Genomic DNA, 56,044 nt, shown 5'->3' with positions numbered 1-56,044 from the left:
GCCTACCGGCAACGGCCGGCGCGAGAGCTATGCGCACATCCCGATGCCCCGCATGACCAATACCTACATGCTGGGGGGCGACAAAGACCCGCAGGAAATCATCGCCAGCATCAAGAAGGGCTTGTACGCCAGCAACTTCGGCGGTGGCCAGGTGGACATCACCTCGGGCAAGTTTGTGTTCTCGGCCAGCGAAGCCTACTGGGTGGAAAACGGCAAGATCCAGTACCCGGTGAAGGGCGCAACCATTGTCGGCAGCGGCCCCGAATGCCTGAAGAAAGTCAGCATGATTGGCAACGACATGAAGCTCGATCCCGGCGTCGGCACCTGCGGCAAAGAGGGCCAGAGCGTGCCGGTGGGCGTAGGCCAGCCGACCCTGCGCATCGACGGCTTGACGGTGGGCGGCACGGCCTGAGGGCTTACCCGGTTTAGCCTACACCCATCTCTGTGTTACATTGAAACGCTATGCAGCAGCACGTATTTGCCTACTTTTACTTTTGGTTCTCGGTCCCCGGCGGATGAGAGGCGTGTCTGTAAGCAAGTAAAGCCCTTCATAAAAACCGCCGGAGTCTCACCACTCCGGCGGTTTTTTTTTGCCCCACCATTTTTTCAACTTATTTTTATACCCACAGGAGCGCAGCCCATGAATGCCAAAGCCCACCCCACCAGCGACAGCTGGTATGCGAGCGTCGAAAAAACCAGCCAAACCGACGACGAACGCATCAAGGACATTACCGTGCTACCTCCTCCAGAACATCTGATCCGCTTCTTCCCCATCCGCGGCACACCCGTGGAATCGCTGATCACCACCACCCGCAAGAACATCCACAACATCATGGCCGGCACCGACGACCGCCTGCTGGTGGTGATTGGCCCGTGCTCCATCCACGACCCGATGGCGGCACTGGAGTACGCGCGCCGCCTGAAGGCCCAGCGTGAGAAATACGCCGACACGCTGGAGATCGTGATGCGCGTCTACTTCGAAAAGCCCCGCACCACCGTGGGCTGGAAGGGCCTGATCAACGACCCCTACCTGGACGAAACTTACCGCATCGACGAAGGTCTGCGCATCGCCCGCCAACTGCTGATCGACATCAACCGCCTGGGCTTGCCCGCCGGCAGCGAGTTCCTGGACGTGATTTCGCCCCAGTACATCGGCGACCTGATCGCCTGGGGCGCGATTGGCGCGCGCACCACCGAGAGCCAGGTGCACCGCGAGCTGGCTTCCGGCCTGTCCGCGCCTATCGGCTTCAAGAACGGCACCGATGGCAATATCCGCATCGCCACCGACGCCATCCAGGCAGCAGCCCGCGGCCACCACTTCCTGTCGGTGCACAAGAACGGCCAGGTCGCCATCGTGCAAACCAATGGCAACAAGGACTGCCACGTGATCCTGCGCGGCGGCAAAGCGCCCAATTACGATGCCGCCAGCGTGGCTGCCGCCTGTGCCGAGCTGTCCGCCGCCAAGATGCCGGCCACCCTGATGGTCGATTGCAGCCATGCCAACAGCAGCAAGCAGCACGAAAAGCAGATCGAAGTGGCGCGCGACATCGCCGGGCAAGTCGCCGGTGGTTCGCGCCAGGTTTTCGGCCTGATGGTGGAAAGCCACCTGGTCGAAGGTGCACAAAAGTTCACTCCTGGCAAAACAGACCAGCAATCCTTGGAATATGGCCGTAGCATTACAGATGCCTGCCTGGGTTGGGACCAATCCCTGCAGACGCTGGATATCCTGTCCGAGGCGGTCAAAGCACGCCGGGCAGGATGAACCTCAACATTGGAGGAACGCTATGGCATTGGATCGACCTATATTTTGGCTAGGGGTAGCGGGCCTCTCGCCACCGCAAAGGGCGGCATTGCTGGGCTTCCTTCCCTATGAGCCGGGCAGTCTGCCGGCCTGGCGTGTGGCCCGCTTCGAAGAGGCCGATGCCTGGTGCGTGAGTGGCCAGGCTGCCCAGTTGCAGGACGATGGCGTGCTGGCGATTCCCGACAGTCGGCGGGCCGCACCGCCGCTGCAGCTGCAGCTGGAGGCGGTAGATCGCCCGATGGCCTTCACCACGCCGCTGGCCTCGCAAGAGATCGAGCCTTTGACCACCTTCGACCCCGAGTCCGAGCGTGCGGTGCAGATGGTGTTGAAGAAGTTCGAGGTCTGGCTGCAGCCCTTGCGGGCCCAGTATTTCCTGGGGGCGCTGCTGTACCAGACCCTGGGCGGATTGCGGAATGCGGTCTATGAGGTGGTGCACCAATCGGTGCTGCTGGCGGTGGTGGATCTGCCTCGGCGCCGCGTCGACTACCGTGTGGATGCCAGCCCGGTGCAGCTAGAGCAGGCCAGTTGGACGCAGCGCGCAGCTTCGACCGACGGCTTGCCGCCGCGCTTCAAGCGTGCGGGCTTGGTCGAGGTGATGTGGCAGTTTGCCCAGCACTCGGCCGTCGACTTGCTGCCTGCGGTCTACCACACCGAATTGATCCGCCTGGTGCGACCGCCCCAGGTGCCCCCATCCTGGTTGAAAGAGTCTTTGCGTACGGTACTGCAGGCCCTGGCGGCTGGCCCGACCAGCATGGCGCAGCTGCAAAAAAGTGGCTTGAACCCCGGCCAGTTGGCGCGCGACCTGGCCGGTTTGTATTTTGACGGCGCCATCACCACCGCGGCTGGCGACATGGCCTGGTTGCCATCGGCCAACGTGCTGTTGTCCGACCGTGGCCTGCTCTTCTGAAATTTAAGTAAAAAGTGCTGCTGGCGCTTATTTCATAAGCGCCAGCAGCTACTATTTTTGTAGTGCCTGCAGCAGCTTGGCGTGGATGCCGCCAAAGCCGCCGTTGCTCATGCAGAGAATATGGTCGCCCGGCTTTGCGGCTGCCAGCACCTGGTCCACCAGCGCGTCGATGCTGTCGGCAACCTGGGCTCTGGCGCCCATGGGCTCCAGAGCGCTGCGCGCATCCCAGCCCAGCCCGCCCGTATGGCAGAACGCCAGGTCTGCATCCTCCAGGCTCCAGGGCAGCTGGGCCTTCATGGCGCCCAGTTTCATGGTGTTGCTGCGCGGCTCGAAGACCGCCAGGATGCGCTGTGTGGGGCCGACGCGGCGGCGCAGGCCGTCCACCGTGGTGCGGATGGCCGTCGGGTGGTGGGCAAAGTCGTCGTACACCGTGATGCCGCGCACTGTGTCGAGCACTTCCATGCGCCGCTTTACGTTCTGGAATTCGCCGAGAGCGCGGGCTGCGATGGCCGGCGTCACACCCAGATGGTCGGCTGCGGCGATGGCGGCCAGCGCGTTGAGCTGGTTGTGGACGCCACCCAATGCCCATTCCACCGTGGCCGCGCGCTCGCCGCGCTGCAGCACTTCGAAGTGGTGGGGCTCACCCCGGGCGGTGAAGTCGCTGACGGCGGCGCCAAAGCTGCGTACCTCGCTCCAGCAGCCCTGGTGCAGCACGCGTGTCAGGCTTTCCTCCAGGCCGTTCACCACCACCCGCCCAGTGGCGGGCACGGTACGCAGCAGATGGTGGAACTGCCGTTCGATGGCCGCCAGGTCGTCAAAAATATCGGCGTGGTCGAATTCCAGGTTGTTCAGCACCGCGGTGCGCGGGCGGTAGTGGACGAACTTGCTGCGCTTGTCGAAGAACGCGGTGTCGTATTCGTCCGCCTCGATCACAAAGCTGCTGCCCGCGCCCAGACGGGCCGACACGCCAAAGTTCAAAGGCACTCCGCCGACCAAGAATCCTGGCTGCTGGCCCGCATATTCCAGAATCCAGGCCAGCATCGCGGTGGTGGTGGTTTTGCCGTGGGTACCGGCCACAGCCATCACATGCCGACCCTGCAGCACATGCTCGGCCAGCCACTGCGGCCCGCTGGTGTAGGGCAGGCCGGCGTCCAGAATCGCTTCCATCAGCGGGAACTTGGGGCTGCCGTCGGCCAGACGGGCCCGGGACACCACGTTGCCGACCACGAACATATCGGGCTTGAGTGCCAATTGGTCGGACGAGAAGCCTTCGATCAGGCCAATGTCCAGTGCCCGCAGCTGGTCGCTCATGGGCGGATACACCCCCGCATCGCAACCTGTGACACGGTGGCCGGCCTCCCGTGCCAAAGCCGCCAAACCGCCCATGAAGGTGCCGCAAATACCCAGAATATGAATGTGCATGCGCAGATTTTAGAGGGCGGGGCCGGGGCAGGGGCGGGCCGGCAAAAGGTGCAAAATCCGGGACATGGATGCAATGACCTCTGAAATTGCCGCAACCGCCGCCCGTTTGGTTGTGGAGGAAGGGCTGGAATACGGCCCCGCCAAGCGCCGCGCCGTGGCCCAGCTGGGCATGGGCCGCGCGCCTTTGCCCGGCAATGACGTGCTGGAAGACGCGGTGCGCGAATATATAGAGCTGTTCTGCGGCGACACCCAGCCCGAAGAGCTGCGGGCATTGCGGGTGCTGGCGCTGACCTGGATGGAGCGCATGGCCCATTTCCGGCCGCATTTATGCGGTGCGGTATGGTTTGGCACGGCGACCCGCTTGTCCGACATCAGCATCCAGATGTTTTGCGATGACCCCAAGTCGGCCGAGATCGCGTTGATTGACCACCGTGTGCCCTATGAACCGACAACTATTACCGGATTTCGTGGCGACGCGGTCGAGGCTCTGAGCTTTGCCAGCCGCAGTCCCGAACTGGACGTGGTGGTGGGTGTGCATCTCATGGTGTATGACCTGGATGACCTTCGGGGGGCTTTAAAGCCTGACAGCAAAGGCCGTACGCCGCGCGGGGACATCGCCGCGGTGCGCCGATTGCTGCAGGATACGGCGCCATGAACACAGTTACTTCTTCTCCGACCGCCCTCCAGCGCCGCCGCCTCCTGGCTGCCGTGGCCGCCACTGCCGGACTGGCCGGTGCGGGCTTGGCTTGGTGGCATTACCGGCCTGGCCCGGTGCTGGCCGATGCCGAAGAGGCGCTTTGGCGCCTGCGCCTGGACAGTCCGACCGGTGTCCCGCTGGAAATGCAGGCTTTTCGCGGGCGACCGGTGCTGCTGAACTTCTGGGCTACCTGGTGCCCGCCTTGCGTCGAAGAGCTGCCTTTGATTGACCGCTTCTTCAAGGAACATGCGGCCAACGGCTGGCAAGTGGTGGGCTTGGCGGTCGACCAATTGCCTGCAGTACAGGGCTTTCTGCAGAAGACACCGGTGAGTTTTCCGGTCGGGATGGCCGGTCTGGGCGGTACCGAGCTCGGGCGCTCCCTGGGTAATCTGACCGGCGGCCTGCCTTTTACCGTCGTGCTGGGTGCTAGCGGCGCAGTGCTTCATCGTAAAATGGGCAAGCTAAGCGCGGCCGACTTGCAGGTCTGGACCGCCTTGAAATAGGCAGTTTGATCCTTTCCACGCCCTTTTGACAGCGGCTTTGGAAGGTGATTTACAAATGAAATACAAGAAATAAGCGACCGTTCGACGGAATTGAGGTAGATTCCACCTCTTTTTGGTTGGTCGTGGCTGGAGGTTTTATGGATTTGCGCAAACTCAAAACGTTGATCGACTTGGTGTCTGATTCCAACGTGTCGGAACTCGAAATTACCGAAGCTGAAGGCAAGGTACGCATCGTCAAAGGCGGTGGTGCCATGGTGTACCAGGCCGCACCGCCGGCCATGATGGCCGCGCCCGTGGTCGATGTGGCCGCCCAGGCTGCAGCTGCGCCAGTGGCTGCACCGGCTGTAGAGGCTCCTACGGGCCATGTGGTCAAGTCCCCGATGGTGGGCACGTTCTACCGTTCGTCCAGTCCCGGCGCCAAGGCTTTTGTCGAAGTGGGCAGCCAGGTCAAGGAAGGCGAGACCATCTGCATCATCGAAGCGATGAAGATCTTGAATGAAATCGAAGCCGACAAGGCCGGTACCGTGGTGCAGATGCTGTGTGAAAACGGCCAGGCTGTGGAATACGGCCAGCCCTTGTTCGTGATTGAGTGAACCCACAGAGTTTGGTGGCGCATGTTTAAAAAAATACTGGTAGCAAATCGAGGCGAGATTGCCCTGCGTATCCAGCGGGCTTGCCGCGAGATGGGTATCAAGGCGGTCATGGTGTATTCCGAGGCTGACCGCGAAGCCAAGTACGTCAAATTGGCGGACGAAGCCGTGTGTATCGGCCCCGCCCCATCGGGTTTGAGTTACCTGAATATGCCTGCGCTGATTTCCGCGGCAGAGGTGACGGATGCGGAAGCCATCCACCCTGGCTACGGTTTCCTGAGCGAAAACGCGGATTTTGCCGAGCGCGTGGAAAAGAGCGGCTTCCAGTTCATCGGCCCTACGCCCGAGAACATCCGCATGATGGGCGACAAGGTGTCGGCCAAGCAGGCCATGATCAAGGCTGGTGTGCCCTGTGTGCCGGGCTCGGACGGCGAATTGCCGGACGATGCGGCAACCATCCGGCGCACGGCCAAGGCTGTCGGCTATCCGGTGATTATCAAAGCCGCCGGCGGCGGCGGCGGCCGTGGCATGCGCGTGGTGCATACCGAAGCGGCGCTGATCAATGCCGTGCAAATGACCAAGGCCGAGGCCAAGGCGGCATTCGGTAACGGTGCGGTCTATATGGAGAAGTACCTCCAGAATCCGCGCCACATCGAAATCCAGATTCTGGCCGACAAATTTAAGAACGTGGTGTACCTGGGTGAGCGCGACTGCTCGATGCAGCGCCGCCACCAGAAGGTGCTGGAAGAAGCGCCTGCGCCAGGCATTCCACGCAAGCTGATCGAACGTATCGGCGAACGCTGCGCTGCAGCCTGCAAGAAAATCGGCTACCGCGGCGCGGGCACGTTTGAGTTCCTGTATGAAAACGGCGAGTTCTACTTCATTGAAATGAACACCCGTGTGCAGGTCGAGCATCCGGTGACGGAATTGATCACCGGCGTGGATATCGTGCGGACCCAGATCATGGTGGCTGCAGGCGAGAAGCTGCCGTTTGCGCAACGTCAGATCACCATCAATGGCCATGCGATCGAGTGCCGTGTGAATGCGGAAGATCCGTATAAATTTACGCCGTCGCCGGGCCGCATCACGATGTGGCACCCACCGGGTGGCCCTGGAGTGCGGGTCGACTCGCATGTCTATACCAATTACTACGTGCCGCCGAATTACGACTCCATGGTCGGCAAGATCATCGTCCACGGCGATACGCGTGAGCAAGCCATGGCGCGCATGCGCACCGCGTTGCTGGAGACGGTGATCGAGGGTATCAACACCAATATCCCGCTGCACCGTGAGTTGATGGTCGATGCCAAGTTCATGGCGGGGGGCACCAACATCCATTATCTGGAAGAGTGGCTCTCGCAGCACAAACGTTAAGAGCGCGTCGCACATGTTTGAAATCAGCCTGATGTGCCCGCAAGACAGGGTCGAGACACTCAGCGATGCGCTGGATGCCTTGGATGCCCTGAGTGTCAGCGTGGAAGACGCAGATGCGCAGACCGATGCCGAGCAAGCCTTGTTTGGCGAGCCTGGTATGCCGCCGCCGCAAGACGGTTGGCAGCGTTCGCGTATCCAGGCGCTATTTGCATCCGAAGACTTGGCCCAGGACGCGCTGGCGGTGCTCAAGCTGCAGGATTTTTTTGCCGGCTGTGATGTGCTGGGGCTTTCCGTGGTGCCCGAGCAAGACTGGGTGCGGTTGACCCAATCGCAGTTTGCGCCGGTGGAGATTACCGCCGATTTCTGGATTGTTCCCACCTGGCATGAACCTCCTGCCCAGGCGACCAGGGTCATCCGGTTGGACCCGGGTCTGGCTTTTGGCACGGGCACACACCCCACGACCCGCATGTGCTTGCGCTGGATTGCCCGGCAGGGTGCCAACAGCCTCGCGCGGGTGCTCGACTACGGTTGCGGTTCGGGTATTTTGGCGATTGGGGCTGCCAAATACGGCGCTACGGATATCGATGCAGTGGATATCGACGAAGCGGCCGTGCAGTCCACCTTGCTTAACGCCGAGGCCAACCAGGTGCAGCTCAAGTCGGGTTTGCCAGACAAGGCTGTGGGCGGCTATCAGACGGTGCTGGCCAATATTTTGGCCACGCCGTTGAAAGTGCTGGCGCCATTGCTGTGCGCGCATGTTGCGCCTGGCGGTAGCTTGGTCTTGGCCGGTATTCTGGAGCGCCAGGTGGACGAACTGAAATCCGCCTATGCGCCCTGGGCTACGCTGGACGTAGCCGATCGCGAAGATGGCTGGGTACTGATGACGGCCCAGTTATAGGGCGCTTGTCATGTCCGGCTTGAACCACCACGATAGCCCATGGCATTGATCACCCGTTGCCCGGTGTGTGGGACGCTGTTCAAGGTCGTCCCCGATCAGTTGCGCATTTCGGAGGGTTGGGTTCGCTGCGGACACTGTGCCGAGATTTTCGATGCATCGGGTGATTTGCAGCAAAGCGACGCGGAACACCACAACGTCTATGCTGCAGATACTGTGCCGGAGCCTGCAGAGCCAGATGCTCCCGCATATATACCTGAGCCCGCGCCTGAGCCCATGGCGGATTCGCCGGAGTTAGCGCCAGAACTTACGGTTTTCACAGAAATACCTGTGCCGCCAGAGCCTGAGTTGGCCGTGTGGAACGCTGCACCGTCTCCGCCGCCAGAAGCCATTTCAGAGCTGGACATCCCGGTCGATTCGGAGTCGGAGTTGCTTTTAGCGGAGGACATAGCTGGCGTAGATGTGGCCGTCAGTGCAGAGGAAGATATTCCAAGCCCTGACGAGGATGTGGAGTCAGAGCCTCCTCAGGTCGCTGCTGATGCCGGTGCCTACTCCTTTGTCCGTGATGAGGTGCCGAGCACGATAGCGTCCAAGCCTGTGGTGTATTGGCTGGGAGTCTGTTCCGTCTGTGTGCTGATGGTGCTGCTTGGTTTGCAGATAGTCGTCCATCAGCGTAATCGTTTGGCGGCGAACTGGCCCGAGAGCCGGTCTGGATTGCTGGGCTTATGCCAGCCCCTGGGTTGCACCATCGACCCGCTGCAGGAAATTGAATCCATTGTGATTGATAGTTCTACCTTGAGCAGCTTGCAAAATGGTGAGGCGTATCGCTTGAGCTTGGTACTGAAGAACCAGGCTCGGGTGGATCTCGCCATGCCGGCCATCGAATTTGTGCTGACCGATATCGACGAGCAAGCGGTATCCAAGCGGGTGCTGTCGCCCGTTGAGTTGGGGGCTGCATCCAGGGTCTTGTTTGCTGGCCGAGAGTGGACGACGTCGGTGGATTTGCGCGTTACGGATAAGGCTGGGAAGGCCCGTGTTGTGGGCTATCGCTTGCTGGCGTTTTACCCTTAGCGATTAAAAAAGGCCTGGCATCTTGCGATGCCAGGCCTGATACGGAGCGCAGTCGTCCGGTCAGGGCTTGCTGGCCGTCGGAAATGGCCATGCTGCTTGAGGGTTCAGCGTGGTTTGTGCCGATGCTGCGGCTGGAGCCGATGCAGGCTTTGCGGCTGGGGCTTTGGCTGCCTTTTTTGCAGCGGCCTTGGGAGCAGCAGCTTTTTTGGCAGGAGCGGCCTTCACTGCAACTGCAGCCTTCTTGGCAGGAGCTGCCTTTTTGGCTGGTGCTGCAGCTTTGGTCGCGGCCTTTTTCGCGGGGGCGGCAGCCTTCTTGGCGGGAGCTGCCTTTACGGGTGCGGCTTTGGCGGCAGCTTTTTTCGCGGGAGCGGCGGCCTTCTTAGCGGGAGCAGCTTTTTTCGCTGGTGCCGCTTTGACTGCTGCTTTCTTGGCTGGAGCGGCTTTCACTGCGACGGCTTTCTTGGCCGGAGCAGCTTTTTTCGCGGGAGCAGCCTTTACAGCGGCGGCTTTAACAGGCGCTGCCTTCTTGGCGGGAGCTGCTTTGACGGGGGCAGCCTTCTTTGCGACGGGTTTAGCCGGAGCTACTTTCTTTGCTGCGGCAGCCTTTACGGGAGCCGCTTTCTTTGCTGGAACGGCCTTTTTTGCGGCCGGTTTTTTTGCAGTTGCCATTATTTTCTCCTTGATCTGTTTACAAAGAGCACTTTATACCGATTGTTAGGCATAGAGCGATACATGGTGTTGGGCGAATGCCCAGCACCATGGACTCGGAAGCGCAAACGCGGCCATACATGGAATGGCTGGCTGGGGTTTGCGCGGTAGTGGATGGCATGGATCTGACGGGTTTAATCCCAAGAAAGCGCGCCGCCTGATTGGTACTCAATCACGCGGGTTTCGAAGAAATTGCGCTCTTTCTTCAGGTCGATCATTTCGCTCATCCACGGGAACGGATTTTCTTCGTGGGGGAAGCAGGCTTCTAGGCCGATTTGGGTGGCCCGGCGGTTGGCGATGTAGCGCAGATAGCCCTTGAACATGGACGCGTTCATGCCCAGCACGCCACGCGGCATGGTGTCTTCGGCGTACTGGTACTCCAGTTCCACCGCGCGCATGAACAGGTCTTTGATTTCGGTCTTGAACTCGGCCGTCCACAGGTGTGGGTTTTCCAGCTTGAGTTGGTTGATCAGATCAATGCCGAAGTTGCAGTGCATGGACTCGTCGCGCAGGATGTACTGGTATTGCTCGGCAGCACCTGTCATCTTGTTTTGGCGGCCCAGCGCCAGAATCTGCGTGAAGCCGACGTAGAAGAACAGGCCTTCCATCAGGCAGGCAAAAACGATCAGCGACTTCAGCAGCTTTTGGTCGTTCTCGGGCGTGCCGGTGTGGAAGTTGGGGTCCATGATCGCTTCGATGAAGGGGATCAGGAACTGGTCTTTATTGCGGATCGATGCGACCTCGTTGTAAGCGTTGAAGATCTCGCTTTCATCCAGGCCCAGCGACTCCACGATGTACTGGTAGGCATGGGTATGGATGGCTTCTTCAAACGCTTGGCGCAGCAGGAACTGGCGGCACTCGGGGGCCGTGATGTGGCGGTAGGTGCCCAGCACGATGTTGTTGGCAGCCAGCGAGTCGGCGGTGACAAAGAAGCCGAGATTGCGCTTGACGATGCGGCGCTCGTCTTCGGTCAGACCGTTCGGATCTTTCCACAGCGCGATGTCGCGCGTCATGTTGACCTCTTGCGGCATCCAGTGGTTGGCGCAGGATGCCAGGTATTTTTCCCAGGCCCATTTGTACTTGAACGGCACCAGTTGGTTCACGTCGGTCTGGCCGTTGATGATGCGCTTATCGGCGGCGTTGACGCGGCGTGCGGCCGTGGCTTGCACTGCAACATGGGCCGCGGCTACAGCGATGGCTGGCTGGGCTGCAACAGGTGTCGTGGTCGATGGGGCTGCTGCAGAAAAAGCAGTGTGTTGCTCCTCCCGGTTGATGGGTAAACCGAGGGTAGCTGCAGATGGCGGTGAGGGCTTGACTTCTTCGTCCCAGGTCAACATAGATTTTCCAATGCTAGGATTATGAGAGCGGCGCAGCGAAATGAAAAGTGCTCATTTTCAACACCGCAAATTTGTAGGGTTTGTGTTGCTCATGTGCATCGCAAAAAACCGGTTTTTGCGATGCACATCGGTCGGTCTGCGCTTTATTGGCAGGCTTCGCAACCAGGATCGTCGATTGCGCAGAATTTGATGTCGGTCGCAGGGCTTGCGCTCAGTGCGTCGGCATTCATTTGCTGGCGTGCCGCCATCGCAGCGGTGTCGATGGCGCTCATTTGCTGGCTCGGTGCCTGTCCCGATGAAACGGCATTCATACGTCCTGCTGCCACGGTGGATTTCTCTACGTGGGTGGCACTGCGGGTACGCAGGTAGTAGGTGGTTTTCAGGCCGCGCGTCCAGGCCAGCTTGTAGGTGTCGTCGAGCTTCTTGCCGGAGGCGCCGGCCATGTAGATATTCAGCGACTGGGCTTGGTCGATCCACTTCTGGCGGCGCGATGCGGCTTCGACCAGCCAGGTGGTCTCGACCTCGAACGCGGTGCGGTACAGGGCCTTGATCTCATTCGGCACGCGGTCGATGGATTGCAGCGAACCGTCGAAGTGCTTCAGGTCCATCAGCATCACGTTGTCCCACAGGCCCAGGCGCTTCAGGTCATGCACCAGGTAGCTGTTGATGACCGTGAACTCGCCCGACAGATTGGACTTGACCGACAGGTTGCCGAAGCAGGGTTCGATAGAGGCATCCACGCCGATGATGTTGGAGATGGTGGCCGTGGGCGCGATGGCGACGCAGTTGGAGTTGCGCATGCCATCGGCTTGGATCTTCTGGCGCAGCGAGCTCCAGTCCAGGGTCGCCGAGCGGTCCACATCGACATAGCCACCGCGGGCTTTGGCCAGCATGTCCAGGGTGTCCAGTGGCAGGATGCCCTGGTCCCACAGCGAACCCTTGTAGCTGGAATACTGGCCGCGTTCTTTGGCCAGCTCGCTGGACGCCCAGTAGGCGTAGTAGCAGATGGCTTCCATCGAGGTGTCGGCAAATGCGACGGCAGCTTCGCTGGCGTAGGGAATGCGCAGCGCGTACAGGCTGTCCTGGAAGCCCATCAGGCCCAGGCCGACCGGGCGGTGCAGCAGATTGGAGTCACGCGCCTTGTTGACCGCGTAGTAGTTGATGTCGATCACGTTGTCCAGCATGCGCATGGCCGTGGTAACTGTCTTCTTCAGCTTGTCATGGTTCAGTGTCTTGCTGCCATCGGCGGCGGTGACCAGGTGTTGCAGCAGGTTGACCGAGCCCAGGTTGCAGACCGCGGTTTCGGTGTCGCTGGTGTTTAGGGTGATTTCGGTGCAGAGATTGCTGGAGTGCACCACGCCAGCGTGCTGCTGTGGGCTGCGCACATTGCAGGCATCCTTGAACGTGATCCAAGGATGGCCGGTTTCGAACAGCATGGTCAGCATCTTGCGCCACAGATCGCTGGCGGGCAGGGTGCGCGAAGGCGTGATTTCACCGCGCTGGGCTTTGGCTTCGTAGGCTACATAAGCGGTTTCGAAGTCGGCGCCAAATTTGTCGTGCAAGTCCGGGGTATTGTTGGGCGAGAACAGGGTCCAGCTGCCGCCTTCCATGACGCGGCGCATGAACAGATCCGGCACCCAGTTGGCGGTGTTCATGTCGTGGGTGCGGCGGCGGTCATCGCCAGTGTTCTTGCGCAGTTCCAGAAACTCTTCGATGTCCAGATGCCAGGTTTCCAGGTAGGTGCAGACCGCGCCCTTGCGCTTGCCGCCCTGATTCACCGCCACGGCGGTGTCGTTGACCACCTTCAGGAAGGGCACCACGCCTTGGGATTCGCCGTTGGTGCCCTTGATGTGGCTGCCCAGGGCGCGCACACGGGTCCAGTCATTGCCCAGGCCGCCGGCAAACTTGGACAGCAAGGCGTTTTCCTTGATGGATTCGTAGATGCCGTCCAGATCGTCGGGCACCGTGGTCAGGTAGCAGGAGGACAGCTGGGGCCGCAGCGTGCCGCTGTTGAACAGCGTGGGCGTGCTGGACATGAAGTCGAACGACGACATGACTTCATAGAACTCGATGGCGCGGGCTTCGCGGTCGGTTTCGTTCAGTGCCAGGCCCATGGCGACGCGCATGAAGAAAGCCTGGGGCAGCTCGATACGGGTCTTGCGGATGTGCAGGAAGTAGCGGTCGTACAGGGTTTGCAGGCCCAGGTAGTCGAATTGCAGGTCGCGCTGCGGCTTGAGGGCGGCGCCCAGTTTTTGCAGGTCGTAGCCCAAGAGCTTGGCGTCCAGCAGCTCGGCGTCCACACCCTTCTGGATGTACTGGGGGAAGTAATCGGCATAGCGTTGGGCCAACTCGGCTTGCGTCAGGTCGGCACCCAGCACTTCCTTGGCGATGGTGTGCAGCAGCAGACGGGCGGTGGCGTAGGTGTAGTCGGGGTCGGTCTCGATCAGGGTCCGGGCAGCCAGGATGGCGGCTTTGTAGACCTCTTCCATGGGCACGCCGTCGTACAGGTTGCGCATGGTTTCTGCCACGATGGGGGCGGCGGTGACTTCGCTGCCCAGACCGGCGCAGGCCTGTTCAATCAATTGCTGCAGGCGGGCCGTGTCGAGGGCTACGCGCTGGCCGCCGTCCAGTACATGCAGCACGGGGGCTGCAGGCGCTTGTTCGATGGTTTGCTTGGCACGCTCCTGGGTGTGGCGTTCGCGGTACAGCACATAGGCGCGGGCGATTTCATGGTGGCCGCCGCGCATCAGGCCGAGTTCCACGTGGTCTTGCACGTCTTCGATGTGGAAGGTGCCGCCACCGGGACGTGAACGCACCAGTGCCCGAATAACACCTTGCGTCAGCGTGTCCACCACTTCGCGCACGCTGGCCGAAGCCGCACCCTGCGTGCCATGCACGGCCAGAAAGGCTTTCATCATGGCGATGGCAATCTTGCCCGGCTCAAATGGCACCACCGCGCCGTTGCGGCGGATGATCTGGTAGTGCGCCAGCATCTCGGGGGCGCTGGAGTCGCTGCGGTCGGTGCTGCGTGGAGCAGGTTGCAACGGCAGGGCGGCGGACGGGGTGTTCAATGCTGTTTGCATGGTTTCCTTGGTTCTATCGGTGTAAGGACGGTATGAGGAGGCTGAAACTGGCGGTGGATAGGCGCTAAAAATACGTTGCAAGTACCTTGGCTGCCACGCCGATGCAGTGGAATTGATCTGGCTTGCAGCACAAGTCGGACACTATATATAGGGTCTGGAATCAATTCAAGCCACTACCGGTAGTGTATCTCGACTGAAGTTGCGGCTCTTTGGGGCAGGCTTTAGGAGCGGTTCATGGCCAACCGGCCGGCAGGCTTTGTTCCATCAGGGCTGGAAAATTCAAACGCAGCAAACATGCGGCTTTGCAGGGGTTTTGCCTGGCATCGCGGCGTACTACCTGGCTTGGTGCAGATACCAGGGGCTCTGGGGAAAGTTGCCAGCCGTCTGCACTGTTACATTTTTTCTGCGTGAAGGCTACTTCGTACAGATGGGGGAAAACACCGGGTTTTCCAGCCCGTGCCACGCTGCACCGCCTGCCAGTCCAATCCCGCGCCTGGATCGTGCTTGCGATCCGGGGCGATGTGCTCATGGCCGGCAACGTGGCGGATCGGATAGGCCTGGGCGATGGCGGGCAAGAGGCTGGTCAGGGTTTCGTACTGTGCGGGCTCGAAGCTATCGCCTTCCAGTCCTTCCAACTCGATGCCTATGGAGTCGTCATTGCAGTTGCTACGGCCCCGGTAGTGCGAAGCGCCGGCATGCCAGGCGCGGTCGTCGCCACTGACAAACTGCCACAGCTCGCCATTGCGGCGGATATAAAAGTGCGCCGATACCTGCAGACCGCGAATGCTCTCAAAGTAAGGGTGGGCATTCCAGTCCAGCGTATTGCCGAACAGCGCCATGACTTCGTCGCCACCATACTGGCCGGGCGGCAGGCTAATGGAGTGCAGTACTACCAGGTCGGTGTGGGCTCCATCCGGGCGTGGGCCGAAATTCGGCGACCGCTGCTGGTGGGCAAACCGGTACCAGCCGCCAGACCACAAAGCGGCAGGGGCTGGCGGATTAGGCGTCATGGGGTTCATTGTCCTGTGGGGTGGCGATGTTCAACCGTTCGATGCGGTAGCGGATTTGGCGCAGGCTCAGGCCCAGCCGGTTCGCAGTGGCTGTGCGGTTGAAGCCGGTTTCATGCAGCACCTTGACCAGGATTTCGCGCTCCTGTTGGTCCAGGTAGGCTTGCAGGTCGGAGGGAATGGCGCCGGCGGGGGGCGGTGTTTGTTCGGAGCGGGCTTCGTCCTGCGGCAAGGAAGGCACGAGTGGCACTAGAGGGGCGGGCCCCCCCGTGGGCTCGAAATCCACGTGCAAGGCATCACCATCTCCCATGGCCACGGCCCGGTGCAGCAGGTTCTCCAGCTCCCGCACATTGCCGCTCAGCGGGTGGCAGGCCAGTTGCTCCAGTAGCTCGGGCGACAGCCGGGGCAGCGGCATGCCGGACTCGTGGGCAATCCGCGCCAGCAGGGCCTTGCACAGGGCCGGCAAGTCACCGCGGCGTTCCCGCAGTGGCGGGATGGCAATCTCGATCACATTCAGGCGGTAGTACAAATCCTGGCGGAAGCGTCCGGCCTTGACGTCGGCCGCCAGGTCCTTGTGGGTGGCGCTGACGATGCGCACGTCGACCGCATCCTCCTGGGTCGAGCCCAGCGGGCGTACGCTGCGCTCCTGGATGGCGCGTAGCAGCTTGGATTGCATGGCCAGCGGCAGATCGCCGATTTCATCCAGGAACAAGGTGCCGTCACGGGCCGCCTGGAAGTAGCCGGGCCGGTCTTGTGTGGCACCGGTGTACGAGCCTTTTTTGGCGCCAAAGAACTCGGCTTCCAACAGGTTCTCGGGGATCGCGCTGCAGTTCACCGCCACCAGCGGGCCGGCGGCGCGGTGGCTGTTGGCGTGCAGGGCCTGGGCTACCAGTTCCTTGCCGGTACCGGACTCGCCGCGCACCAGCACCGGGGCCATGCTGCGCGCCACCTTCACAATGCGCTGCTTCACCAGCTGCATGGCTTCGGAGTCACCTACCAATTTTTGTAGCGCCTCCTGCCCACCAGATATGCGCTGCGAAGGTTTTTCGGCATTAATTGTGGTGCGTGTGTTCTTGCCGTTGTCCTGGATGGCAGACGCCACGACTGCGCGAAACTGCTTCAGGTCCACGGGTTTGGTCAGGTAGTCAAAGGCGCCGGCCTTGAGTGCTTCCACCGCATTTTCGGCCGAGCCGTAGGCTGTCATGACGATGACCCGTTCGGGTCGCTGCTGGGCTTTCAGTTCCTGCAGCAACTCCAGCCCCAGTCCATCGGGCAAGCGCATATCGGTAATCACCACGTCGAAGCGGGTGTTGTGCAGCAATTGCCGGGCTTCCTGCAGATCGCCGGCGGTCTCGATGCGGTAGCCCTCGCGCAGCAGCGTCAGCTCGTACAGCGTGCGCAGGTCGGGCTCGTCGTCAACGACCAGGACGGTCGCGGCAGGGTTGGAAAGAGGCTGGGCCATGGGTTAAACCAGTTGGATGTCTTCAGGATGCGCAGGGCGTGCCGGTGGTTTGGGAGGCCTGAACTGCACAAAAAACTCATTGCCTTGCACCGCCAAGCCGTCGCGCATGCGGGCTGCACGCTGGTAGCCGATAGTGGCGCGGTGGCGCTCACACAGTTCCCTGCAAATATACAGACCCAGGCCGCTGGAACGACTCTCCGAGCTGAAAAAAGGCTCAAACAAATGCTGTTCCACCGCCTGCTCCATGGGCGGGCCGTCGCTCCAGACCTGCAGGCCGGACTGGCGGTTGGCGGCCAGGTGGGTGCTGACCTGGATCGCATCGGCCTGGTTGCTGGCATAGCGCAAGGCGTTGTCCAGCAGGTTCACCAATACGCGCCGCAGGTGTTCGGGATCGAAGTCCACCGGCAGGCCCAATGTGCCGGGCGTCACCTGGACCTGCCGGCGGGCTCTGTCGTGCAGCGACCAATCGCGGCAAATGCTTTCCGTAGCTTCGTCGAGCTGGGTTTGCATCGGCGTGCTGCGCTGGATGGCGTGCTGCGGCACCCGGGCGATTTCCAGCACCTCGTCGACAATTTTGGACAGCCGCAAGGCGTTTTGCCGCACCATGGCGGTCAACCGCTGCTGGGCCGGGTCGCTCAGGTCCTCTTCCAGCAAGGCATTGGCCTGGCTGATGGCGGCCAGGGGGTTGCGGATTTCATGTGCCACTGCTGCCGACATGCGGCCCATGGCGGCCATCTTCTCGGTGCGGAGCCGGGCCTCCATTTCGCGCAAATCGTGCAGGAACATCACGCACAGGCTTTCCGCCTGCACCTCGTGGGCTACCGTCAATCGGGTCCGCACCCGCACCCGGCGCGGGCTTTTGCCCGGGTACTGGACGCGGATATCGGCCTGCTGCGCCGTTTCGTCGCCAAAGGTTTTTTGGGCCAAGGCCAGCAGCGCCCGCCAGCCTGGTTCGCTGCCCAGCTGCAGCGGCGTGCGGTCGGTGCCGCCATCGGTGCCCAACAGCAGCCGGGCGGCCGGGTTGGCGGCCCGGGTGGCGCCGCTGGCATCCACCACCAGCACGCCATCGGTCAAGGCCTCGATCACCAATTCGTTGACATGGGTTTGCAGCCGCACATCCATCTGGCTGCGCCGGGCCAGCTGTTCTTCCCGGACCAGCCGGGCCGCCAGCTGGTTGACCAAAAATGCCAGGATGAAGTAGCCCATGCCGGTGAGCCCGCTTTGCACCAGCAAGGTGGTTTCGTCGCCCACCTGGTGGGTCGCGATGCGCCAGGTGTCGAGCAGCAATAACAGCAAAGTCATGCCTGCAGCGGTGCCCAGCGCCATGATGCGTGAGCCCAACACCGCCGCCAGCAAGACCGGCAGGCCTAACAAGGGGCTGTAATTGATGCCACCTAGCTGCATCAGCTGCAGGGCAGAGAACACCACGGCATCGATGCCTACCGTGCCGATCCAGAATTTGGCCGAGGGGCTTTCGGTCTGGCTGGGGCGGGTGCTGAGCCGCAACAACAAGGCACTGGCGAAGTAAGCCAGGCAAAACAATAGCAACCAAGGGGGAATTGGTTGGCCTAGTGCCAGCAAGGAGCTGTGCAGCAGCAGGATTGCCAGGGCAATCGTGACCCGCGCTGTCATGAAGCCATACCAGACCCGGGCCAGCGCCATAGGGTCGGCCTCGGGATCGGCTAACAGCAGGGGCTGCTCCGCGGAGCGAGCCAGACCCGGTATCACTGCTGGGCCTGCTGCTGGTGTTGTGGGCTGCAGTACACGCCGCGTTCAGTCACCAGGGCTTCGGTCTGGGGCAGGTGCAGGCCGCAGACCTCGCAGGTCACCATGCTGGGCAGTACTTTGGGAGGGCGCGGTGGCGCCGGCTTGTCGGCAATCCGCCGCGAGCGCCAGAGCCACACGCCAAACAGCAGCACGACCAAGACCAGTAGCAGCTTCATGCGATGCGCTCCAGTACCACTTCCAGCACAAAGCGCGAGCCCACATAGCCGAGCAGCAGCAGGCCGGCACCGGCGTACAGTACCCGCACGGCGGTACGGCCGCGCCAGCCAAACCGGCTGCGCCCGATCAGCAGTACCGCGAACGTCAGCCACGATAGCACCGAGAACACCGTCTTGTGGTTCCACTTCCAGCCGCTCACGCCATACAGTTGCTCACCAAACAGCCAGCCCGCCAGCAAGGTGGCCGACAGCAGGACAAAGCCGGCGCTGACCAGCCGAAACGTCAGCCGCTCCAGGGTCAGCAGCGGAATGCCGCTGGGCGAGTCGGCAGCCAGGCGCATCTGCTGTTCGGCCCGGGTCATCAGCCAAGCATGTACCACCGCCGCGGCAAACAGGCCATATGAGGCAATCCCCAGTGCCCAGTGCAGCGGCAACCAGGGCGAGGCCATGGCATGCAACGGGCTCCCCGGAAACAGCAGTGCCAGCAACACCGCGATCGCACCCAGGCCGGCCAGGGTCCAGCGCGCCTTGAGCTGGGGAAACAAATGGCTTTCCACCGCGTAGACCGTCAACACCAGCCAGGCTGTGACCGACAGGGCCGGCGCAAAGCCAAAGCGTGCGGGCTTGTCAAACAGGCCGATGCTGAGCACCAGGGCATGCAGCAGCCAGGCCAGCCACAGGGCCGACCGGCTGGCGCGCATGCTCAAGTGCGCGGCACCCAGCGCAGGCACCGCATAGGCCAGCGCAGTCGCCACAAACAGCAGCACGGTGGCAAGAGGCGCAGTCGTTAAAATCATGGCCGCAGTTTAACTATTAGTGGCTCTCCCCCAGGCTCCAGTGCTGCGCACTTTTCGCCAACCCCCTTGCCGGGGGCAACACCAGCAGCCTGGCGTAGCCAGTTCTGCGGTGTTTCTGGCGGGTTTATGTTCTGGCCTCTGTGGGTCTGCGTTCGAGCGTCGCCTGGCAACACAACCTTCCCCGGAAACTTCTTATGGCCTCCGCCCTTACCGACAAACTCTCCCGCCTAGTCAAAGAAATCCGTGGCCAGGCCCGTATAACCGAGTCGAACGTGGCCGACATGCTGCGGGAAGTGCGCATGGCCTTGCTGGAGGCCGACGTGGCCTTGCCGGTGGTGCGCGACTTCATCGCCCGGGTGAAGGAAAAAGCCCTGGGCCAGGAGGTGATGGGCTCGCTGTCACCCGGCCAGGCGCTGGTCGGCATCGTGAACCGCGAACTCAGCCGCACCATGGGCGAAGGGGTGAGCGACATCAATCTGGCGGCCCAGCCGCCCGCGGTGATCCTGATGGCCGGTCTGCAGGGCGCGGGCAAGACCACCACCACCGCCAAGCTGGCCAAGCACCTGATTGAAAAGCGCAAGAAGAAGGTCTTGACCGTGTCGGGTGACGTGTACCGCCCGGCCGCCATCGAACAGCTGAAGACGGTAACCAAGCAGGCCGGCGCCGAGTGGTTCCCCAGCACGCCAGACCAAAAGCCGGCCGACATCGCTGCCGCCGCACTGGACTACGCGCGCAAGCACTACTTCGATGTGCTGCTGGTCGACACCGCCGGCCGCCTGGCCATCGACGAAGTGCTGATGAACGAAATCAAGGGCCTGCACGCGCTATTGAAGCCGGTGGAGACCTTGTTCGTGGTCGATGCCATGCAAGGCCAGGACGCGATCAACACCGCCAAGGCCTTTTCCGATGCCCTGCCGTTGACCGGCATCATCCTGACCAAGACCGACGGCGACTCGCGCGGCGGCGCGGCGCTGTCGGTACGCCATGTGACCGGCGTGCCAATCAAGTTTGCCGGTACCAGCGAAAAAATCGACGGCCTGGAAGTCTTTGACGCCGAGCGCCATGCAGGCCGTGTGCTGGGCATGGGCGACATCCTGGCGCTGGTCGAGCAAGTCACCTCCGGTGTCGACATGGCGGCCGCGCAAAAGCTGGCGGCCAAGGTCAAAAGCGGTGAAAGCTTTGACTTGAACGACTTCCTGGGCCAGATCCAGCAGATGAAGCAGATGGGCGGCCTGTCCAGCCTGATGGACAAATTGCCCGCGCAAATGGCGGCCAAGGCCGGAACCATGGACATGGACAAGGCCGAACGCGACATTCGCCGCAAGGAAGGCATCATCTACAGCATGACCCCGCTGGAGCGCCGCAAGCCCGAGCTCATCAAAGCCACCCGCAAGCGCCGCATTGCTGCGGGTGCCGGCGTGCAGGTGCAAGAGGTCAACCGCATGCTCAACGAGTTCGGACAGATGCAGGACATGATGAAAAAGATGAAGGGCGGCGGCATGATGAAGATGCTCAAGCGCATGGGTGGCATGAAGGGCATGCCGAAGATGCCCTTCTAAGGCATTCGGGGCTTGCGCCACCGCGATACCAAAATGGCAATCGCGGGCGGTTAAAAAACCTATCCGGCTTTACCCTGGGGCCGCCGCTTCTGGCGTGGTTTGCGGCGGAAACGCCCCAGCGGTTCGGTTACCCTGCACATTTGCTTACAAGTAGCTGCAGGTAATCGCGCATGAAAAACTTCAAGATATCCACCCGTCTGCTGGTGCTGGTGGGCGTGCTGTCGGCCTTGCTGGTGGCGATTGGTGCGCTGGGCCTGTTTGGCATCGCCAAGTCGAATGCCGCCATGGCCTCCATGTACCAGGACCGCATGCAGGCCCAGGCCGCGGTGGCCGATTTCCAGTTTCTAACCACCCGCAACCGGCAGCTCATCTCCAACGCGCTGCTGTCTCCGGCGCCGGAAAAAGTCGCCAAGGCAATTGCCGAGGCCGAGGCCAATATCCTGAAGAGCAACAAAGTCTGGGAATCCCTGGTGGCCGTCGAGATGAGCCCGGACGGCGAAAAGCTGGTGCAAGTGATTGCCGGCAAACACCAGCGCATCATGAAAGACGGACTGAGTCCCGCGCTGGCCGCATTGAAGGACTCTGACGTAGCCACTGCCCGGGTACTGGTAGTGCGTAAATTTGACGACCTGTTCGACCCCATTGCCGAAGACATCAGCGCCTTGCTGGTCTTGACCAAGCAGGAGGCTGCCCTGGCTTACGAGGATTCCGCGGCCCGCTACCAGACCATTCGCAATATCTTCGTCGCCTCGATTGCCTGCGGCGTGTTGTTTGCCGTGCTGTTCGGCCTGGCGCTGATGCGCGGTATCACCCAGCCGCTGCTGCAGGCCGGTGAGGTCGCCAACGCGGTGGCCCGCGGCGACCTGAGCCAGAGCATCGATACCACGGGTACGGACGAAGTCGCCACGGTGATGCAGGCCCTGGCCGCGATGCAAATCAGCCTGTCGCAGGTGGTGGCGACCGTGCGCCAGGGCTCGGAAAATGTGGCCACCGCCAGCGCCGAAATCGCCCAGGGTAACCACGACCTCAGCGCCCGTACCGAACACCAGGCCAGCGCGCTGGAGGAAACGGCGGCATCCACCGAGGAACTGAACAGCACCGTGCGGCAAAACGCCGAGAGCGCCACACAGGCCAACCAGTTGGCCCTCAGTGCCAGCAAGGTCGCCGCCGAGGGCGGTGCCGTGGTGGCCGACGTGGTGGAGACCATGAAGGGCATCAACGACAGCTCGCAGAAGATCGCCGACATCATCGGTGTGATCGACGGCATTGCTTTCCAGACCAACATCCTGGCGCTCAACGCTGCCGTCGAAGCAGCCCGCGCCGGCGAGCAGGGCCGCGGTTTCGCCGTGGTGGCCAGTGAGGTGCGTAGCCTGGCTGGCCGGTCGGCCGACGCAGCCAAGGAAATCAAGCAGTTGATATCCACCAGCGTCGAGCGGGTCGCGCGCGGCACCGCCCAGGTGGACAAAGCCGGCGCCACCATGACCGAGGTGGTCAACGCCATCCGCCGCGTCACCGGCATCGTGGGCGAGATCACCGCCGCCAGCTCCGAGCAAAGCTCGGGCGTGGCCCAGATCGGCGAGGCCGTGACCCAGATCGACCAGGCGACCCAGCAGAACGCCGCCCTGGTCGAGCAAATGGCCGCCGCCGCCAGCAGCATGCGCGCCCAGGCGCAGGACCTGGTGGACGCGGTGGCGGTCTTCAAGCTTGCTTAGCGCTGCGCAAAAATTTCAAGCCTTTTAGGCTTGTGGCGCAGGTAACGCCTGCGTGGGCTGCTATCTTTATTGCTATTGCTATTGCTATTGCTATTGCTATTGCTATTGCTATTGCTATTGCGGGTGCTGCTGCGCGCAGCTTGCGCGTTTGTCATCAAAACATGTAGCTTGATCGGCTACCTTCCCGGCCAACCGCTGTTGGTTGTGAAGAGCAATGCATGAAAAATTTCAAAATATCCACCCGTCTGCTGGTACTCGTGGGTGTGTTATCGGCCCTGCTGGTGGCCGTGGGTTCCATCGGCCTGTTGGGTATCGCCCAGGCCAATGCCGTCGTCGAGTCCATGTACAAGCAAAGGATGCAGTCCATCGCCTCCGTGGGGGCTTACCAGTTCCTCAGCATGCGTGCGCGCCAGGTCATCTCCGACACCTTGATCGACCCCTCGCCCTTGGTGGTGGCCAAGAACATCAAGGACATCGATGCCATCACCGCGGCATCGCAGAAGGCCTGGGACAGTTTGCTGGCTGTTCCCCTGTCGGCCGAGGGCGCAAGCCGCGTCCAGGCACTCGAAGCCAAGCGGCAGAAATTCCAGCAAGAGGGCTTGAAGCCCGTCATGGCCGCTCTGCGCGATGACGACTTCCTGCCCGCCCAGGTGCTGGTGCTGGGCAGGTTCAGCGCCCTGTTCAACCCGATCAGCGACGACATCCGGGCCTTGATCCAGCTGATGGAAGGCGAAGCGCGCAGCGACTTCGACGCGGCTGTGCTGCGCTACCAGGCGATCCGCAATGTCTGCTTGGCGGCCATCGTTTTTGGTGTGCTGTTTGCGCTGTTGTTTGGCCTTGCGCTGGTGCGTGGCATCACCCGTCCGCTGCTGCACGCAGGCGCGGTCGCCAATGCCGTGGCGCGCGGCGATCTGAGCCAGCAGATCGACACCCGTGGCCAGGACGAAATCGCTGTGATGATGCAAGCCCTGGCTGCCATGCAGGCCAGCCTGTCCCGGGTGGTGGTCAGCGTGCGCCAGGGCTCGGAGAACGTCTCCAGCGCCAGCTCTGAAATGTCGCAGGGCAACGACGACCTCAGCGAGCGCACCGAACGCCAGGCCAGCACCTTGCAGCAAACCGCGGCCTCCATGGAACAGTTGGGCGCCACGGTACGGCAAAACGCCGACCATGCGGCCCAGGCCAACCAGCTGGCGATACAGGCCAGCAGCGTGGCCGCGCAAGGCGGCGCCGTGGTGGCCGAAGCCGTGGCCACCATGCAAGGCATCAACCACAGCACCAAGCAGATCTCCGACATCATCGGCGTGATTGACAGCATCGCCTTCCAGACCAATATCCTGGCCCTGAATGCCGCCGTCGAAGCCGCCCGTGCCGGTGAGCAGGGGCGCGGCTTTGCGGTGGTGGCCAGCGAAGTCCGCAGCCTGGCTGGGCGTAGCGCCGAGGCGGCCAAACAGATCAAACAGCTGATCCAGGCCAGCGTGGCGCGCATGGAACAAGGCACTGTGCTGGTCGGAAAGGCCGGTACCACCATGACCGAGGTGGTCCGCTCCATCCGCAGCGTGACCGATATCGTGGGCGAGATCAGCGCCGCCAGCAGCGAGCAAAGCACCGGCGTGTCCCAGGTCGGCCAGGCCGTCACCCAGATCGACCAGGCCACCCAGCAAAACGCCGCCCTGGTCGAGCAAATGGCCGCCGCTGCCAGCAGCATGAAAACCCAGGCGCAGGACCTGGTGGCCGCGGTGGCGGTGTTCTCCTTGCCGACGCGGGTGGCGTTGGCCTGAGGCAGGGAGCGCGAGATCGGCGCGCTAGTTCACGCCGGTTGTGCGACCCAACGGGCGAACATGTCAGCATACGCCGATTCCACTGCGCGCGCAAAACCCGGTTCGTCCATCAAGACGCTGGTTTGCATCTGCTGGCGCAATGTTGCGCGCAACTGCGCCAATGCCGGCAGGTCGGATGCCAGGGCGACGACTTTCTCCACGTAGTCGGCCTCTGTTTGGGCAATCCATTCGGGGTGGCCTAGGCCGTGCAGTATGGCGCTGCCCATCCGGCCCACGCTGGGGCGGCCTTCCAGCGTCACATAGGGCAGCCCCATGTAGAGGGTTTCAAACAGGGTCGTGCCCGAGTTGTGTGGAAAGCAGTCCAGCCCGATATCCATGCCGCGCAGCACGTCCCACGGAGGGCTATGGAAGCCGATCTGTAAACGTTCTGCAGCGATGCCCTGGGCCGTGAATGTGGCCAGGGTTTCTGCTTGCATCTTCGGGTCCTCAAAGGATCGGCTGTCGACGACCAGGCGCGCCGTGGGCAGGCGGTGCAGTATCTGCGTCCATACGCGAACCGTTCGGTGGTTGATGCGAATCGCCCGCGTGAGTGTGCCCAAGGTGATGTAGCCACGCTCCAGCGCGGGCAGGGCATTCACCTCGCCCATGGCGGCACTGGCACGGTAGGCTACATAACCACCGGGTAACCGCCAGGGCGCTTCGGAGAAAAGCGTCTCGGAGCCGGCGGGAGCGCTGATGGCATCGGTGAGGTAGTAGTCCACGGCCTGCAACCCCGTGGTGTATCCATAGCCCATCCAGCTCACAGACACGGGGGCAGGTTTGCGGGCAAACACGGCCAAACGGTTGCCTACCGTGTGTCCGGCGGCATCGACGAGGATGTCGATGCCATCGGCGCGGATGCGTTCGGCCAACGCAGCATCTGTCATCCCTTGTGTTGGCACCCAATGTTCGACGTACTGCTTGTAGCGTTGCGTGACCGCATCCTCTTTGGCCAGTTCGGCATAGGCATACACCTCTACCACTTGGCGGTTGTGTTGTGACAGCAGGGGCTCAAGGAAGAAGCTTGCCGCGTGGTTTTTGAAGTCCGGGGAGACATAGCCGACTTTCAGCCTCCGATCCACGCGGCGGTCATTGGTGTGCGGTGCCCAAGTGGGCCGCAGCGGTGTGCCCACGCTTTGCTCGTATGCGCGGTAGCTTTCGAAGATTTCTTCCGCGCCCAGGTCCGGGTGGTAGTTCAGCGCGAAGAGCAGATTCGAGTAAGCGCTCTGTAATGACGAAAGCGGGCTTTGGGGGGCTGTGGTTGCGTGGCGAAGGTGATGGATGGCATCTTCCAGCCGTCCTTGCAGCAACAAGATGCCGCCCAGGTTGCTGTGGAATACCGCGGATGTGGCGTCGATGGCAACAGCCGCGCGCAACGCATCCGCCGCATCGTGCAATTCGCCCTGCGCGGCGAGCGCATTGCCCAGGTTGTTCAGCGCATCGGCATTGCGGGGCGCCAGCTCCAGGGCCTTGCGACTGTGCTGGGCCGCGAGGCTGTAGTTTTCCGTCTGCAGATGGATGTAGCCGAGTATGCGGTGGGCTTCTACCGAGTTTGGCAGGATGGCTAACGCCTCCTGGCAGCTGCTGAGGGCCTGGGCATGCTGGCCGAGTTGCAGCAGGACGGTTGCCCGACCGGTAAGCTGCGCGGCATCGCGAGGGTTGCGCCGCAAGGCATGCTCATATTGCTCCAAGGCTTGCTGCCAATTTTGCTGGGCTTGGAAAACTGCGGCCAAGTTGCCGTGGGCTTCAGTTAACTGCGGATTCAGGCGCAGAGCCGCTGCGTACTGCGCCGCCGCCTCGCTCCATTCCTGGGCCTGGGCATGCAGGTTCCCCCGAAGGAAGTGGAATGCAGCGTTGTCCGGGAAGCGTTGCATGCCACTGGCAAGCGTGCTGAGTGCCTTGTCCCACGCTCCGGTCTTGGACAGGGCTTGGCATAGCTCCGCGTACACGGGCTCAAATGTGGGCTGCAGGGTGAGTGCCGCTTCCCAGTGGAGGATGGCTTGTTCTGGTTGGTCCAGGCTCGCGCAGACCTGGCCCAGCAGGTATGCGGCGTCAAAGCTTTCGGCTTGCAACTGCCGCGCCTGTGCCAGAGCCGCTTGTGCCGCAACCAGATCTCCGGTTTGCTGCAGTGCATACCCCAGGCTGGTGTGGGCGTCGACCGAATGGGGGTCTAGCGCCACGGCTTGCCGGTAGCAGGCCAGGGCCGCAGCCAGGTTGCCCTGGTCCAAAAATCGGTTGCCTCGGCGCCGGTGGTCGGCACTGGTCTCAGGGGGGGCTACAGCTGGGGTGGGGAGTGGGGTTGCCGGTACCGGGCTGGAACCCGCCGAGAACAGTTTCTTGAGCCAGGAATGCATGGAGGCCAACGGTTGGATCTTGGAAATCTTAGAGACGCTTGACCAGCCATTCGGTCAGCTCTTCCACATACGTGCTTTCATAGCCCGCATCTTTCAGCGTCCATTTGAAGTTGTTGGCCAGCTTGGCGCGGGTATAGAGATTCAGCGTGTGGCTGACCTGGAACTGGCGCGTGCGCAACGCTATCTGGTCCAGCGCACGCTGGGTCTTGATGGCAAATTTCTTGTCGGTACGCGGCGTGCCCAGGGGGATTTTTTCTATGAAGATCTGCGCCAGCTCGGCCCCAAACCGGTTGGCTTCTTTCGCGTTGAACCAAGAAAATAGCATGTGAATCCCAGCATGGTCGACAGTGCACGGGATTGTAGGTGTCCACCAGCTGGGGTCTGCTGCCCAGTCCAGGATTTCAAGCTTTTAAGGCCTGTAGCGCAATCTCTATCAGCGTGAGCAGCTATTTTTTGTATAGCGTTCAGTGGCCTAGGCCTCCTTGCGCAGAGGCTGGGTGTTGTCGGCCACCAGCCGGGGGCGGGCCGGTTCGGAGGTCGGTCGGCGGCTGGTGGTCGCACTGCTGGAGCCGCTGGCCGTGAGGCGGAACACCCGCACGCTTTCCGACACCGCTTCGGATTGGCCGTGCAGCGCATTGGCGGCGGCGGCAATTTGCTCGACCATGGCGGCGTTTTGCTGGGTGATGCTGTCCATCTGCGTGATGGCGTGGTTGACTTGGGCAATACCGTCCAGCTGCTCGCGCGAGGCGGCGCTGATTTCGGTCACCAGCGCCGTGACCTGGCTGACCGCGTGCAGTGCATCGGTCATGGTGACCTGGGCGGCATCGGCCAGGCGGCTACCGGTTTCTACGGTGGTGGTGGACTCGGCGATCAGGCTCTTGACTTCGCGGGCGGCGGCGGCGGTGCGCTGCGACAGCGCACGGACTTCGCTGGCCACCACCGCAAAGCCGCGACCCTGGTCGCCCGCGCGGGCGGCTTCCACCGCGGCATTCAGGGCCAGGATATTGGTCTGGAAGGCAATGCTGTCGATCACCTGGATGATTTCGCCAATCCGGTTCGAGGACTCGGTGATCTGGCGCATGGTGCGGGTCACGTCCAGCACCGCATCGCCGCCACGCCGGGTCACGGTATCGGCATGGGCGGCGAGCTGGGCTGCCTGGGCGGCGGAGTCGGCGCTTTGCCGCACGGTGCCGGTAATCTGCTCCATCGAGGCTGCCGTCTGCTGCAGGCTGCTGGCCTGGCTTTCGGTGCGGTTCGACAGGTCGTCGTTGCCGGCGGCGATCTCCTGGGTGGCTACGCTCATGTTGTCGACGCCGGTGCGCGCGTCGCGCACGATGGACTGCAGGTTCACGTTGAGCTGGTTCAAGGCCCCGGACAGTTCGCCCATCGCATCGTTGCCGCTGCCCTTCAGGGTCTGGGTCAGGTCACCGGCGGCCATGCGGTTGGAGAAGCTGACCAGGTTGTGCAGCGGGGTGATGGACAGGCCGCTCAATACCCAGCCACCGGCCAGCGCGCAGACCACCGTGGTGGCCAGCGCGGCCAGCCAGATGCCGGCACCCAGGCTGGACACCACCAGGGCGCCCACCCCGAAGCCGACCAAGCCCAGTATGCCGGCCGTCATGGCCAGCTTGCCCGCCAGCCCCAGCGACAAGGCGGTTTTCAGCCGGCCTGCCGGGGTGTCGACGCGCAACTGGCCGCGGTACAGGCGCAGCACGCGCTGGCCCTGGGCCTTTTCGGCCCGCATCCTGGCGTACAGCGCGGTGGCGGCGTCGATGTCGGCCCGCAGCGGCTCGGTGCGCACCGACATGAAGCCGATGGGCTGGGTGCCCTCCATCAGCGGGGTGACATTGGCCCGCACCCAGTAGTAGCTGCCGTCCTTGCGCCGGTTCTTGACCATGGCCGACCAGGGGCGGCCGCCCTTGATGGTCTCCCACATGTCGCGGAACGCTTCTTCGGGCATGTCGGGATGGCCTATCAGCTCTTCGCGGGTGAAGCCGCTGACTTCAATGAAGACGGGGTTGCAGTAATTGATATTGCCGTGCAGGTCGGTGGTGGAGACCAGCGTTTGGCCGGGTGGAAAGCTGTATTCCTGGTTCAGGATAGGCAGGTTGTTGCGCATGCGTGCTCGCTCCAGTGCTGTGCTTGTGGGACAAATACATTTCCAGACTTCGGCCGCCTTTGCTCCGCCTGTAAATCAATGTATCTGTAAACAAACAAACGCTGTTGCAATTCCCGGTGGCTCCAGGGGGGCGCATCATCCATTTTGAGTACGCTTCTCCCCGCGCTGCGTCAACCCGCCAGCTTGAACACGCTGACCTGCTGCGACAGGCGCTCGGCCTGGCTGCGCATCGACTCGGCGGCCGAGGCCGCTTCTTCCACCAGGGCGGCGTTCTGCTGCGTCACCCCGTCCATGGCGGTGATCGCGCCGTTGATCTGGTCTATGCCCTGCGACTGGTCCTGGCTGGCCGCGGCAATCTCGCCAATGATGTCGGTTACCCGCTTCACGCTTTGCACCACCTCGGTCATGGTGGTGCCGGCGTCGTTGACCAGGCGGGTGCTGTGCTCCACGTTTTCCACCGACTCGTGGATCAGGGTCTTGATCTCCTTGGCGGCGGCGGCCGAGCGCTGGGCCAGGCTGCGCACCTCGCTGGCCACCACGGCAAAGCCGCGGCCCTGCTCACCAGCGCGCGCGGCTTCGACGGCGGCGTTGAGGGCCAGGATATTGGTCTGGAAGGCGATGCCGTCGATCACCCCGATGATGTCGACGATCTTGTTCGACGAGGCATTCACCGTGGCCATGGTGCCGACCACCTGGGCCACCACCGCACCGCCCTTTATGGCCACGGTGGACGCGGTGGCCGCCAACTGGCTGGCGTGGCGCGCGTTCTCGGCGTTTTGCTTGACGGTGCTGGTCAGGTGCTCCATCGAGGCTGCGGTTTTCTCCAGCGAACTGGCCTGCTGCTCGGTGCGTACCGACAAGTCGTTATTCCCCGCGGCGATTTCGCCCGAAGCGGCGGCGATCGAGTCGGTGCCGACCCGCACCTCGCCGACGATGTGGGCAATGCTGTCACGCATGCCCTGGATGGCGTGCAACAGGCTGCTGTTGTCGCCGGCTTTCAGCGCAATCGGCACCGACAGGTCGCCGCGCGCCATGTGCTCGGTGATGCTGGCCGCATAGCCGGGCTCACCGCCCAGCTGGCCGATCAGGCCACGCGCGATCAGTGTGCCCAGGCCCAGCTGCAAGACCAGCAACACCAGGGTCGCCAGGCCAAAGGTGATGACACGGCCGCGGATCGCCGAGTCCACCGTGTCCACATACACGCCCGAGCCAATCACCCAGCCCCAGGGCGCGAAGCCTTTGACGTAGGAGACCTTCTGCACCGGGTTCTCGCTGCCGGGCTTGGGCCACAGGTAGTTCACATAGCCGCTGCCCTCGGCCTTGACGGTGTTGACGAACTCCACGAACAGGCGCTTGCCCGTGGGGTCTTTGTTTTCGCTGAGGTTCTTGCCGTCCAGCTCGGGCTTGATGGGGTGCATCACCATCGCCGGCTGCATGTCGTTGATCCAGAAGTATTCGCTGCCGCTGTAGCGCATCACCTTCAGCGCAGCCATGGCCAGCTTTTGCGCCTCGGCGTCGGTCGATTTGCCCTGGGCCACCAGGCCGTGGTAGTTGACCACCAGGCTGTGCGCCACCTCGACGGCCTGGCGCACGCTGTTCTGGCGCTCCTCCATGATCAGGCGGCGTTCGGACACCAGGAAGACTGCTGTCAGCAGCACCAGGCCGAGGAGTGCGCTGAAGTTCAGCACAGCCAGCCGTTTGGCAATACTCAGAGCGCGGAAACCGGTAGGGGCCATGGGGCAGCTTTCAGAGTAAGCAGAGTAAAAAACGCGTTACAAAGCGTAGCAGTTTTGCGCGGCGCTGGGAGCGGTGAAAACGCGCGGTAGCGCCGCAGAACCGGTAACAGTCGGTTTTTTGTGTGATATTGAATGCATAGCTGCTTGTGCAATATCTGTATGCGCTAGCACTGATTTTTATATAAAAATACCTGGCCTAGAATGGCCGCATGTCCGATGCCGCCACCGTCCCCCGCCTGCGCTGCGCCCGCTGCCTGCGGGCGCAGCGCAGCTGCATTTGCCAGTGGATCAGGCCCATCGCCCACCAGGTCGGGGTGCTGATCCTGCAGCACCCGCTGGAGGTCTACAACGCCAAGGGCAGCGCCCGGCTGCTGCACCTGAGCCTGCCGAACAGTCGCCTGCTGGTCGGCGAGACCTTTACCGAAGCGGATGTGCGCGTAAGTGCGGGCCGCCTGGTGCTGCTCTACCCCGACACCCCGCAGGACGTGGCCCTGGGCCTGCCCGCGGCTCCGGCGCTGCCGCAGGACTGGCTGCAAGACCCGGCCCGGCTGTGCCTGGTAGTGCTGGACGGCACCTGGCGCAAAAGCCGCAAGCTGCTGTTCCAGAACCCGCTGCTGCAGCAGCTGCCGCGGCTGGCGCTGCGCGATATGCCGCCGTCGCAGTACCGCATCCGCAAGGCGCACAAGCCCGACCAGCTGTCCACGCTGGAAGCCTGTTGCGCCGCACTGGCCCAATTGGAAGTAGGGGAGGGCGATGCCGCGCGTTACCAGCCGTTGCTCGATGCGTTTGACGGCTTCGTGGACCAGCAGCAGGCCTACCGCCCGGGTTAGTTTGCTGTATTTTCGATAGCTGCTCGCGCAGGTACTACCTGCGCCAGAGCCCGATTTTCTTTAAATGCTCAACGGGTCTACGTCAATCGCCCAGCGCACCAGGCCCTTGGCCTCGGGCTGGCTGCGGGTGGCGCGCAGCACCGCCTGCCAGGCCAGCAGAAAGCGCTGCAGTGCCTGGCGCGACGGGCTTTCCACCAGCATCTGGGCGCGCTCGATGTTCGCCACCCGCTGCACGCCCATGGGCACAGCCGGGTACAGGGTGACGCGCTCCACATCCGGCACGTCGCAAGCGGCGGCGCTGGCCAGGCTCAGAAAGGCCTGGGCGGCTTCCTGGGTGCGGGCCTCGGCGCGCACCAGCGCCTGGTAGCTGAATGGCGGCATGCCGGCGATGCGGCGCTCGTCCAGCTGGCTGGCGGCAAAGTCCGGGTAGTCGTGCTTTTTCAGCGCCGCAAACAGCGGGTGCTGCGGGTGCATGGTTTGTATCCACATCTCGCTGGCCGCGCTGTGGGCGGCATCGCGGCCGGCTCGGCCACCGGCCTGCATCAGCAGCGCAAACAGCCGCTCGGGCGCGCGGAAGTCGCTGGAGAACAGCGCGCCGTCGGGGTTGATGGCGGCCACCAGGGTGATGCGCCGGAAGTCGTGCCCCTTGGCAATCATCTGCGTGCCAACCAGCACGTCGACGGCGCCGGTGTGGACTTGGTCCAACTGGGCTTCGAGCGCGCCCTTGGCCTTGGTGCTGTCGGCGTCGATGCGCGCCACCACTACAGCCCCGCCGTCGGGCCGGCGCAGGTCGGCCAGCAGCTCGGCCAGGTGTTCTTCCAGCCGCTCGGTGCCACGGCCTACGGGCGAGATGTCGGGGTTGCCGCAGCTTGGGCAGGCGCGCGGCACCGGCTCGGCGTAGCCGCAGTGGTGGCAACGCAGGCTGCGGTCGATCTTGTGAAAGACACGGTAGGCGCTGCAGTGCGGGCACTCGCTCTTCCATTCGCAGCTGCTGCAGGCCAGCACCGGGGCGTAGCCGCGCCGGTTCAAGAACACCATGCTTTGCTCGCCGCGTGCCACCCGCTGCTGGATCGCTGCCAGCAGCTGCGGCGAGAACACGGTCTTCTTCTGCTGCAGATTCATGTCGACCAGCCGCACCTTGGGCAGGCTGCCCGCGCCGATGCGGCTGGGCATGGCCAGCCGCACATAGCGGCCGCCCTCGGCGGCCGGGCGGCTCAGGTGCCAGCTCTCCAGCGCCGGCGTGGCCGAGCCGAGCAGTACGCGGCAGGGCGCGGCGTCCGGGTCTGCCTGGGTAGATAAGCGGGTTTCCAACTGGCTGCGGTAGACCGCCAGATCGCGGGCCGAGTAACGCGCGCCTTCCTGCTGCTTGTAGCTGGGGTCGTGCTCCTCGTCGACGACGATCAGCTTGAGCCCGGGCATGGAGGCAAACACCGCCATCCGCGTGCCCAGCACGATGCGGGCCGTGCCGCTGTGCGCGGCCAGCCAGCTTTTCAGGCGTTGCGGCGGCGTCATGCCGCTGTGCATGGAGACCACCGAGGCGGCGCCGTAGCGCGGCTCGAAGCGTTCGCGGAAGCGGGCTTCCAGCTGCGGCGTGAGATTGATCTCGGGCACCATCACCAGCGCCTGGGCGCCGGGGTCGCGGGACAACAGACTTTGCACCAGCTGCAGATAGACCTCGGTCTTGCCGCTGCCGGTGGAGCCGAACAGCAGGAACGGCCCTTTTTGGGCCTCAAATTCGGCAATGACGCTGGTCTGCTCTGCGCTGAGTGCTACGGAATGTGTAGTGTCTGCGGCATTGGCATCGATGGCCCCGCTGGGCCGCTTGAGGCGCCGCGTCAGCTGCGCCGCGCCGAGTTCGCGCAGCTGCGGCGGCAGGGCGGCCAGCGCCACTTCGCCCACCGCGCGCTGGTAGTACTGGGCGGCAAACTGCACTAGGCCGCGCCAGGCGGCGTTCAGCGGGGCCAGGCCGTGCAGTGCATCACCGATGGCGCGGATCTCGAAAGTCGAGTCTTGCGGCTCCACGTCCCACACCACGCCCAGGGTTTCGCGCTTGCCCAGCGGCACCCGCACCAGGCTGCCGGGTGGCAGCGGCTGGGGGCTGTCATACGTCAGCGGCCCGGCAATCGCGCTGTGGGCAGGGGTCTGGACGACGACGGAGAGCCGGTGGAGCATTTGTGTGCGTTATTTCACGTGAACTTGCGGAATCTGGCCTAAGTGCTTGATTTACAAATGATTTACCAGGTATCCCAAGAAGCTGTGGATAACTTTGTTGATATCTCTCTGTGGCAGGCCGCAAAGCCCAGTAAATCAAGGCTTTGAACAAAATGCCTGAAAAAAAAGCAATTTCAGATGACTATATAAATCAAGGGCTTACGATCGCTATGGGTTTTGTAGCGGAGTAGAGGCCCCAAGCGTTGCCGGGTCAAAGCCCACCACAAATTGTGTGCATAAGTGGTGCGTGGCAAAACTATTTTTCAGGCCCATCCGCCCCTTTTATGCCCGAATTTGGCGCGAAGCCCGGTGTACGGCCTCGACCAGCGCCGCCACATGCTCGGGCGGCGTGTGCTGGCTGATGCCATGCCCCAAATTGAAGATATGGGTGGGGCCCTGGCCTGCACCCTGGTGGGGCACGCCAAAGCTGTTCACCACGCGCTCCACTTCGGCGGCGATCTGGGCCGGCGGCGCGAACAGCACGTTCGGGTCGATATTGCCTTGCAGCGCCTTGCTGCCACCCACCAGCGCCCGCGCCTTGGCCAGGTTCACTGTCCAGTCCAGGCCCAGCACTTCGCAGTCCAAGCCGACCATTTCGTCCAGCCAGAGCCCGCCGCCCTTGGTGAACACCAGGCGCGGAATGCGTTGGCCGTTGTGCTCGGTCTTCAGCTGCCGCAAAACCTGCTGGGTATAGGCCAGGCTGAACTGCTGGAATGCGCCGTCGGCCAGCACGCCGCCCCAGCTGTCGAAAATCATCACCGCTTGGGCGCCGGCCTCGATCTGCGCGTTCAGGTAGGCGGCCACGGCATCGGCGTTCACCTGCAGCATGCGGTGCATCAGGTCGGGGCGGCTGTACAGCATGCTCTTGACCAGGCGGTAGTCGTCCGAGCCTTTGCCCTCGACCATGTAGCAGGCCAGCGTCCAGGGGCTGCCGGAGAAGCCGATCAGCGGGACACGGCCGTTCAGGGCCTTGCGGATCGAGGTCACGGCGTCGAACACATAGCGCAGCTTGTCCATGTCGGGCACCTGCAGCGCGGCCACGGCGGCCTCGTCGCGCACTGCATGGGCGAAGCGCGGGCCTTCGCCCTGCGCAAAGCTCAGGCCCAGGCCCATGGCGTCGGGCACGGTGAGGATGTCGCTGAACAGGATGGCCGCGTCCAGCGGGTAGCGCTCCAGTGGCTGCAGCGTGACTTCGGTGGCGTAGTCGGTGTTGGTGGCCAGGCCCATGAAGCTGCCGGCCTTGGCACGGGTGGCCAGGTATTCGGGCAGGTAGCGGCCGGCCTGGCGCATCAGCCAGACGGGGGTGTGGTCGGTGGACTGGCGCAGGCAGGCGCGCAGAAAGCTGTCGTTTTGGAGCGGGGCGAAGGACATGGGGGAGGGCAGAGGCGGTGGAAGCGTGGAGCTTAGCGCACCGGCAGGAACTGTAAGAAGGAGCCGCCCAGCAGGTTTTGCACATAGCTGATGGCGGCCCGGCGGTATTTTTCGGTGAGGACGGCGGACAACAGGTCCAGGCGGCCGACGATTTTGCCAAACTCGCGCTCGAAGCTCAGGTTGCGTTCGCGTTCGTTGACTTCATCGGCCAGCAGCAGTGGCTGGCCGGCGGCGGTGCGGCGGCTGGACAGCAGCCAGACGGCGATTTCCACATTCCGCGCGGCGTTGTAGATGTGCTGGGCGTCCAGGCTGTCGATCAGATAGAACGTGGTCTTGTCGCCATGGGCGGCGACCAGCATGTCGGCATTGGCCAGGATGAAGGCGGCCACGCGGTCGCCCTTGAAGTCCGGGCTGAGCGCCAGCGACAAGGCCTGGATGTCGCGCTGGCCCTGCAGCGCCGGCCAGGGTTGGCGCCGGTCCATGGCGCTGCGCACCTGGGCCAGGGCGTCTTCGCGGCTGGCGGTGCTGGTCTTGCGCCACTCGGCGGGGTTGCGCTTGTACAGCTTGTCGGCCAGGCGCAGCAGGCTTTCCAGGTTGTCGCGCATGCCCAGGGTGGCCATGCGGTTCACGTCCGACTGGGCCAGCTCGGCGGGGGCTGGGGGACTGCTGCGGGCCTCGCCATGTGGTGCCGGCGTGGGGCTGAGCATGCCGCAGGCGCACAGCCCCAGCGGCAGCAGCGCCGCCGTCCAGCGCGCCGTGGGGGCGGGCAGGGGGCTCAAATCACGCCGCGGGCGGACAGCACCGCGTGTTCGGTGCGGATGCATTTGTTCTGCACCACCCGCAGTCCGGCCGCCTGGGCCCGCTGGGCGGCGCCGGCATGGGCGATGCCCAGCTGCATCCACACGGCCTTGGCGCCGATGGCGATGGCTTCTTCGACCAGGGGTGGAATGTCCCGGCTTTTGCGGAAGCAGTTCACCACCTCGATACGGTGGTGCTGGGCCGCGGCGGTGAGGCTGGGGTAGGCGGTTTCGCCCAGGATCACGGTGGCATTGGGGTTGATCGGGATGATGCGGTAGCCGCGCGCCTGCAGGGTGCGTGCCACGTCGTGGCTGGGTCGCATCGGGTCCGGCGACAGGCCGACCACCGCAATCGTGCGGGCGTGGGTCAGTATCTGGCGGATGGCGTCGGCTTCACTCATGGCGCTTTAGTTTACGCAAGCTTGTATGACAGCGTTTGACGGGTGTCATGCGAAGTGGTCGAAGCTGGCAAATTGCCGCAGTACCGGCGCCCCGGCGGCGTCCACCAGGCGCACTGCGGGCGCGCCGCTGGCGGCCTCGATCTGGCCGATGCGCGTGACCCGGGTCTGCGCTTGGGCGGCGGCGGCCTGCACCGCCTGGCGGGCCGCTACCGGGGCGGTGAATACCAGCTCGTAGTCGTCGCCGCCGGCCAGCACGCAGGCCAGGATTTTTTTTACGTCAAATCGGCCATCTGCGCAGAGAGTATCTGCGCCAGCAGCTATTAATTGCATAGCAATCGAGGTGTCGATCACCGCCGCTACGCCGGAGGCGCGCAGGATGTGGCCAAGGTCGCCGAGCAGCCCGTCGCTGACATCGGCCGCCGCCGTGGCGATGCCGCGCAGCGCCAGGCCCAGGGCCATCCGCGGCGTAGGGGTTTCCAGCCGGGCCCGGGCCTGGGCAAACACGGCTTCGGGCAGCGACAGCGTGCCGCGAAAAACCTCTAGCGCCAGTCGGGCATCGCCCAGGGTGCCGCTTACATACAGGTCGTCGCCGGCTTGGGCGCCCGAACGCAGCAGCGCCTGGCCGGGCGGCACCTCGCCAAACACGGTGATGCAGATGTTCAGCGGGCCCTGGGTGGTGTCGCCGCCGACCAGCTCACAGCCGTGGGCGTCGGCCAGGGCCAGCAGGCCTTGCGAAAACGGCTCCAGCCAGGCGGCGTCGGCGCGCGGCAGCGCCAGCGCCAGGGTGAAGGCCAGCGGCTGCGCGCCACAGGCGGCCAGGTCGCTGAGGTTCACCGCCAGCGCCTTGTGGCCCAGCGCCGCAGGGGACACGGTGGACAAAAAATGCCGGCCCTCGACCAGCATGTCGCTGGAGATGGCCAGCTGCATACCGGGCCGCGGCTGCAGCAGCGCGCAGTCGTCGCCCACACCCAGCACCGCGCGCGGCGTGGGCCGGGTGAAGTAGCGGCGGATCAGGTCGAACTCGCCCATGGGAATGCCCATCTCAATGCAAGGTGTGGCTGGCCGGCGGCAGGCTGTTGTCGGTGGCGTCCAGCACAAAGGTCGGGATGGCCACGTCGAAGCGCTCGCCGTCTTCGGCGACGAAGAAATAGCTGCCGCGCATCGCGCCGGTGCCGGTGCGTAAGCGGCAGCCGCTGGTGTATTCAAAGGATTCGCCTGGTTTCAGCAGCGGCTGGTGGCCCACCACGCCCAAGCCTTTGACTTCCTCGGTATGGCCGTTGCCGTCGCTGATGGTCCAGTGGCGCGCAATCAGCTGGGCCGGCACCTCGCCGGTGTTCTGGATGGTGACGGTGTAGGCAAAGCTGAAAATCGCTTGCTCGGGGTCGGATTGGTCGGGCAGATACTGGGGCGCGACCGCTATGGTGAACTGGTATTTGGACATGCCGGCATCGTACCGCGGCAGGCTCTGGGCGTAGCCTGCGAAAATACGGCCCATGAAAAATTACCGCATTGCCCCCTCGATCCTGTCCGCCGACTTCGCCCGCCTGGGTGAAGAGGTGAAAAACGTCATCCAGGCCGGTGCCGACTGGATCCATTTCGATGTGATGGACAACCACTACGTGCCGAACCTGACCTTCGGGCCGATGATCTGCAGTGCCTTGAAGCCGCATGCCAAAAAGCCCGATGGCACGCCCGTGCCCATCGACGTGCATCTCATGGTGCAGCCCGTGGACGCGCTGGCGGCCTCGTTCGCCGATGCAGGCGCCTCCTTGATCAGCTTCCACCCCGAAGCTTCGGGCCATGTGCACCGCAGCGTGCAGGCCATCAAGTCCAAGGGCTGCCAGGCCGGTGTGGTCTTCAACCCCGCCACGCCGCTGGACGTGCTGGACTGGGTGATCGACGATATCGACCTGATTTTGATCATGAGCGTCAACCCCGGCTTTGGCGGCCAGAGCTTCATCGACTCGGCGCTGCGCAAGATCGAGCAGGCGCGCAAGCGCATCGAGGCATCGGGCAAGGACATCCGCCTGGAAGTGGACGGTGGAATCAAGACCGACAACATCGCGCGCGTGGCTTCTGCCGGTGCCGACACCTTTGTGGCGGGCAGCGCGATCTTCGGCAACCCTGATTACAAGGCGGTGATTGACAGCATGCGCAGCGCTTTGGCGGGCGTGTGATCTACCATCCGCAGATGAACGACGGGACCGCGCCATGGCTTTGATCATCACCGACGAGTGCATCAACTGCGATGTGTGCGAGCCCGAGTGCCCGAACGACGCGATCTACCTGGGCGTGCAGATCTACGAGATCGACCCGCACAAGTGCACAGAATGCGTGGGCCACTTCGACGAGCCGCAGTGCGTGCAGGTGTGTCCGGTGTCGTGCATTCCGGTGAACCCGGCGCACGTGGAAGACAAGGAAACCCTGTGGGCCAAGTACCGGCGCCTGCAGGCCGAGATCGCCGTGCCAACGGCTATTCCCAAGGTTTAACTTCCAGGTTTATTCGGCTTCGGGCGGCCGCACTGGTTTGGGCCGCGGCGGTTTGCTGGTGTGGATGGCCATCATGGCCTTCTCCATATCGCCGGCCAGCAGCAAAGGGGTTGCGAGTATCGCCCGGGTCATGCTGTCTTCGATGGCCGTGCGGTGTTCGGCCGAGGGCTTTTTCAATACCCAGTTGGCGACTTCGTCCTTGGCCCCTGGATGGCCGATGCCAATGCGCAGCCGCCAGTAGTCGGGGCTGCCCAGCTGCCCATGGATGTCGCGCAGGCCGTTGTGCCCGGCGTGGCTGCCGCCGAGCTTGAGCTTGGCCTGGCCGGGCACGATGTCGAGTTCGTCGTGGGCGACCAGAATCTCCGACGGCTGGATCTTGAAGAAGCGGGCCAGCGCCGCCACCGATTTGCCGGACACATTCATGAAGGTCTGCGGCTTGAGCAGCCAGCGCGGCTCGCCGTCCACCACGGTGCGCGCGACTAGGCCGTAATAGCTTTTGTCGGGCTGCAGATTGGCTTTGAGCTCATGGGCCAGCGCATCGATCCACCAGAACCCGGCATTGTGGCGGGTGGCTTCGTAATCCGGGCCGGGATTGCCCAGGCCGACAAACAGTTTGATCATTACGGTGATTATCCAGAAACAAAAATGGCCCACCGAGGTGGGCCATTTTCTTGCTGAAAAGAATTACTTCTTGGCAGCAGGCTTGGCAGCGGGAGCCTTGGCGCCGGCTTTGCCCTTGGCGGGTGCGGCAGCAGCGGCAGCTGGATCGACAGCCACTTCTTCGGCCAGAGCCACCACGGACACCAGAGCGGGGTTTTCTTTGCCGCGGGTTACAACCGACACGCCCTTGGGCAAGGTCAGGTCTTTGGCGTGCAAGGAAGAGCCCTTGGTCAGGCCGCTCAGGTCCACAGCGATGAACTCAGGCAGATCAGCAGGCAGGCAGGAAATCAGCAGTTCGGTCGCCACGGGGGTGACCATGCAGTTTTCGGTCTTGACCGCTGGCGAGACTTCCTGGCCGCTGAAGTGCAGAGGCACCTTCATGGTCAGCTTGGTGTTGGCTTCGACGCGCTGGAAGTCAGCGTGCAGAATCAGTTGGCGGAAGGGGTGCATTTGCACATTGCGCAACAGAACCTTGCTTTCCTTGCCGGCCAGTTCCATGTCCAGAATGGTGGAGTGGAAGGTTTCTTTCTTCAGAGCGTGCCACAGTGCGTTGTGGTCGATTTCGATCTGGGTGGCAGGCGTTTCACCGCCGTAGACGATGCCGGGGGTGCGGCCGGTAATGCGGAGACGGCGGCTCGCACCCGTGCCCTGCTTTGCGCGCTCAAAAGCGACGAATTTCATAATTAACTCCTGTAAGAGTGCACCGCGACCAGTGTCACTCCGTTGTGAAAAAGACCGGCAACGCCAGAAGCATTGCCGGTCTGCTTTTTTATTCCCGTCAGAAAAGGTTTTCTTGGTCGGAGAACAAACTCATGACCGACTCACCGTTGGCAATGCGCTGGATCGTCTCAGCGATCAGCGGGGCCACGGTGAGTTGGCGAATTTTGGAACACGCCGCTGCAGCCGGGCTGAGCGGAATGGTGTTGGTCACCACGACTTCATCCAGTGCCGAGCCATTGGCAATGCGCTCAATGGCGGGGCCGGAGAAGATGGGGTGGGTGCAATAGGCGTAAACCTTCTTGGCGCCGCGTTCTTTCAAGACTTCGGCGGCTTTTACCAAGGTGCCGGCGGTGTCGATCATGTCGTCCATGATCACGCAGTTGCGGCCATCGATTTCACCGATAACGTGCATGACTTCGCTGACATTCGCCTTGGGGCGGCGCTTGTCGATGATGGCCATGTCGCAGCCCAGCTGCTTGGCCAGGGCGCGTGCACGGACCACGCCGCCCACGTCGGGGGAGACCACGATCAGGTCCTCGTAATTTTTTTGGCGCAAGTCGCCCAGCAGCACAGGGGACGCGTAAATATTGTCCACCGGGATATCGAAGAAACCCTGGATCTGGTCGGCGTGCAAGTCCATGGTCAGCACACGGTCCACACCTACGGCTTGCAGCATATTGGCCACCACCTTGGCGGTGATGGGCACACGGGCCGAACGCGGGCGACGGTCTTGGCGGGCATAGCCGAAGTAGGGAATCACGGCGCTGATACGTTCAGCGGAAGCGCGCTTCAGCGCATCCACCATGATCAGCAGCTCCATCAGGTTTTCATTGGTCGGAGCGCAAGTGCTTTGCACCACGAACACATCACGGGCACGCACGTTCTGGTTGATTTCGACCGTGACTTCCCCATCGGAGAAGCGGCCTACACGGGCAGCACCCAGTGAAATGCCAAGGTGCTTGGCAATGTCAGCGGCCATGCCTGGATTGGCATTGCCCGTGAAAATCATGAAATCGGTGTGGTGGGGCTGCATGAGCTTTCCGGCGATGAAGTAACTAGCGATGAAGTAACTGTGTGCATATTTTGAACATCTGTGCGTTCAAAATATTTGGCAGGGGAAGAAGGATTCGAACCTTCGCATGCTGGAATCAAAATCCAGTGCCTTAACCAACTTGGCGACTCCCCTACACGGGTTAACAGCGCGACGCTGTCAACCGATTAACCATCGCTGGAGGCCCATCCCCACAAAGGATGAACGTCCATATTGCTGCATTTGCGAACCTGCCAAGCACCGGGTGCATCGGCTGTATCCACATCGCCCAACATCTGCGCAAACACTGCGCTTCCAGAGCCAGTCATTCTAGCATTTAAATCTTTGCTTTCCAGCCACTCAAGGGCGTGGATTACAGCGGGGCAAAGATTTTCTGCAACTGGCTGCAAGTTGTTAGCACCGAAGTGATATGGCTGTGCAGCAAAGCCTGCGAGTATAGCACTATCTGAATCGCGTTTTAAATCCGGCGATGAAAAAATCAATTTGGTGTCCAGCCCTTCGGGCGGCTTGACAACCAAAAAGCGGCTGGGCGGTAGGGAGATGGGGGTGATTTTTTCGCCTATGCCTTCGACCCAGGCATTGCGGCCAGCGACAAAAAAAGGCACGTCGGCGCCCAGCGGCAAGGCGATGGCTTGCAGCTCGGCGGTAGTGAGATTCAGCTGCCAGAGCCGGTTCAGTGCCAGCAGGCAGGATGCGGCATCCGATGAGCCGCCGCCCATGCCGGCTTGCGCAGGAATCCGTTTCAATATGCCGATGTGTGCACCCAAACTTGTGCCGGTGGCGGCTTGCAGCGCTCGCGCAGCGCGCAGTACCAGGTCATCGGCGGGTAGTGGGGTGCTCAGGTCTTCGCGGCTGAGTTGGCCGTCGCTGCGGATATCGAAATGCAGGGTGTCGCACCAGTCGATCAGCATGAAGACCGATTGCAGCAAGTGGTAGCCATCGGCGCGGCGGCCGGTGATGTGCAGAAAAAGATTCAGCTTGGCCGGGGCGGCCACGTCGTACAGGGCTTGCATGCTTATTTATCGAGAACTACGCGCAGAGTGGCGACCGGTGTGGGCTGGTTGCGCAGGGCGGTCAGGCGCCCGGTATCCAGTCGTGACAAATCAGCCTTCCATCCAGGAACCGCCGTATCGCTGCCATGCAACCAGTCGAACAACGCAGCCAGCGGTAGCGGGGCGCCCGTGGCTTGTTCGACCAAGGCATCCAGCGAGTCGAACGGGCGGACCTCTCCATTGGTGTGTAGTGTGGCCGATCCCGGCTGCCAGACCAGGCGGGCGACAACGCCACCCAGAGGGTTGAAAAGGGTGAGCTCGCCCTGCTGAGCTGATCCCTTGAGTTCGAAGCCGGCGGAAAAGGATTGGGCCGATTCCGCGTCTACCTGCAGGGCGATGCGGCCGCTCCAGAACGGGTCTGCGTTGCTGCTGGGCCGGTTGACATGGGCGCAGCCGGTCAGCAATGCCATGCATACCAGCAGAGCCCACCAGTGGCGGATGCGCTTCAAAGCTTGACGCGCAGGCGTTTGAGAGTTTCCTGCAGGGTTTCGTTTTCGGAATTGATCTGCAGGCCTTCTTTCCAGACGCTGGTGGCGCGCTCGCGCTGGCCCAACACCCATAGCACTTCGCCCAGATGGGCGGCAATTTCGGCGTCCGGCTTGGCCTTGAAGGCGTCGTCCAGCACGCGCAGTGCTTCGTCGCGGTTGCCCATGCGGAACTCGACCCAGCCCAGGCTGTCGGCGATGAAAGGGTCGTTGGGCACAAACTCCAGCGCCTTGCGGATCAGTTCGCGGGCTTCGGGCAGCCGCATATTGCGCTCGGCCAGCGAGTAGCCGAGTGCGTTGTAGGCATGGTGGTAGTCGGGCTTGGCCGCAATCAGCTGGCGCAGCAGGCGCTCCATTTCGTCGAGCTTGTCGAGCTTTTCGGCCAGCATGGCCTGGTCGTACAGCAGGTCGGCGTCTTGCGGGTTCTGCGCCAAGGCGGCGGCCATCAGGTCGTACGCCGCTTGGTATTGCTTGTTGTCGCGCAGCAACTGCACTTCGGCCGCGCGTTTCAGGCGGATTTCTTCGGGGGTGCGCGCAGGCAAGGACTGGAGCAGCGCACGGCCCTCGGCCAGCTTGCCTTGCTTGGCCAGCAGCGAAGCCCGGCGGCTTTGGGCGGCCAGCAGGTCTTGCGGGTTCTCAATCTTTTGCAGCCAGGCTTCCGCTGCAGGATAGTCTTTGCGGGTTTCCGCTACCTGGGCCAGCGCCATGTAGGCCCGCGCCAGGCCACGGCTGCGGCCATCGCTGGGAGGCAGCGCGAGAGCCAGGGTGACAAAGCGCTGCAGCGATGCGTCGGCCGCAGCGGTTTGCTTTTCTTGGGCTTGCAGACTGCCCAGTACCAGCCAGGCGTCCGCCAGCTCGGGGTTCTGGGTGGTCAGCAGCTGCAGTTGCTGGGCGGCTTCCGCGTAGCGCATCGCATCCAGCAGCACCCGCACATAGGCCATGCGCAACTCGGGCAAGGGTTTGCCGGCCAGGTAGTGCTGCACCAGGGGCTCGGCCAGCGGCACCTTGGGTCCCATCATTTCCAACGCCAGCTGTACCGGGCCGGGGGCGCTGGGCTCCAGCGCCTGGGCCCGGCGCGCGGCTTCGAGTGCGCCCGAGGTATCGCCTGCGGCCAGGCGCATGCGGCCGACGGTGGTCCAGGCGGCGACGCTTACGGCCGGGTCGTTCAGGTAGTCGGCCAGCGCTTGTTCGACCAGGCTGGCTGCCAGCTTTTTGTCGGAAATCTGGGCGTAGGTGGCGGGAATGGCGCTGATGGCTGCGCCACGGTCCATGACCTTGGCCAGGTTCAACTCGATTTTCAGTGGCTCCGCCGTGTCGGCCACCCGGTTCAGGGCCAGGAGTATCTGCAGCACGTAGCGGTTGGCTTCGCGCGAATCGGGCATGGCCCGGCTCCAGGCGCGGGCGGCCTGCAGAGCCGCGTCGCCGGAGCGCGACTGCAGCGCAATTTCTATGGACCGCTGGTAGAGGCTGGCGTCATTGGCCTTGCGTGCCCCCTCCAGATACAGCTGGTAGGCGATGCCCGGCTCGCCGCCGGCCGAGTTGAGCTCGCCCAGCAGCAGAATGTAGAACAGCTCGCCGTTGATGGCGGAGTTCTCCGGTGCGGGGGGCGGGGCAGACTCTTGCGCGTGCGCAGGCAGGCAGCCCGCCACCAAAGCCAGTGTGGCAAAACCGTAGGCGGCCAGTCGGGGAAATCGCTTCATCGGCTCATAATAATCCAAGCCCGCGCACTTGCACGCGCCGTGGCGAGAGCCCCTACCTGCGTTCTTTACATCCTCTATTCATCCTCTATCGCCTGTTATGCCCGAGTTACCCGAGGTAGAAGTCACCCGTTTGAGCTTTGCCGACCGCATCCAGGGCGCGCGTATCGCCTCGGTGCGCATGGGCAAACCGCTGCGCTGGCCGCTGGGTTGCGACCCTGCGCAGCTGCACGGGCGCACCGTGCTGGAGGTGCGACGGCGCGGCAAATACCTGCTGCTGGACCTCGACCCCGGCTTGCTGCTGCTGCACCTGGGCATGTCGGGTAGCCTGCATTTCGCGTCGCAGCAGCCCGCGCCTGGCGCGCACGACCATTGCGACCTGGCCACCAGCCAGGGCGTGCTGCGGCTGCACGATCCGCGCCGCTTTGGTGCCGTGGTCTATGCCGACAGCCAGGAGGCGCCCGCGGCGGTCAAGCTGCTCGGCCATCTGGGCATGGAGCCCTTGGGCGATGGATTTTCTTTACCCAACTTTTACGCAGGCCTGCAGGCGCGCAAGACCGCCATCAAACAGGTGCTGCTGGCGGGCGAGGTGGTGGTCGGGGTGGGCAATATCTATGCGTCCGAGGCCTTGTTCATTGCCGGCATCCGGCCAACCTTGCCGGCCAACCGCATCAGCCGGCCCCGCGCCGCCAAGCTGCACGCAGCGGTGCGCGACGTGCTGGCGCGGGCTGTGCTCAAGGGCGGCAGCACCTTGCGCGACTTTTCGAACGCCCATGGCGAGAGCGGCTACTTCCAGCTGGAAGCCATGGTCTACGACCGCCGGGGCGAGCCCTGCCGGGTCTGCGGCACGCCCATCCAGTCCATGCGGCAGGGCCAGCGGGCCACGTATTTCTGTCCGCAGTGCCAGAAGCGCTGAACGGACAGGGCACAGTGCTATATTGAATTTTTCTGTCTTTGCGAAAACCGACTGCCCCGTGGTGACCTCCTTTAACGAACAAATCGGCCATTACGGCGCTTGGCGGCGTGAATTTGCCCTGCGCCTCAAGCTGCTGGCCGCCTGGATGAAGGAGCACGGGCTGATGGATTCCGGGGTCGAGGCCCGGCTGCAGCGCCTGGAAGACCAGATGCGCAGCGACAAGGTGATGGTCGCCTTCGTGGCCGAGTTCTCGCGCGGCAAGTCCGAGCTGATCAACGCATTGTTCTTCGCCAGTTACGGCCGGCGCATCATGCCGGCCAGCGCCGGGCGCACCACCATGTGCCCGACTGAACTCGGTTTTGACGCCGGCGTGCCGCCCAGCCTGCGCCTGCTGCCCATCGAGTCGCGCCTGCACCCGCAGTCGCTGGCCGAGTGGCGCCAGGCGTCCGACCAATGGACCCATGTGCCCCTGGATGTGGACGACGCCGAGCAACTGGCCCTGGCGCTGGAAAAGGTCACCGACGTGCGCCGCGTCACCCAGGACGAAGCCCGCGCGCTGGGCTTTTGGCACGATGAAGTGCCCGACGACAACCCGCCCATGGATGCCGATGGCCGCGTCGAGGTGCCGCGCTGGCGCCATGCGCTGGTCAACATCGAGCACCCGCTGCTGGCGCAAGGCCTGGTGATCCTGGACACTCCAGGGCTCAACGCCATCGGCGCCGAGCCCGAGCTGACTGTGAATTTGATTCCGCAAGCCCACGCCGTGGTGTTCCTGCTGGCGGCCGATACCGGCGTCACCAAGTCCGACCTGTCGGTCTGGCGCGAGCACTTGAGCCACGGCGCCGACGAAGTCAACGCCCGCCTGGTGGTGCTGAACAAGATCGACACCCTGTGGGATACGCTGAGCACGCCCGAGCAGGTGAAGCTGCAGATCGTCCAGCAGCGCGTGGCTTCGGCCGACATACTTGGCGTGCCGGCGCAGCAGGTGATGGCGGTGTCGGCGCAAAAAGGCCTGGTGGCCAAGATCACCTTCGATGCCGAGCTGCTGCAGGCCAGCGGCCTGCCCGCGCTGGAGGCCGCGCTGGGCGACGGCATCCTGGCCCAGCGGCACGAGATTCTGCGCGCCGTGGTGGCGCGCGGCGTGACCGACCTGCGCAACGAAACCGGCCGGGTGTTGCAGGTGCGGCGGCGCGACCTGGCCGAGCAAAAAATGGAGTTGCAAGGCCTGGGCGGCAAGAATTCGGCCGTCATCAAGAACATGCGCTCCCGCATCGAACAGGAAAAGCAAGAGTTCGACATGGGCAACGCCAAGATCCACGCGGTGCGTTCGGTGCAGCACAAGCTGCTGGGCGAGATGTTTGGGCTGCTGGGCAGCCGCAACCTGAAAGCCGAGATGGGCTTGCTGGCCGCCGCCATGCGCCAACGCGGCTTGAAGCTGGGCGTGAAAACCGTGTACGGCGAAACCTTTACCCGGCTGCGTGCCAACATGACGAAAGCCCAGGCCCATGGGGCCGAGATCCACAGCATGCTGGATGCCACCTTCCGCCAGCTGAATGCCGAGTTCGGCTTCTCGCTGCAGCTGCCGCCGATTCCCGATATTCCGCGCTACCACGCCGAGCTCGACGAGATCGAGGCCAGCCACCTGCAGTACCTAGGCCTGCGCAATGCCCTGAAGCTGGCTCAGCCCGAGTTTGCCGAGCGCCTGGTGCGGGCCCTGGCGACGCGGCTGCGCGCGGTCAACGACTCGGCGTTTGGCGAAGTCGAGCTGTGGAGCAAGTCGGCCGCGGCCCAGCTGGAAGACCAGCTGAAAGAGCGCCGCAAGAGCTTTGTGCGGCGCATCGACGGCATCGACCGCATCCAGGAAGCCGCCGGCGGGCTGGACGAACGGGTGGCCGAGATCGAAGCCCAGGAGGCCGTGCTCGGCCAGTTCGACACCCGGCTGCAGCTGTTGACCTCTTACTTTCTGACCACCGCCGCGCCCACGCTGCCCCCTGCCGCATGACGGCCCCTCGCGTAATGGAGGCCGCTGCGGCGGGCCTCGGCAGTATGGCCACGTATGCTGCTCCGGCTGCGGTGGCAACCGCGTTTGCCTCGCAGGTGATCCACTGGCAGCAAAGCCATGGCCGCAACAGCCTGCCCTGGCAGAACACCCAGGACCCGTACAAGGTCTGGCTGTCCGAAATCATGCTGCAGCAGACCCAGGTGAGCTCGGTGCTCGAATACTTTCCGCGCTTTCTGGCGCGCTTCCCGGATGTGGCCAGTCTGGCCGCCGCCAGCCTGGACGATGTGCTGGCGCTGTGGAGCGGCCTGGGCTATTACAGCCGGGCCCGCAACCTGTACCGCTGCGCCCAGCAGGTGGTGGAGGTGCATGGCGGCAAGTTTCCGCCCACGGCCGAGCTGCTGCAGACCCTGCCCGGCATAGGCCGGTCTACCGCCGCGGCGATTGCTTCGTTCTGCTATGGCGAGCGGGCGGCGATTCTGGATGCGAATGTGAAACGCGTGCTGACCCGGGTGCTGGGCTTCGATGCCGACCTGGCCGTGGCCGCCAACGAGCGCGCGCTGTGGGACCAGGCCACCGCCTTGCTGCCGCTGCAGGCCGGCCTGCAGACCATGCCGCGCTATACCCAGGGCCTGATGGATTTGGGTGCCACCGTTTGCGCGCCGCGCCAGCCGACCTGCTTGCTGTGCCCGGTGCAGCCCGTGTGCACTGCCCAGCGCCAGGGCACGCCGGAGAAGTATCCGGTCAAGACCCGCAAGCTCAAGCGCAGCACCGAATCCTGGTGGCTGCTGTGGGCGCAGGATGCGGCCGGCCGGGTCTGGTTGCAGCGCCGGCCGGATGCGGGCGTATGGGCGGGGCTGTACTGCCTGCCGGTGTTCGACAGCCGCGAGGCCCTGGCGGCCACCGTCGGCACCGCAGAGCTGGACGACCTGCCGGTGTTCCTGCACGTGCTGACCCACAAGGACTTGTACCTGCACCCGGTGCAGATCCAGCTGGCGCCTGGCGTGCGGCCTGGGCCCCATGGCGACTGGGTTGAAGCCGCGCGCTGGCCCGAGATGGGCTTGCCCGCACCGATCCGCAAACTGCTGGCTAACGTCTAGCTGCTATTGAATTGGTAGCTGTTGGCGCAGATAGAACCTGCGCTACAGGCCTGAAAAGCTTAAAAAACCGTGGCGCCACCCGAGGGCGGCTCCACACCACCGCGCGCATCCAGCTCGCGGTGCCGCTTCAGCGTGACCCAGCGCTTGCTGAAGGCGGTGGCCAGTTGCTCTACCAGGTAGACCGAGCGGTGCTGGCCGCCGGTACAGCCTATGGCTACCGTCACATAGCTGCGGTGGTCGCGCGCCAGCAGGTCCAACCAGTGGCTCAGGAACTGGTCGATGTGGCTGAACATCTGCGCCACGTCGCGGCTCTGGCGCAGGAACGCGGCCACCGGCTCGTCGCGGCCGGTCAGCGCGCGCAGGTCGGGCTCGTAGTGCGGGTTCGGCAGCATGCGCACGTCGAACACATAGTCGGCATCCACCGGAATGCCGCGCTTGAAGGCGAAGGATTCGAACACCAGGGTCAGCTGCGCCTCGGGCGCGGCCACCAGCGACTTGATATAGCCCTGCAGCTGCGACGAGCGGATGATGCTGGTGTCGATCACATGGGCTTGTTCGCGCAGGTCGGCCAGCAGCTCGCGCTCCAGCTCGATGGCCTCCACCAGCGCATGCTGCTGGTCGGTCATCTCGGAGCGCGACAGCGGGTGCTTGCGCCGGGTTTCGGAATAGCGCCGCACCAGGGTGTCGGTGGCGGCGTCCAGAAACAGCGACTTGATGTTGACGCCGTGCTTGCGCAGCGCCTCCAGCTGCTGCGGCACCAGCGGTAGCGAGGTGGCGCTGCGCACGTCCATGGCAATCGCCACCTTCTTGGCGTCGCGGGTTTGCTCCAGCTTGATGAAGCTCAGCAGCAGCTCGGGCGGCAGGTTGTCCACGCAGTAGTAGCCCGCGTCTTCCAGCGCATGCAAGGCCACCGATTTGCCCGAGCCGGACATACCGGTGATCAACACGATTTCAAGTTTCATAGTGCGCTGCCTAACATTTCTTTCGCATGGGCCAGGGTGGTGACGGAGAGCTTTTCGCCCCCGAGCATGCGCGCCACCTCGGCCACCCGCTGCTCGCCCAGCACCAAGCCCACGCTGCTGACCGTGCTTTTGCCGTCGCGCTGTTTGGCCACCACCAGATGGTGGTCGGCGCAGGCAGCGACCTGGGGCAGATGGGTGACGGCCAGCACCTGGCGGTCCCGGCCCAGCTGCTTCATCAGCCGGCCTACGGTTTCGGCCACGGCACCGCCGACGCCCGAATCCACCTCGTCAAAGATCAGGGTTTGCGCCGTGCCCAGCTCGCTGGTGGTGACGGCAATCGCCAGCGCGATGCGCGACAGCTCGCCGCCCGATGCCACCTTGCCGACCGCGCGCGGCGTGCTGCCCGCATGGCCGGCGACCAGGAATTGCACCTCTTCTAGCCCGCTGGCGCTGGGCTCGATCTTTTGCAGCGCCACCTGGAACTGGCCGCCCTGCATGCCCAGGCCTTGCATGGCCAGGGTGATGGCTTTGGCCAGTTTCGGGGCGGCCAGGGCCCGGGCTTTGGACAGGGCCAGGGCCTCGGCGCGGTAGGCGCTTTCGGCCTTGCGCTCGGCGGCTTCCAGCGCCTGGCTGTCGGCCGCGGCGTCCAGCCGGGCCAGCTCGGCCTGCCAGCTGGCCAGCAGAGCCGGCAACTCGGCCGGCGTGCGTTTGTAGCGCCGGGCCAGCGACACCCATTGCGACAGGCGCTCGTCCAGCTCGGCCAGGCGCTGCGGGTCCAGCTCGGTCTTGCGCAAGGTGCTGTGCAGCGAATGCGCGGCGTCCTCGGCCTGCGCCAAACTTGAAGCCAAAACCTCGGTCAGCGCAGCATATTCGGGCGCAATGTGCTCTTGATTTTGTAGCGACGTGTGGGCCCGCACCAAACCGGCCAGCGCGCCAGATTCGTCGTTTTCCAGCGCGTCTATGGCGGTCTGCACCGCGTCCAGCAGGGCCTGGGCGTTGGACAAACGCGCGTGCTCGGCGTTCAGCTCGGGCCATTCTTCGGCGCCGGGGGCCAGCTTGCCGACTTCGCCGATCTGCCAGGCCAGGCGCTCCTGCTCTTGCTGCAGCGAGTCGCGGGCGGCGTGGGCATCGGCCAGGGTTTTCTGGGCGCCGCGCCAGTCGCTCCAGCGGGCAGCCAGGGCGCTGGTGGAGCTGCCCGCATAGGCGTCGAGCAGGCCGCGCACGGTGTCCGGCCGGGTCAGGCTTTGCCAGGCGTGCTGGCCATGGATGTCGAGCAGTTGGTCGCCAATCTCGCGCAGCTGGGTGGCGGTGGCCGGGCTGCCGTTGATCCAGGAGCGGCTCTTGCCCTGGGCGTCGACGGTGCGGCGCAGCAGCAGGCTGTCGGCCACGTCAAAGCCGGCTTCTTCTAGCCAGGCGGCGGTGGCCGGCAGGCTGTCGAACTCGGCGCTGATGTCGGCCCGGGCCGCGCCTTCGCGCACCGTGCCGGCATCGGCGCGGCTGCCCAGTGCCAGTTGCACGGCGTCGACCAGGATGGACTTGCCGGCGCCGGTTTCGCCGGTCAGCACGCTGAAGCCGTTTTGCAGGTCGAGTTCCAGCTCGCGCACGATCACGAAGTCGCGCAGGGTGATGCGTTTCAGCGCCATTCAGGTTCCTTCGTTCCAGTGGAGTTTTTTGCGCAAGGTGTCAAAGTAGCTCCAGCCCTGGGGATGCAGGAAACGTGCGCGGTGCTCGGAGCGGCGCACGATGATGCGGTCGCCGTGCTGCAGGGATGCCAGCGACTGCATGTCGAAGTTGGCGCTGGCGTCTCGTCCTGCTATTAGTTCTATAGCTACTTCCGCAGGATCTGCCAGCACGATCGGCCGATTTGTCAAAGTATGTGGGGCGATGGGCACCATCACCCAGCCGGGGATGGACGGGTGCAGCAGCGGCCCGCCGGCCGACAGCGCATAGGCGGTGGAGCCGGTGGGCGTGGCAATGATCAGGCCGTCGGCGCGCTGGTTCGATACCAGTTGGCCGTCCACCTCGACGCGCAGCTCTAGCATGCCGGAGGTGGAGCCGCGGTTCACCACCACGTCGTTCATAGCCAGCGCGTCGAACACGCACTCGCCGCCGCGCATCACCCGCGCATGCATCAGGCTGCGGTGGTCTTCCTCGTAAGTGCCTTGCAGCATGGGCAGCAGCGTGGCCTGGTAATTATTCAGCGGAATGTCGGTGATGAAGCCGAGCCGGCCCTGGTTGATGCCGATCAGCGCCACCCCGTGGCAGGCCAGCTGGCGGCCTATGCCGAGCATGGTGCCGTCGCCGCCGACCACCAGGCCCAGGTCGCAGCGGCGGCCAATTGCGTCCACGTCCAGCGCCGGGTAACCGGTGATGCCGGTATTGGCCACGGTTTCCTGGTCCACCACCACTTCGCAGCCCAGGCTGGTTAAAAACTCGGCGATTTCCTGCAATACCTTGCGGGACGAGGCGTTGGCGACGCGGGTGCCCGGTGCCGCATATTTCCCGAAGAGCGCAACGTGGCGGAATTGTGATTTCATTCACAAATTACATCACTAAAATAAGAACATGCTCGATGACCGTGCCAAGTTGTTAATGAAAGCGCTGGTCGAGCGATATATCGCCGACGGCCAGCCTATTGGCTCGCGCACTTTGTCCAAAGCCTCGGGCCTGGACCTGTCGCCCGCCACCATCCGCAACGTGATGTCCGACCTGGAGGATATGGGGCTGATCGTCAGCCCGCATACCTCGGCTGGGCGTATCCCCACGGCCCGCGGCTACCGCTTGTTCGTCGACACCATGCTCACCGCCCAGCCCGGCCCGCTGGCGCCGCCCAAGCTGGTGGCCGAGCAGCCGCAAAAGGTCATCGTCAACGCGGCCAATCTGCTGTCCAGCCTGTCGCAGTTCGTTGGCGTGGTGATGGCGCCGCGGCGCACCTCGGTGTTTCGGCACATCGAATTCTTGCGCCTGTCGGAAAAGCGCTTCCTGGTCATCATCGTCTCGCCCGAAGGCGATGTGCAAAACCGGGTGATCTTCACCGAGGTCGACTACACCTCGTCCCAGCTGGTCGAGGCCGCCAACTACCTGAACGGCCATTATGCCGGCCTGTCGATCGAGCAGGTGCGCGAGCGGCTGAAGAACGAGGTCGAAACCCTGCGCGGCGAAATCGCCACCCTGATGCAGGCCGCGGTAAACGTGGGCTCCGAAGCCCTGGCGCGCGAGCAGGACGAGGTGGTGATCTCGGGCGAGCGCAATCTGCTGTCGGTCAGCGACTTCTCGGGCGACATGGGCCATCTGCGCCGCGCCTTCGACCTGTTCGAGCAAAAAACCCAGCTGATGCGCCTGCTCGACATCTCCAGCAAGGCCGAGGGCGTGCGCATCTACATCGGCGGCGAAAGCCAGGTCGTGCCGTTCGAAGAGCTGTCCATCGTCAGCGCCCCCTACGAGGTGGACGGCCAGGTGGTCGGCACCCTGGGCGTCATCGGCCCGACCCGCATGCCCTATGAACGCATGATCCAGATCGTGGACATCACCTCCAAGCTGGTAAGCAATGCGCTGAGCCACCAGAAATAAGCCCCGCTACGCACAGTAGAATGCTGGGTTGTGTGGGGCGTTAGCTCAGTTGGTTAGAGCAGAGGACTCATAATCCTTTGGTCGAGTGTTCAAGTCACTCACGCCCTACCATTCAAATCAACAACTTAGCGCGTTTTTTGCGTCTTGGTTTCAGTCAACTGTCAACGAAGTGTCAACGCAGAAATTGGGTTGAGCTTCACCACCTCCAGCAGGTGGTCAGGTGCCAGGTGTGCATAACGCATCGTCATGGTCAGATTCGCATGACCTAAAGCACGTTGCAGCACCAGAATATTGCCGCCACCCATCATGAAATGTGATGCGAACGAATGGCGCAGTACGTGCGTGAGCTGGCCTGCTGCCAGCGTGATTCCGGCCCGGTCCACGCCATCCCGAAATGCGGAGTAGGCATAGGCAAACAAGCGCTGGCTTGTTTCCTTTCTTGTCGTGGTGGGCCTTGAGGTCTTTTTCGAATTGCTTTTCTATGGGAACGGTTCGGATGCGCCCTGACTTTGTGCCGACAAACTGAATTTGCGCGTTGCGTACGTGTTTCAGCTCGAGGTTTTCAGCCTCGCTCCATCGCGCACCAGTAGTAAGGCAAACTTTGGCAATCATCACCGTGTGACGGTTCGAGCCAACGGCCAGGTGTTCAGGCAAATCGCTGATCTGCTCCAACGTAAGGTATTCCCGCTCTTTCTCTTCAATTTTGAACTGTCGAAGTTCGGCGAGGGGGTTGGGTTTCTTCCATATGCCCAGTCGCCGTAGCTCGTTAAAAACGGCTCGCAGGTACCGGGCATACCGCGTCGACATAGTCTCGGATTCATCCGCCTTGATCAGCCCCGCATCTTGGGCCGCCCCAATCACCTGCGATGCGGTCACAGCCTTGGACTCCGGCAACTTGAACCGATCACGCAAGCTCTGGTTCGACATGCGATCGTTGCTAACGTACTTCAGGCAACAGTGCTGGTACGGCAGTAATTTTTCGATCCGATTTGCCTTATGTGCTGGCAGCCGGGTGAGGACATCCCTCAAGTGAACGTCAGCCGCGCCGAGGGCTTACCCTAGGTTGACTAATGTATTAGTAGTTTAGTATTTCAATCATTCGCAGGTTGCACTGATCTTTTGCTCGCCTTGTTCCTGCCTTTACAGAAGAGGACACACCTTGATGCACGCTTTCAATTTTCCGACTCGCGCGATTTGGCTGAGCGTTGTCGCCGCCACTGCCTCAGTCGCTGCCCTTCCAGCATCGGCAGCCGAAGTGCGCGTGATGTGCTACCAGGATGGCGGCGAATGTGATGTCACCAACGATCTCGCACGACGATTCGAGGCGAATAATCCTGGGACAAAAATCATTGTCGACGTGGTTCCGTTCAAGACCATTCTTGAGCAACTGCCGGTGCAGTTGGCTGCGGGTGAGGGGCCGGACATAGCGCGGGTGACCGATCTGGGCGGACTCACACGGTTCTATCTCGACATCGGCCCGTATCTGAAAGACCGCAAATACTGGGAAGCCAACTTCGGCAGCACTTTGCCGTGGATGCGCAACAAAGCGGGCGACAAGGGCATCTACGGCTTCATGTCGCAGCTCACCATGACTGGCCCCTTCGTCAACAAGACGCTGTTCGAGCAGGCCAAGATTCCGTTGCCCGGCCCTAAGGCCACCTGGGACGAGTGGGCGGACGCGGCACGCAAGGTGGCCAAGGCCACCCAGACCCCCGCTGCCATGGCCTGGGACCGTTCGGGCCATCGTTTTGCAGGTCCTGCCATCAGCTATGGCGCCAAGATATTCGACGCCAAGGGCAATCTGGCACTCGACGAGGGCTACAAAACCGCCGTGACCAAGTTCGTCGGCTGGCACAAAGACGGCACCATGCTGAAAGACGTGTGGGGTGGCTCTGGAGGCTCCAGCTATGCTGATGCTGTGGGCGAATTCAAGAACGGCCGAGTCGTCATGATTCTGTCGGGCTCGTGGCAGATCAACCGCATGCAAAAAGAAATCGGCAATGCGTTTGATTGGGTGGCTGTGCCCAACCCATGCGGTACTTCGGCTTGTTCTGGCATGCCGGGGGGGGCAGGTTGGGTGGCTCTGAAAACAACCAAGTCGCCCAAGGAGGTCGGCCAGTTCCTGGACTTCATGGCGCAGGAAGCCAATGTGGCCGAATTCGTTTCACGTACCAACAACATTCCGGCCAATACTGGTTTAGCCAAAAAGGGCGTACCGTATCCGAACGCCAGCCCTGCCGCACAGGCAGCACTTGGTGTGTTCACCAGTGGGACTGCTACCGTGGCACCGGCTGCCTACGCGCTGCAGGGCTACAAATACAACCGGGCACTGATGCTGCCCACCGTGACGCGCCTTACCCAGGCCATCGTCGGTGAGATCAGCGTGGACGAGGCCATCACCAAGATCGGTACCGACATGACCGAAGCGGTCAAGCAAGCTGAAAAATAGCCCCCCTGGTTGGCTCACTGAGTGTCGCTCTCCCTTTGCAGGGGGGCGATACCAGCGGTCTGCTGGAGCTGCGTTCCGCGGCATCTCTGGACGGGAGGCAGGCCAGCCCTCACCGCGTGGGCTGCTTGACCACGACCCCGCCTTGTTCATTCGTTTCTCCCGGAAGAGCGTTGCGTTTGGGTAATGCTGCGGACAGCGTCACCAGGTTGGACAGTAGATCGGAGTCGGTATGTCAGTCATCTCAGCCTGTTTAGGTTTCTTCTTCAATCTGTTCGAGCCGGTGTTCCGGTTGGTCCAGAAATGGCTGGGCGCCTCGCGCATCGGCTGGCTGTTTGTTGGCCCCAACCTGGTGGTGATTGGCATCTTCACCTTCCTGCCGATTGTCATCA

At 63.1% G+C, this 56,044-nt stretch carries 49 protein-coding genes, 2 tRNA genes and 1 pseudogene (1 of these 52 cut by a window edge); 21 read left to right on the top strand and 31 right to left on the bottom strand.

The features are described from left to right. The 3 genes from tldD to J2X19_RS25380 form a co-directional block, all read left to right on the top strand. Positions 1-412, top strand: the end of a protein-coding gene (gene tldD, locus J2X19_RS25390; protein ID WP_310377203.1) for a metalloprotease TldD. 1,061 nt of this gene lie to the left of the window's left edge; the window shows 412 of its 1,473 coding nt (coding positions 1,062-1,473); its start codon lies beyond the left edge, outside the window; the stop codon is at positions 410-412. A 228-nt stretch (positions 413-640) separates the two neighbouring features. Beyond that, positions 641-1,762: a 3-deoxy-7-phosphoheptulonate synthase gene (locus tag J2X19_RS25385; protein ID WP_116608949.1), complete on the top strand. Its 1,122-nt coding sequence runs from the start codon at positions 641-643 to the stop codon at positions 1,760-1,762. 88 nt (positions 1,763-1,850) lie between these two features. Further along, positions 1,851-2,708 (top strand): hypothetical protein, encoded by an 858-nt coding sequence (locus tag J2X19_RS25380; RefSeq protein ID WP_310377202.1) that lies wholly within the window; start codon positions 1,851-1,853, stop codon positions 2,706-2,708. Between the two features lie 51 nt (positions 2,709-2,759). Here the strand turns inward: J2X19_RS25380 and mpl are convergent, their stop codons facing one another. Then, a complete protein-coding gene (gene mpl, locus J2X19_RS25375) occupies positions 2,760-4,130 on the bottom strand; it encodes a UDP-N-acetylmuramate:L-alanyl-gamma-D-glutamyl-meso-diaminopimelate ligase (RefSeq protein ID WP_310377201.1) in 1,371 nt (456 codons plus the stop codon). Between the two features lie 64 nt (positions 4,131-4,194). Between mpl and J2X19_RS25370 the strand changes: the two genes are divergently transcribed. The 6 genes from J2X19_RS25370 (at position 4,195) to J2X19_RS25345 (ending at position 9,260) form a co-directional block, all read left to right on the top strand. Then, positions 4,195-4,785: a hypothetical protein gene (locus J2X19_RS25370; protein WP_310377200.1), complete on the top strand. Its 591-nt coding sequence runs from the start codon at positions 4,195-4,197 to the stop codon at positions 4,783-4,785. Then, positions 4,782-5,330, top strand: a complete 549-nt coding sequence (locus tag J2X19_RS25365) for a TlpA family protein disulfide reductase (RefSeq protein ID WP_310377199.1) — start codon at positions 4,782-4,784, stop codon at positions 5,328-5,330. The genes J2X19_RS25370 and J2X19_RS25365 overlap by 4 nt, the downstream gene beginning before the upstream one ends. Before the next feature lie 137 nt (positions 5,331-5,467). Next, entirely contained in the window at positions 5,468-5,923 is a 456-nt protein-coding gene (accB, locus tag J2X19_RS25360) for an acetyl-CoA carboxylase biotin carboxyl carrier protein (protein ID WP_092762684.1), read from the top strand. Positions 5,924-5,944: 21 nt separating this feature from the next. Beyond that, positions 5,945-7,294 (top strand): acetyl-CoA carboxylase biotin carboxylase subunit, encoded by a 1,350-nt coding sequence (gene accC / locus J2X19_RS25355; RefSeq protein ID WP_116608954.1) that lies wholly within the window; start codon positions 5,945-5,947, stop codon positions 7,292-7,294. A gap of 13 nt (positions 7,295-7,307) precedes the next feature. After that, positions 7,308-8,192 (top strand): 50S ribosomal protein L11 methyltransferase, encoded by an 885-nt coding sequence (gene prmA / locus J2X19_RS25350; RefSeq protein WP_310377198.1) that lies wholly within the window; start codon positions 7,308-7,310, stop codon positions 8,190-8,192. Positions 8,193-8,231: 39 nt separating this feature from the next. Further along, entirely contained in the window at positions 8,232-9,260 is a 1,029-nt protein-coding gene (locus tag J2X19_RS25345; protein ID WP_310377197.1) for a DUF3426 domain-containing protein, read from the top strand. A 60-nt stretch (positions 9,261-9,320) separates the two neighbouring features. Here the strand turns inward: J2X19_RS25345 and J2X19_RS25340 are convergent, their stop codons facing one another. The 8 genes from J2X19_RS25340 to J2X19_RS25305 form a co-directional block, all read right to left on the bottom strand. Beyond that, the gene (locus J2X19_RS25340; protein ID WP_310377196.1) at positions 9,321-9,929 is read right to left on the bottom strand and encodes a histone; all 609 of its coding nucleotides are present in this window, start codon (positions 9,927-9,929) and stop codon (positions 9,321-9,323) included. Positions 9,930-10,102: 173 nt separating this feature from the next. After that, entirely contained in the window at positions 10,103-11,305 is a 1,203-nt protein-coding gene (locus J2X19_RS25335) for a ribonucleotide-diphosphate reductase subunit beta (protein WP_310377195.1), read from the bottom strand. A 143-nt stretch (positions 11,306-11,448) separates the two neighbouring features. Further along, positions 11,449-14,388: a ribonucleoside-diphosphate reductase subunit alpha gene (locus J2X19_RS25330; RefSeq protein WP_310377194.1), complete on the bottom strand. Its 2,940-nt coding sequence runs from the start codon at positions 14,386-14,388 to the stop codon at positions 11,449-11,451. Between the two features lie 392 nt (positions 14,389-14,780). Continuing rightward, positions 14,781-15,407 (bottom strand): 1,6-anhydro-N-acetylmuramyl-L-alanine amidase AmpD, encoded by a 627-nt coding sequence (ampD, locus tag J2X19_RS25325; protein WP_310377193.1) that lies wholly within the window; start codon positions 15,405-15,407, stop codon positions 14,781-14,783. After that, positions 15,388-16,857 (bottom strand): sigma-54-dependent transcriptional regulator, encoded by a 1,470-nt coding sequence (locus J2X19_RS25320; protein ID WP_310377192.1) that lies wholly within the window; start codon positions 16,855-16,857, stop codon positions 15,388-15,390. The genes ampD and J2X19_RS25320 overlap by 20 nt, the downstream gene beginning before the upstream one ends. Positions 16,858-16,860: 3 nt before the next feature. Continuing rightward, positions 16,861-18,519, bottom strand: a complete 1,659-nt coding sequence (locus J2X19_RS25315) for a sensor histidine kinase (RefSeq protein ID WP_310377191.1) — start codon at positions 18,517-18,519, stop codon at positions 16,861-16,863. Positions 18,520-18,581: 62 nt separating this feature from the next. Next, positions 18,582-18,800, bottom strand: a complete 219-nt coding sequence (locus tag J2X19_RS25310; protein ID WP_116608961.1) for a PP0621 family protein — start codon at positions 18,798-18,800, stop codon at positions 18,582-18,584. Beyond that, positions 18,797-19,597, bottom strand: coding sequence for a cytochrome C assembly family protein (locus tag J2X19_RS25305; RefSeq protein ID WP_310377190.1), 801 nt, complete (start codon positions 19,595-19,597; stop codon positions 18,797-18,799). The genes J2X19_RS25310 and J2X19_RS25305 overlap by 4 nt, the downstream gene beginning before the upstream one ends. 194 nt (positions 19,598-19,791) lie before the next feature. Between J2X19_RS25305 and ffh the strand changes: the two genes are divergently transcribed. From ffh to J2X19_RS25290, 3 genes are all read left to right on the top strand, one after another. Then, positions 19,792-21,156, top strand: a complete 1,365-nt coding sequence (gene ffh / locus J2X19_RS25300) for a signal recognition particle protein (protein WP_116608963.1) — start codon at positions 19,792-19,794, stop codon at positions 21,154-21,156. A 170-nt stretch (positions 21,157-21,326) separates the two neighbouring features. Then, positions 21,327-22,868: a methyl-accepting chemotaxis protein gene (locus J2X19_RS25295; protein WP_310377189.1), complete on the top strand. Its 1,542-nt coding sequence runs from the start codon at positions 21,327-21,329 to the stop codon at positions 22,866-22,868. Between the two features lie 218 nt (positions 22,869-23,086). Then, positions 23,087-24,646: a methyl-accepting chemotaxis protein gene (locus J2X19_RS25290; protein WP_116608965.1), complete on the top strand. Its 1,560-nt coding sequence runs from the start codon at positions 23,087-23,089 to the stop codon at positions 24,644-24,646. 29 nt (positions 24,647-24,675) lie between these two features. Here the strand turns inward: J2X19_RS25290 and J2X19_RS25285 are convergent, their stop codons facing one another. The 4 genes from J2X19_RS25285 to J2X19_RS25270 all read right to left on the bottom strand — a co-directional run bounded on the left by J2X19_RS25285 (position 24,676) and on the right by J2X19_RS25270 (position 30,894). Next, positions 24,676-27,039 (bottom strand): tetratricopeptide repeat protein, encoded by a 2,364-nt coding sequence (locus J2X19_RS25285; protein ID WP_310377188.1) that lies wholly within the window; start codon positions 27,037-27,039, stop codon positions 24,676-24,678. A gap of 28 nt (positions 27,040-27,067) precedes the next feature. After that, on the bottom strand, positions 27,068-27,364 hold the full coding sequence (locus tag J2X19_RS25280; protein ID WP_092757763.1) for a hypothetical protein: 297 nt from the start codon (positions 27,362-27,364) through the stop codon (positions 27,068-27,070). A 147-nt stretch (positions 27,365-27,511) separates the two neighbouring features. Further along, positions 27,512-29,158, bottom strand: a complete 1,647-nt coding sequence (locus tag J2X19_RS25275) for a methyl-accepting chemotaxis protein (protein ID WP_310377187.1) — start codon at positions 29,156-29,158, stop codon at positions 27,512-27,514. 170 nt (positions 29,159-29,328) lie between these two features. Next, positions 29,329-30,894, bottom strand: coding sequence for a methyl-accepting chemotaxis protein (locus J2X19_RS25270; protein WP_310377186.1), 1,566 nt, complete (start codon positions 30,892-30,894; stop codon positions 29,329-29,331). A 209-nt stretch (positions 30,895-31,103) separates the two neighbouring features. On the opposite strand from J2X19_RS25270, the gene J2X19_RS25265 reads away from it, so the two are divergent. Next, the gene (locus J2X19_RS25265) at positions 31,104-31,724 is read left to right on the top strand and encodes a tRNA-uridine aminocarboxypropyltransferase (RefSeq protein WP_310377185.1); all 621 of its coding nucleotides are present in this window, start codon (positions 31,104-31,106) and stop codon (positions 31,722-31,724) included. Positions 31,725-31,784: 60 nt separating this feature from the next. On the opposite strand, the gene priA is transcribed toward J2X19_RS25265, so the two are convergent. The 6 genes from priA to apaG form a co-directional block, all read right to left on the bottom strand. Then, on the bottom strand, positions 31,785-33,896 hold the full coding sequence (priA, locus tag J2X19_RS25260; RefSeq protein ID WP_310377184.1) for a replication restart helicase PriA: 2,112 nt from the start codon (positions 33,894-33,896) through the stop codon (positions 31,785-31,787). A gap of 321 nt (positions 33,897-34,217) precedes the next feature. After that, positions 34,218-35,306 (bottom strand): uroporphyrinogen decarboxylase, encoded by a 1,089-nt coding sequence (gene hemE / locus J2X19_RS25255; RefSeq protein ID WP_310377183.1) that lies wholly within the window; start codon positions 35,304-35,306, stop codon positions 34,218-34,220. 32 nt (positions 35,307-35,338) lie between these two features. Beyond that, on the bottom strand, positions 35,339-36,013 hold the full coding sequence (locus J2X19_RS25250; protein WP_310377213.1) for a hypothetical protein: 675 nt from the start codon (positions 36,011-36,013) through the stop codon (positions 35,339-35,341). Positions 36,014-36,081: 68 nt separating this feature from the next. Continuing rightward, positions 36,082-36,504, bottom strand: coding sequence for a CoA-binding protein (locus J2X19_RS25245; RefSeq protein WP_116608972.1), 423 nt, complete (start codon positions 36,502-36,504; stop codon positions 36,082-36,084). Between the two features lie 45 nt (positions 36,505-36,549). After that, positions 36,550-37,533 carry a thiamine-phosphate kinase gene (gene thiL, locus J2X19_RS25240; protein WP_310377212.1) on the bottom strand — a complete coding sequence of 328 codons (984 nt, stop codon included), beginning with the start codon at positions 37,531-37,533 and terminating at the stop codon, positions 36,550-36,552. Positions 37,534-37,546: 13 nt separating this feature from the next. Continuing rightward, the gene (apaG, locus tag J2X19_RS25235) at positions 37,547-37,945 is read right to left on the bottom strand and encodes a Co2+/Mg2+ efflux protein ApaG (protein ID WP_116608987.1); all 399 of its coding nucleotides are present in this window, start codon (positions 37,943-37,945) and stop codon (positions 37,547-37,549) included. 52 nt (positions 37,946-37,997) lie between these two features. On the opposite strand from apaG, the gene rpe reads away from it, so the two are divergent. Both rpe and J2X19_RS25225 read left to right on the top strand, forming a co-directional pair. Next, positions 37,998-38,681, top strand: coding sequence for a ribulose-phosphate 3-epimerase (gene rpe / locus J2X19_RS25230; protein WP_116608973.1), 684 nt, complete (start codon positions 37,998-38,000; stop codon positions 38,679-38,681). A gap of 34 nt (positions 38,682-38,715) precedes the next feature. After that, on the top strand, positions 38,716-38,994 hold the full coding sequence (locus J2X19_RS25225) for a YfhL family 4Fe-4S dicluster ferredoxin (RefSeq protein ID WP_116608974.1): 279 nt from the start codon (positions 38,716-38,718) through the stop codon (positions 38,992-38,994). A gap of 9 nt (positions 38,995-39,003) precedes the next feature. Here J2X19_RS25225 and pth read toward each other — a convergent pair whose 3' ends face one another. From pth to J2X19_RS25190, 7 genes are all read right to left on the bottom strand, one after another. Then, entirely contained in the window at positions 39,004-39,615 is a 612-nt protein-coding gene (gene pth / locus J2X19_RS25220; RefSeq protein WP_310377182.1) for an aminoacyl-tRNA hydrolase, read from the bottom strand. A gap of 63 nt (positions 39,616-39,678) precedes the next feature. Next, positions 39,679-40,335 (bottom strand): 50S ribosomal protein L25/general stress protein Ctc, encoded by a 657-nt coding sequence (locus tag J2X19_RS25215; RefSeq protein WP_092757773.1) that lies wholly within the window; start codon positions 40,333-40,335, stop codon positions 39,679-39,681. 97 nt (positions 40,336-40,432) lie between these two features. Then, positions 40,433-41,407, bottom strand: a complete 975-nt coding sequence (locus tag J2X19_RS25210) for a ribose-phosphate pyrophosphokinase (RefSeq protein WP_092757774.1) — start codon at positions 41,405-41,407, stop codon at positions 40,433-40,435. Positions 41,408-41,483: 76 nt separating this feature from the next. Beyond that, a tRNA-Gln gene (locus J2X19_RS25205) sits at positions 41,484-41,560 on the bottom strand. Between the two features lie 32 nt (positions 41,561-41,592). Further along, on the bottom strand, positions 41,593-42,438 hold the full coding sequence (gene ispE, locus J2X19_RS25200; protein WP_310377181.1) for a 4-(cytidine 5'-diphospho)-2-C-methyl-D-erythritol kinase: 846 nt from the start codon (positions 42,436-42,438) through the stop codon (positions 41,593-41,595). Between the two features lie 2 nt (positions 42,439-42,440). Further along, positions 42,441-42,887, bottom strand: a complete 447-nt coding sequence (locus J2X19_RS25195; protein WP_116608988.1) for an outer membrane lipoprotein LolB — start codon at positions 42,885-42,887, stop codon at positions 42,441-42,443. Positions 42,888-42,922: 35 nt separating this feature from the next. Next, complete coding sequence (locus J2X19_RS25190) at positions 42,923-44,662, bottom strand: tetratricopeptide repeat protein (RefSeq protein WP_310377180.1); 1,740 nt, start codon at positions 44,660-44,662, stop codon at positions 42,923-42,925. Positions 44,663-44,759: 97 nt separating this feature from the next. On the opposite strand from J2X19_RS25190, the gene mutM reads away from it, so the two are divergent. Genes mutM through mutY form a run of 3 tightly spaced genes read left to right on the top strand, consistent with a single transcriptional unit; the run spans position 44,760 to position 48,674 of the window. Continuing rightward, positions 44,760-45,575 (top strand): bifunctional DNA-formamidopyrimidine glycosylase/DNA-(apurinic or apyrimidinic site) lyase, encoded by an 816-nt coding sequence (gene mutM, locus J2X19_RS25185; protein ID WP_310377179.1) that lies wholly within the window; start codon positions 44,760-44,762, stop codon positions 45,573-45,575. Between the two features lie 58 nt (positions 45,576-45,633). Further along, the gene (locus tag J2X19_RS25180; protein ID WP_310377178.1) at positions 45,634-47,577 is read left to right on the top strand and encodes a dynamin family protein; all 1,944 of its coding nucleotides are present in this window, start codon (positions 45,634-45,636) and stop codon (positions 47,575-47,577) included. Between the two features lie 44 nt (positions 47,578-47,621). Beyond that, positions 47,622-48,674 (top strand): A/G-specific adenine glycosylase, encoded by a 1,053-nt coding sequence (gene mutY, locus J2X19_RS25175; protein WP_310377211.1) that lies wholly within the window; start codon positions 47,622-47,624, stop codon positions 48,672-48,674. A 59-nt stretch (positions 48,675-48,733) separates the two neighbouring features. Here mutY and rapZ read toward each other — a convergent pair whose 3' ends face one another. From rapZ to J2X19_RS25160, 3 genes are read right to left on the bottom strand one after another with little or no spacing between them, the layout of a single operon-like run. Continuing rightward, positions 48,734-49,636: an RNase adapter RapZ gene (gene rapZ, locus J2X19_RS25170; RefSeq protein WP_310377177.1), complete on the bottom strand. Its 903-nt coding sequence runs from the start codon at positions 49,634-49,636 to the stop codon at positions 48,734-48,736. Beyond that, positions 49,633-51,279 carry a DNA repair protein RecN gene (gene recN / locus J2X19_RS25165; RefSeq protein WP_310377176.1) on the bottom strand — a complete coding sequence of 549 codons (1,647 nt, stop codon included), beginning with the start codon at positions 51,277-51,279 and terminating at the stop codon, positions 49,633-49,635. The genes rapZ and recN overlap by 4 nt, the downstream gene beginning before the upstream one ends. Next, positions 51,280-52,173 carry an NAD kinase gene (locus tag J2X19_RS25160; RefSeq protein ID WP_310377175.1) on the bottom strand — a complete coding sequence of 298 codons (894 nt, stop codon included), beginning with the start codon at positions 52,171-52,173 and terminating at the stop codon, positions 51,280-51,282. Between the two features lie 28 nt (positions 52,174-52,201). Between J2X19_RS25160 and hrcA the strand changes: the two genes are divergently transcribed. Further along, a complete protein-coding gene (gene hrcA / locus J2X19_RS25155) occupies positions 52,202-53,206 on the top strand; it encodes a heat-inducible transcriptional repressor HrcA (protein ID WP_092757783.1) in 1,005 nt (334 codons plus the stop codon). A gap of 34 nt (positions 53,207-53,240) precedes the next feature. Beyond that, positions 53,241-53,317 (top strand) — tRNA-Ile (locus tag J2X19_RS25150). A gap of 50 nt (positions 53,318-53,367) precedes the next feature. Here J2X19_RS25150 and J2X19_RS25145 read toward each other — a convergent pair. Both J2X19_RS25145 and J2X19_RS25950 read right to left on the bottom strand, forming a co-directional pair. Further along, positions 53,368-53,625, bottom strand: coding sequence for a tyrosine-type recombinase/integrase (locus J2X19_RS25145; protein ID WP_310377174.1), 258 nt, complete (start codon positions 53,623-53,625; stop codon positions 53,368-53,370). A 295-nt stretch (positions 53,626-53,920) separates the two neighbouring features. Next, positions 53,921-54,133, bottom strand: a pseudogene (locus J2X19_RS25950) (phage integrase); the annotation flags it as partial. A 235-nt stretch (positions 54,134-54,368) separates the two neighbouring features. Here J2X19_RS25950 and J2X19_RS25140 point away from each other — a divergent pair. Next, a complete protein-coding gene (locus tag J2X19_RS25140; protein ID WP_310377210.1) occupies positions 54,369-55,655 on the top strand; it encodes an ABC transporter substrate-binding protein in 1,287 nt (428 codons plus the stop codon). Positions 55,656-56,044 lie beyond the last annotated feature (389 nt).

Source organism: Rhodoferax ferrireducens (genome assembly GCF_031458075.1).
Taxonomy (GTDB): domain Bacteria; phylum Pseudomonadota; class Gammaproteobacteria; order Burkholderiales; family Burkholderiaceae_C; genus Rhodoferax_B; species Rhodoferax_B ferrireducens_A.
Note: the sequence above shows the minus strand (reverse complement) of the source record. Positions and strands in the feature narration are given on the sequence as shown.

What these genes read in the sequence shown, in the direction of transcription:
- apaG (WP_116608987.1), bottom strand. Translation starts at nt 37,945, where the DNA reads ATGTCCAAATACCAGTTCACCATAGCGGTCGCGCCCCAGTATCTGCCC.
- hemE (WP_310377183.1), bottom strand. Translation starts at nt 35,306, where the DNA reads ATGTCCTTCGCCCCGCTCCAAAACGACAGCTTTCTGCGCGCCTGCCTG.
- J2X19_RS25370 (WP_310377200.1), top strand. Translation starts at nt 4,195, where the DNA reads ATGGATGCAATGACCTCTGAAATTGCCGCAACCGCCGCCCGTTTGGTT.
- J2X19_RS25310 (WP_116608961.1), bottom strand. Translation starts at nt 18,800, where the DNA reads ATGAAGCTGCTACTGGTCTTGGTCGTGCTGCTGTTTGGCGTGTGGCTC.
- J2X19_RS25160 (WP_310377175.1), bottom strand. Translation starts at nt 52,173, where the DNA reads ATGAAATCACAATTCCGCCACGTTGCGCTCTTCGGGAAATATGCGGCA.
- ampD (WP_310377193.1), bottom strand. Translation starts at nt 15,407, where the DNA reads ATGAACCCCATGACGCCTAATCCGCCAGCCCCTGCCGCTTTGTGGTCT.
- J2X19_RS25280 (WP_092757763.1), bottom strand. Translation starts at nt 27,364, where the DNA reads ATGCTATTTTCTTGGTTCAACGCGAAAGAAGCCAACCGGTTTGGGGCC.
- J2X19_RS25295 (WP_310377189.1), top strand. Translation starts at nt 21,327, where the DNA reads ATGAAAAACTTCAAGATATCCACCCGTCTGCTGGTGCTGGTGGGCGTG.
- J2X19_RS25340 (WP_310377196.1), bottom strand. Translation starts at nt 9,929, where the DNA reads ATGGCAACTGCAAAAAAACCGGCCGCAAAAAAGGCCGTTCCAGCAAAG.
- ffh (WP_116608963.1), top strand. Translation starts at nt 19,792, where the DNA reads ATGGCCTCCGCCCTTACCGACAAACTCTCCCGCCTAGTCAAAGAAATC.
- rpe (WP_116608973.1), top strand. Translation starts at nt 37,998, where the DNA reads ATGAAAAATTACCGCATTGCCCCCTCGATCCTGTCCGCCGACTTCGCC.
- prmA (WP_310377198.1), top strand. Translation starts at nt 7,308, where the DNA reads ATGTTTGAAATCAGCCTGATGTGCCCGCAAGACAGGGTCGAGACACTC.
- J2X19_RS25195 (WP_116608988.1), bottom strand. Translation starts at nt 42,887, where the DNA reads ATGGCATTGCTGACCGGCTGCGCCCATGTCAACCGGCCCAGCAGCAAC.
- J2X19_RS25285 (WP_310377188.1), bottom strand. Translation starts at nt 27,039, where the DNA reads ATGCATTCCTGGCTCAAGAAACTGTTCTCGGCGGGTTCCAGCCCGGTA.
- J2X19_RS25365 (WP_310377199.1), top strand. Translation starts at nt 4,782, where the DNA reads ATGAACACAGTTACTTCTTCTCCGACCGCCCTCCAGCGCCGCCGCCTC.
- J2X19_RS25190 (WP_310377180.1), bottom strand. Translation starts at nt 44,662, where the DNA reads ATGAAGCGATTTCCCCGACTGGCCGCCTACGGTTTTGCCACACTGGCT.
- thiL (WP_310377212.1), bottom strand. Translation starts at nt 37,533, where the DNA reads ATGGGCGAGTTCGACCTGATCCGCCGCTACTTCACCCGGCCCACGCCG.
- J2X19_RS25275 (WP_310377187.1), bottom strand. Translation starts at nt 29,158, where the DNA reads ATGCGCAACAACCTGCCTATCCTGAACCAGGAATACAGCTTTCCACCC.
- hrcA (WP_092757783.1), top strand. Translation starts at nt 52,202, where the DNA reads ATGCTCGATGACCGTGCCAAGTTGTTAATGAAAGCGCTGGTCGAGCGA.
- J2X19_RS25335 (WP_310377195.1), bottom strand. Translation starts at nt 11,305, where the DNA reads ATGTTGACCTGGGACGAAGAAGTCAAGCCCTCACCGCCATCTGCAGCT.
- J2X19_RS25270 (WP_310377186.1), bottom strand. Translation starts at nt 30,894, where the DNA reads ATGGCCCCTACCGGTTTCCGCGCTCTGAGTATTGCCAAACGGCTGGCT.
- J2X19_RS25320 (WP_310377192.1), bottom strand. Translation starts at nt 16,857, where the DNA reads ATGGCCCAGCCTCTTTCCAACCCTGCCGCGACCGTCCTGGTCGTTGAC.
- J2X19_RS25210 (WP_092757774.1), bottom strand. Translation starts at nt 41,407, where the DNA reads ATGCAGCCCCACCACACCGATTTCATGATTTTCACGGGCAATGCCAAT.
- J2X19_RS25225 (WP_116608974.1), top strand. Translation starts at nt 38,716, where the DNA reads ATGGCTTTGATCATCACCGACGAGTGCATCAACTGCGATGTGTGCGAG.
- mpl (WP_310377201.1), bottom strand. Translation starts at nt 4,130, where the DNA reads ATGCACATTCATATTCTGGGTATTTGCGGCACCTTCATGGGCGGTTTG.
- J2X19_RS25385 (WP_116608949.1), top strand. Translation starts at nt 641, where the DNA reads ATGAATGCCAAAGCCCACCCCACCAGCGACAGCTGGTATGCGAGCGTC.
- J2X19_RS25330 (WP_310377194.1), bottom strand. Translation starts at nt 14,388, where the DNA reads ATGCAAACAGCATTGAACACCCCGTCCGCCGCCCTGCCGTTGCAACCT.
- J2X19_RS25345 (WP_310377197.1), top strand. Translation starts at nt 8,232, where the DNA reads ATGGCATTGATCACCCGTTGCCCGGTGTGTGGGACGCTGTTCAAGGTC.
- ispE (WP_310377181.1), bottom strand. Translation starts at nt 42,438, where the DNA reads ATGCAAGCCCTGTACGACGTGGCCGCCCCGGCCAAGCTGAATCTTTTT.
- J2X19_RS25215 (WP_092757773.1), bottom strand. Translation starts at nt 40,335, where the DNA reads ATGAAATTCGTCGCTTTTGAGCGCGCAAAGCAGGGCACGGGTGCGAGC.
- priA (WP_310377184.1), bottom strand. Translation starts at nt 33,896, where the DNA reads ATGCTCCACCGGCTCTCCGTCGTCGTCCAGACCCCTGCCCACAGCGCG.
- mutY (WP_310377211.1), top strand. Translation starts at nt 47,622, where the DNA reads ATGGCCACGTATGCTGCTCCGGCTGCGGTGGCAACCGCGTTTGCCTCG.
- J2X19_RS25290 (WP_116608965.1), top strand. Translation starts at nt 23,087, where the DNA reads ATGAAAAATTTCAAAATATCCACCCGTCTGCTGGTACTCGTGGGTGTG.
- accC (WP_116608954.1), top strand. Translation starts at nt 5,945, where the DNA reads ATGTTTAAAAAAATACTGGTAGCAAATCGAGGCGAGATTGCCCTGCGT.
- mutM (WP_310377179.1), top strand. Translation starts at nt 44,760, where the DNA reads ATGCCCGAGTTACCCGAGGTAGAAGTCACCCGTTTGAGCTTTGCCGAC.
- J2X19_RS25315 (WP_310377191.1), bottom strand. Translation starts at nt 18,519, where the DNA reads ATGGCGCTGGCCCGGGTCTGGTATGGCTTCATGACAGCGCGGGTCACG.
- J2X19_RS25250 (WP_310377213.1), bottom strand. Translation starts at nt 36,013, where the DNA reads ATGCTCAGCCCCACGCCGGCACCACATGGCGAGGCCCGCAGCAGTCCC.
- J2X19_RS25305 (WP_310377190.1), bottom strand. Translation starts at nt 19,597, where the DNA reads ATGATTTTAACGACTGCGCCTCTTGCCACCGTGCTGCTGTTTGTGGCG.
- pth (WP_310377182.1), bottom strand. Translation starts at nt 39,615, where the DNA reads ATGATCAAACTGTTTGTCGGCCTGGGCAATCCCGGCCCGGATTACGAA.
- accB (WP_092762684.1), top strand. Translation starts at nt 5,468, where the DNA reads ATGGATTTGCGCAAACTCAAAACGTTGATCGACTTGGTGTCTGATTCC.
- J2X19_RS25140 (WP_310377210.1), top strand. Translation starts at nt 54,369, where the DNA reads ATGCACGCTTTCAATTTTCCGACTCGCGCGATTTGGCTGAGCGTTGTC.
- J2X19_RS25245 (WP_116608972.1), bottom strand. Translation starts at nt 36,504, where the DNA reads ATGAGTGAAGCCGACGCCATCCGCCAGATACTGACCCACGCCCGCACG.
- recN (WP_310377176.1), bottom strand. Translation starts at nt 51,279, where the DNA reads ATGGCGCTGAAACGCATCACCCTGCGCGACTTCGTGATCGTGCGCGAG.
- rapZ (WP_310377177.1), bottom strand. Translation starts at nt 49,636, where the DNA reads ATGAAACTTGAAATCGTGTTGATCACCGGTATGTCCGGCTCGGGCAAA.
- J2X19_RS25265 (WP_310377185.1), top strand. Translation starts at nt 31,104, where the DNA reads ATGTCCGATGCCGCCACCGTCCCCCGCCTGCGCTGCGCCCGCTGCCTG.